This window comes from Halodesulfovibrio sp. MK-HDV, from assembly GCF_009914765.1.
Classification (GTDB): Bacteria; Desulfobacterota; Desulfovibrionia; order Desulfovibrionales; family Desulfovibrionaceae; genus Halodesulfovibrio.
On record NZ_WYDS01000002.1, the window covers coordinates 230,687 to 288,357 of the forward strand.

Sequence of the window (57,671 nt, forward strand, 5' to 3'; positions counted from 1 at the left end):
TAAATCTATTCAAATTTGAATAATACAATGAAAAAAGCCTTACATAAAATATGTAAGGCTTAAATAAGCTGTTATTACATTGTCTGGAGGTCATGAAACTTCGTGGGACAAAGAGTACCTACAAAAAGGCTGCTGATGGACAGCGGTAATGTAAAACAAACTTAGTAAAAACTATTTGCGATAATCGGTACGGCGAACGCAGAATGCTGCGTATTCGATGAGTGCGTTAATATCGTATACAGGAAGGCCGATACGTTTATGTACAGCGTGTGAGAATGCAGGAAGATCTGTGCATTCGAGGATGAGTGCATCAAGATTGTGTTCTTTTACAAGAGTGTCGGCTGCGTCGCAGATTTCATCTTCCATGCGATCCATATCGATATCGTCGTTTCTGCCTTCAATGATCGTATTCCAGAAGTAATCGTATCCTTCCATGCCTTTGATTACAAAGTCATTAATGTCGGAATTAACACCTTTGAAATGTGCTTCGGTGAGCGCTTTGTTGCTTGCGGTAAGAATACCGATGTTGGCATCTTTACCGTGCATTGTGCGAACCATTGGAGCTTGCACGAGGCTTGAAACAAGCACTGGAATGTTTACTTCCGCTGCAATTTCTTGCTGGAAGCGAGCCATAAAGCCGCAGCTTCCGGTGATGGCTTTTACGCCTTCAGCCTCAAGTTCTTTTGCTGCATCAATAAACGGCTGCATGAGATCCGGTGTCGGATTAAAAAGCAGGCGAGGAATATCGATGTTTTTGAGAACCTTGTGCACTGTCGGAAAATTAAATGTGTAGTGGTTGCGCAGGTGACCTTTTGGCTTCGCGAAAGAAGATTCAAGGCAAATGATACCTACTGGTACGTCTTGATATAAGTAGCCGCCTTTCAACATAACATTTCTCCAAACAAAAAAGTTAGACTCAGCCTAGAGTGGCAAAGGCTGAGGAGTGACCGGCACGGACTATTGCTAACGTATCCGTGCCGGAGCTTTGCGGAAGAATCACTCCATGCGTCCTTGGCTAAATAACTGTCAGTTGTCGTTGTGCCGATAGACAGTGAATACATTGCAGCCGGTTGTGGCAATGTGTTGTCTATGAGGAGGCAAGCATCCACTGGGATAGTGGTGGAATACCGGAACAACTTCAAATGACGAAAGAAACGTAAAGATTAATACAAAACTGCACTGAGCTGACTGTTTCAAAAAAATCGTAGCGTATGGATGTTGCGATTTGACTTTTTGTCACGTTTTGCACTGCACAGGCTTGTCTCAATCAATAAAGCAATGCTTTGTAAGTAACCTTACGTTGTTTCTAATTACTTTGCTTCGGGAAAATCACGTAATTCACGAACTGTAATCGGTCTAATTGGTGGACGGATGTTCAAGGCTCCAACATTAGGAACTTCACTGCCCAGTGCTTCTGCTGCAATTTCAGCAAGCGCTGCGCCGCACATTCGTCCCTGACAAGGGCCCATTCCACAACGAGTACGTAATTTGATTTCGTTCACGTCGTGGCAGCCTTCTTTGACAGCCTGACGAATATCGCCTGCCGTTACGCCTTCGCATCGGCAGACAAGTACGTTGTCAGCAACGTCAAAAAGACCTTTTTTAGGTGCAAAGAATGCATCTACAAAGCCACGAGGTGCGAGGGCTTTGAAGAGACGCTTCTTAGCTGGTTTAATTTGAAGCAGTGCGGCACTTTCGCTGAGTCTTTTGATATGACGGGCAACATCGATACCGGCAAGCTCGCCTTTGGCAGCGGCAGCATAAACACCATGGACTTTCTGTCCGTCACCTACAACGTAGATGGAGTCTCTGCTGGAGCGGCCGAATTTGTCCGTTTTTGCATACCAGTAACGCTGTGTTTTATCCCATTCATGTTCGAGCTGAAGCATACGGGAAACGTGCGTACGTGGAAGCATGCCTTCGTGGACAAGCAAGGTTGCTGCTTCGAGTGTTTTGGTTTTACCACCGTGGTTGAAGGTAACTCGTTTAAGTTGTTCATCACCTTCTGCCTTGATGTCACTGGCACCCATGTATTGCTTTACGCCGCTGCGGAACATGTTCACAACCATTTTGAGTCCCTTCAAAAGGAAGGGAACATCAACCAAGGCTTGTGGCATGTGCAGCATGGATGTGGCTTTGTTCTGAATGGGGCTTGTATCCAGAACACCTGCGATTTCAACACCCAATTCCGTAAGGTGGTTTGTAACCAGCGGAATAAGAGGGCCGTTGCCCGCAATGACAACAGGGCCGTGCGGTACCATGCCTGCACTTTTGTATAAAAGGTCGGCAGAACCCGCACTCATTACACCCGGTGTAGTCCAGCCGGGGAATGGTACAGGGCGTTCCATTGCGCCAGTGGCTACAATGATACACTGGGCTTTAATTTCACGTGCCGTGCCTTCGGTGCTGCAAAGTACGCGTCCAGGTTCTGCGTCCCATACTGTTGTCTTTGGCAGATAGAGTGCGCCGCTTTTGTTGAAGCGGCCTACAAGCTCGAGGCCGTCATTACGGTCTTCTTTAGACAGAAAGTTTTTGCTTGAGTTTTTGCCGGATACTGAACGGTAAATCTGACCGCCAGGTAACTCCTGCTCATCCAGAAGAACTACATCCAGACCATTTTCAGCGGCTGCGCTTGCGGCAGAAAGACCCGCAGGGCCTGCGCCGATAACGAGTAAGTCGTACTGCTGCTGCATTAGTATTTCTCCCTGAGGGTATTCTGGCGTTTAACCTTCATTCCTTCACGTACAGTAACGAGACAGGACTGCTGGTTAGGGACGCCGTCGATTTCCATCATGCACTCAAAGCAAACGCCCATGAGACATACAGGAGCACGGTTGTCACCTTTTACAGGGTTTTTGCCGGTGTGTCCGGCATGGCCGGGGCCGAGAACGGCAGCAGCTACAGAAATATCTGCAGGAACGGTAAGTGCTTCATCTTCAAAATAGATGGTTACGGTGTCCTGCGTGTTCGTTTTGTTTGTAGACATGAAAAAAGCTCCAAATAATGACTACGGCGAGCTACTTCTCGTCGAAACGTGAAAGCGTAAAGCTAGCTGCGGTTTTGCAAATATCGTTGCCCATAATGTAATCAGGCAATTCAGCGACATGGATAGCAGCAAGGGTAACAGCACTGTGGGCATTAAGAATAAAGCCGTTTTCGTGTCCCGGGATTTTGTCGTAAATCGGGAAACCGTCTTTCGGCCAAACTCGCAGGCAGCTCCATGTACGGATGATGCGAAGATCTGCAAGTGCAGGCCAGATGTCTGTTGCCCATTTTGCAACGTGGCAGAACTTTTCGGAATGGAGCGAAGTGTCTGTTCCCACGTATTCATGCTCAAACCCGATCATGATTGTGCCACCGCGAGTGCGGGTGATGCCGAGAAGCGGGGATGGCAGAATGTCCGGTACACGTTCTGTAAGGAAAACTTGTCCTTTATTCGGAACGACAGGAACGTTGACGCCGAATTTACCGGCGAGCTGACGGTTGCCAAGACCACCTGCAAGTACCAGACGGGTGCATTCAATCTCACCTTTGTCTGTTGTCACAAGGTAGCCAGAGTCTGTTTTGACAACATCAATCACGTTGGTGTCCGGAATAAGCGTGCCGCCAAGGTTGGTAATGCCATGACGTAATGCGAACATCAGTTTCAACGGCTCCACAAGGCCGTCTTCTGCACACCATGTTCCGCCGGTAACGTTCGGGCCGAATGTGACGTTCGGGAGCTTTGCTTCAAGCTCTTCACGAGTCATCATTGTGCCGGGATACCCTTCTTCGCCTGCTTCTTTACGGAGCGCGTCGAGATAGTCACTGCGTTTTGTAAATTCTTCTTCACCAAGGCAGGGGATGATGCCGCCGGACTCAGTGTATTCGATGTCGATGCCGGAAGTTTCTTTAAGATCTTTGGCAAGGTCGCCAAAAAGCTTGGAAGAGTTGAAGCACCATTCAACATAGTCTCTATTTCCCAGCGCCTTTGACTGACACCAGACGAGTCCCATGTTGCTTCGGGAGGCTCTGTCTACAGGAGGTGTTGCGTCTACTACGCCAACGCTGACCCCTTTTTTAGCAAGCCCGTAGCCCACAGCCGCGCCGGTGACGCCGCCGCCCACAATGAGCACATCAAAATTTTGTCGCATTATGCGATCCTCTTTTTACCTGCAGTAACGTCGTATCTGCTAAAAAATATTTTTAAGCAGCATCCAGATTTCCGGTGCAGTCTCCGTAATCTGGAGATAATGAGTAAATGGAAAAAAAGTAGCTGACAGAGTTACTCCGGCAAGGTTTATGCCGCCGGAAGTACGCCATGTTACGGCTTTCTGTAAGCTATTGCGTCAACTTCGATCTTACAGTCGCACATCATAGTTCCCTGAATGGTTACTCGTGCCGGTGCGTGCTCTATGTCGAAGAATTCAGCGAAAACTTTATTGAATTCAGCAAAGTCGCGTGGGTCATCAATCCATACGCCTACGCGTACAACGTCTTTCATTTCGTAGCCGGAGTTGGTGATGACGGTGACAAGGTTCGTTAACGTAAGACGAGCCTGATCAATCATGCTGCCAGCGTTTAATTCACCTTTTGCATCGCGAGGAACCTGACCGGTAACGTAAAGCCAACCATTTGCTTCCACCGCGTTAGAAACAGGAAGTCTTGGGTGTGTTCCGTGTCGTGTAATTGCAGACATTGTATGAATCCTTTTTGATCTGGGTACTCATGGCTTATTGAACCTGAAAGTACCGATGGATAATGGTAACCTGCGCTCTGGCGCTATGAAGGATTTTCCTAGAACGCAGGCACCACATGTACGCTTACGATTAAATCGAAGCAAAAAATTGCAATCTTTTTTATGTAGAATCAGCAGATTGACCCTGTTGTTTTGTTGAATCTGATTGTTGTGCAATTTGACTGTGTCATTCAACAGGGCACATAATTAAAAATAATGGCCGCCTGCAGCGCAGGCGGCCGCTTGGTCTAATCTTTTTTGTTTAAGCTTTTTACCCAGCCTACAACGTTAATGGCTACCCATGTAGCGCAAATAATGTTGGCGGCAAAGGAGGCATAGATAACGTACTTAACGATAACTTCCATATATCCTCCTACAGGAGTTTTTCAGGTACGAATGCACCTTTGGGCTCAATGTTTTTAGTTGCCATATGTACAACGAACAGAACAAGACAGTTGGCAAGGATGCCGACTAAGTTAGCCGGAATGCCATATGGTTCGTGCAGTACTTTATCACCCCAGATAAGGCAGGCTGTGAGACCGAAAAGGATAGCAGGTGCACCAGCGTATGGGGATATTTTGATGGTACCGAGTTTACCGGAAAGGGCGATAAGCAGTGGAGGAAGAACAGCTGATGGCCAGAGTTTGAATACGTACACCATGAGACCGAATACATCCTGGAAAAGGACAGCAACGGCGATAGAACCACCACCGATGATCAAAGTAGCCCAACGGGACTGCTTAAGCAGGGCGGCTTGTGTTGCCGTTTTATTAATGAATTCGTTGTAGATATCGCGGGTGTAGATAACCGCAGCGGTGTTAATGAATGAATCGCCTGTAGACATAACAGCAGCGAGCAATGCACCGAATACGATACCAGCGAGACCCATAGGTAACGTGTCACGTACGAGGTTGGTCAATGCAAGACCCGGCTCTACGTTTGGCTGTAGAACGAGTGAGGCAAGACCGATACCTGCGGTAGTGGCAAGGAAGAAGCCGTAGTAACCTGCAAAGATGAGAACACCTTTTTTGGAATCCTTGGCGGATTTAGCCGTTGCGTATCGCTGAATAAAGTACGGAGCACAGAATTCACCAAGCAGGAACGCTAGGAAAAATCCTAAGAGTTGTAATGGAGACCAGTCAGCAAAAGGCTGGAGTTTGGCAGCCATTTCAGGTGTTGAGTGAAGTACTTCCATTATGTGGTCGAAGCCACCGGCATTGTTCATAGCAAGGATACCACACAAGGAGATACCAAGTGCGAGAACAACGTACTGAACAGCATCAGTAAGTACTACCGCCAGCATACCGCCGGACCATGTGTAGGCAACTGTAATAACGGAAGAAAGAATTGCGGCTGGAATAATATCCATGCCTGTGGCGGTCTGAAGAATTCGACCCATAGCAAGAATCTGAACCCCGAACAGCGCGAGACAGAACAAAAATGCTACAATACTTGAGAAAAGGCGTCCCATTCGACCATAATACAGGCCAAATATGTCACCAATACTGTAAATGTTTTTACCGGCTTCACGCACTTTGCCTGCGATGAAAAAGCCGGACCAGAACTGGTTGATTACTACCCCGAGAAGACCTGCAAAAACTACAATGCCTGCCTTATGCATAAATGCAATACGACCAATTGTTGCCCCACCACCACACAGTGTTGCAGCAATTGTAGCAAATAGAATCGCAGTTGGCACACTACGACCAGCAACAGCGTAATCGTCGAAATTTTCGACCTTACTCATTGTGTAGATGCCCATCCAAATGACAAGCCCGAAGTAAAGAAATACTACGAGCATGTCTAACCAGTGAAGTCCCATGCATACTCCTCATTGTTTGATCGCTAATCGACATAAAGTCGTCAACAAATGACAGAATAGCGAGATTATTTTCGTACACTATTCAAAGACTGCATTTGCTATGAGCAAGGAGTATACCACTTGATTTTGTTAGTGTAACTGTATGATATTCTTAAAATAGTGCAGAAATTGTAATAGCTGCTCAATGTGTAACATTCTATTACAGTTGAGTGAATGTTCAATAAAAAAACAGGGCTGGAGTGCCCTGTTTTCGGTAAATAACAAAATTGTTTTTGTGTAATGACTCAGTGTGTAACGAATCTTTACATGTAATGAATCGTTACATCAGTTTTGTGAAAGGTCATATTTTTTAAGCTTTCTATACAATGTCGGTCTGCTTACACCGAGAGAACGTGCTACTTTGCTGATGTTGCTATCATTTTCATTCATCAAGCGCGCGATAAGTGCCTGTTCCATCTCTCCCAACATTGCTTCACTATTTGTATCCAAATTAGCGACTTCTGCCGGAACATTTGCGTGGTTTGAATGGTCGCTGTCAGATGCAATATTCTGCGCTGTTCGTGTATCTGTGTAATCAAGTCCAAGATCATCCGGCATGATCACACGTTGCTCACAAATGTTTACTGCACGTTCTACAGAGTTTTCAAGTTGGCGAATATTGCCGGGCCATGTGGCCTGTGAAAACGCCTGCAGGGCAGAGCTGCTGTATTCCAAATCCGGCTTTCCGAGGCGAGGGCGGATGCGGTGAAGAAATGTTTCGGCAAGTGTCAACACGTCATTTCCACGATCACGCAGCGGTGGAATTGTAATGTTCAATGTGCTGATACGGTAGAATAAATCTTCACGGAAGGTTCCGCGTTTAATTGCTGTGTCGAGATCTACGTTGGTTGCAGCAATAATGCGCAGGTCAACTTTTATGGTTTGCATATCTCCGACACGGTTTACTTCACCGGACTGCAAGGCTCGTAAAATTTTTACCTGCATATCAAGAGGCATGTCTCCGATTTCATCTAGGAACAGTGTGCCGCCATCTGCCAATTCAAATTTACCCGGACGTCCGCCTTTGCGTGCTCCGGTAAATGCGCCTTCCACATACCCGAATAATTCACTTTCAAGTAATTCGTTCGGAATAGCTCCGCAGTTGATGACAACAAATGGTTTGTTGTGCCGTGGGCTGGCATTATGAATCGCTTGCGCAAATAATTCTTTACCCGTGCCTGTTTCTCCATGAAGGAGCACGGCTGCATCGCCTCGTGCGGCTGCGTTTGCGACCTTTTTAGCTTCCTTAAGTGATGAACTGGAACCGATGATAGAATTGAACGTAAAACGAGCCTGAGAACCCGCCATTTCGTTTGCCAATTGCAATATCCTGTCGTGTTCTACGACCAAGAGCATACCGCCTGCACTTTCGCCGTCAGGCATTGTGATAGGGTCGAGGGTACAGACAAGCTGAAAGCGCGAATCGCCACGAATGAATGTTACTTCCCTTTCTGTGAACCCTTGCTTGGCGCGCAGAGTCTGCTTCCAGTTCATGCGTGTGCGTGTGAGCGCAGAAATATTAAGGGACTCTTGAGAATCCGGACTGTGAAGAGAAGCGCTGCTAGCATTACTTTGATCAAGTCCAAGAAGCGCTGTAGCTTTTTTATTGATCTGAACAATGTCTCCATCACCGTTGAGAGTAATGATCCCTCGCTGATCGGATTCCATAAGCGCAGTCATATATGTGTTACGGATAGCTATTTCGCGTGCTTTTTCAATTTCACCAATCTGAGATCGAATTGCCTTTGCGGTGAGAATAACCATACCGAGCGTGTGAATATGTACAGCACTGGCTAAACCGCTCAAAGCAATTACGCCGAGGAGCTTGCCGTTGTTGTCATGTACTGGTGTGGCTGAGTTGGTAATATGATGTGCGCGTTTGCAGAACATCTCTTTACCGGAAATTTGAATAGGGATGCCTTCAATGAGAACGAGTCCGATGCCGCAAGTACCTACAGCTTCTTCTGTCCAAAGATAACCGGGCATACAGTTACCCTTCTTGTAATGCGAGAGCAGGTGGGCATCTCCCAGCGTATGGAGAACATATCCGTCTGCATCAGCAACAGCCATACAGAAACCTGAACCCTGTAGAATTCGGTACAAGGTGGACATTTGTGTGGTCACAAGGTCGTAGAACGGCTGGCTGTCTTTTATCCGCTGCCGCAGCATTTCTGGAGATATTTTATATTTTTCAGGAGCAGAAGTCTGGTTAGGGTCGATCCCTGCGGCTCTGGAACGAGCATGGGATTCTTCGATGATTTGCACATGGCTGCGCGCTTTGAATTGCGTACTTACAAATAACTCACTGCCCTGAGCAGTTGTGTGTCGTGAACTAATGTTCTGCATTACTTCTTCCCCCAACAGAATGAGCAAAATAGGTGTAACATTTTGTTACGGTATACCCTGTGTATTGCGTAGAAAAAGTGTAAATGCAAGCGGGAATAAGTTGAGCAATATCAGGTAAATAAAAAGCCCCGACACCTAAGTGCCGGGGCTCATTATATCATCTATTGCGTTGTACTAAACAGATTCGTGTGCAGTACGTGCGATGAGGTCGTTCTGGAGATCTGGGGACAGATCTACGAAGTATGCAGAGTAACCTGCGATACGAACGATAAGGCTACGGTATTTTTCTGGATCTTTCTGAGCAGCAACCAAGGTATCTTTGTTGATAACGTTGAACTGTACGTGCCAGAGTTTAAGGTCGCAGAAAGTACGGATGAAGGATACGAGTTTATCGGTACCTTCTTCGCCTTCAACACACTTCGGAGTGAACTTGATGTTCAACATACGAGCAGCGCGATCGCGGTGGCCGTAGTTTTTAGAAGTGTAGTTAGAAAGAAGAACTGCGGTAGGACCGTTGTGGTCAGCACCGTGAGATGCTGATGAACCGTCAGAGAGAGCAGTCCAAGCAAGACGACCGTTAGGAGATGCACCAACTACTTTACCGAAAGGTACGTGGGAGGTGAACGGTACGTAACGTACGTCGTTGTGCATGCCGAGTTCTTTAGCGTATTTCTGACCGTAGAGAACGTTGAGGCTATCAACTTTGTTCGCTACTTCATCAGCGTACACGTCGTCGTTGCCGTAGCAAGGAGCGGTCATGAGGAGCTGACGAACGTCTTCTTTACCTTCGAAGTTGCAATCACAAGCTTCGATAACTTCTTTCATAGTAAGTTTTTTGTCTTCGAAAACGAGTTTCTTGATAGCGCAGAGTGAGTCTACGAGAGTACCAAGGCCCATGTGCTCGAAGTAACCCATGTTGATTCCTTCAGGAATCTGTGGGGTATGGAGATCAACACAATGCTTCATGCAGAGATCGTGCATTGCGGAACCCATTGGCTGAGCAAAGTGCTTAGCACGAAGGTTGTTGATCACGTACTGCTGGTAGAATGCAGTCTTGAGGAAGTGGTGATGCTGTTTTTCATAAGCATTCCAGAATTCGTCCCAAGAGTTCATTTCGAGTGGGTTGCCGGTTTCGAGGCCGAGAACTTCATCGCCATGTTTGAGCATTTTGCCGTTGTGCAGAACCATTTCGAGAGCTGCTACGAAGTTGATGTATGCACCACCGGATGTGTATGTGTCGCGGTTAGGCATACGTGCTTCGGTACAACCGGAAACAGCGTAGTCGTATGCTTCAGCAAAGGTTGCACCTTTGGAAACATAAAGAGGTACTACTTCTTCATCGTTGATGAGTTTAGGGAAGCCGGAGCCGTCCTTAATAGTCTCAGCAACGTCAGCGAGGTAGCGCTCTGGGGAACGGGAGTGAATACGCGCTGCAAGGTCAGGGTAGTGAAGCGGGAATTCACGTTTTGATTTAAGGAACATGTAAGTCAGTTCGTTGGTTGCGTCGCGACCTTCTGGAGTCTGACCACCAATTGTTACTGCTTCCCAGTGAGCGTAGCCTTCGTTGAAAGCGCCACCGGTAGGGGAAACGTAAAGGTCGATGAACTGTGCCATGCCAACCCAGAGACACTCGAGAAGTTCAAGAGCTTTCTCGTCGTCAATGATACCAGCTTCGATATCAGCCTGGTAGTATGGGTAGAAGTACTGGTCCATACGGCCATTAGATACGATTGTACCAGTTTTCTGCTCGATACGAGAGAACATCTGGGTGAACCACTGGGACTGAACAGCTTCGTGGAAAGTACGAGCTGGGTGCTCAGGAACGTGAGCACAAACTTCAGCCATTTTCTCGAGTTCAGCTTTACGAACTGGATCAGATTCTTTCTTAGCGAGTTCAGCTGCGAGTTCTGCGTGACGGCGAGCCCAAGTGATGATTGCATCACAAACGATTACGATACCTTCGAGGAAAGGTTTTTTCTCAACGTTATCGATAGGGGAAAGCGGATCGAGAGCTTCGATTTTTTCGAGAGCTTCTGCTTTAATGCCACCGAAACCACGTTTGAGGATCTTTTCGTAGTCGTGAACCCACTGAATGGAAGAACGGAAAGAAGAAGTTTCGTTAACGATGAAGCGGGAGTTAAGACCTTCAGGATCATCGTAAGAAAGTTTGTGAACTTCTTCAGGGAAAGATTTGTTGAGAGCTTCGTGGTAGGTTTTGCCCTGCCAGTAAGGAGCGATCTCTTCAACTACTACTTTAGCATCTTCAGGAGTAATAGAGAAAGGAGACTCGGTACGGTTTGGAAGATCTTCAACTGCAACACCAAGGAAGTCACCGTCAAGTTCAGGGTAGAGCAGACCGTAACGACCTTTTACACCACCACGACCACAAATGAGGTTGTCGTCGTCGATGTAAACGGTGATGTTTTCAGCTACGTGCTTCATTGCTTTTGCCCAACGCAGGCAGAGCATTTCACCTTCGGTCTCTTTCATGGAGTCGGTGAAGTATTTAGCACGTTCAATGTCGATCATTGGACGAACGTTGTCGAAGGTTTCGAGGATTTTAAATACACGCGGATGGGATGCGCGGTAGATATCTTCTTTGCCTTCAATTTTATCGAGCAGACGCTGTTCGTGAGGTGATACACAACAAGACATAACTGACTCCTGTGAATTAGGTTCAAAGTAGGCGACACATATATAATATGCGCGGTACCTGTGGGGTTGAAAATGCTGCGGCCGCTGTGTGCTCAGCAGCAGTAAATTTTATTCTCTTTAATGAGGATGCGGTCTTCAGTAGCTATTTTCAGTGATCGTTAGAACAAGCTACTGTGAGATTCGCGCCCTGTGGTTTTCTTAGAGCAAAGGTGATGCCAACATGTGCAGAAAGAGCGTTTTTAGTTACTATTTGACATAAAAAAAGCTGTTTTCATGGGGCGGGAAGAGTATTGATGAATTGCAAAAGAGGTTCAAAAAAATTGAAACACTGCCTCAATCCTATTGAATAAAGCGGAGTTTAGGCTTTTGAGCTTGGTGATGTTTTTAGCGCTTAGCCGGTACCAGAATTAAATTGAATGAAGGCGCGTTTGCTTTGTGAAAAATAGCTCGCAGCGGAGAAGGAAGGACGGAGGGGGTGTCCCTCTTGTTTAAAATGATTGTAAAAACGTTGCCTTGTTGCAACATTCTGCAAATGAATCTTGAATATTATTGTAAAATCAAAGTGTTGCATATGGTTGCATATTTGCCACCTTCGTTTATTTTTTGCATCGTTGCAACATCTCGCCCAAGTCGTTCCTGTAACATATTATAATTATTGATTTTGCATTATTGTCAGAAGTTGTCCCCCGCGACTATATAATGATGTGCTGAGTTTTTTATTGTCTGTTTGATCAGTCAGGAAGGTACGGTATCCGTGCATATTCTACATGTAGAACTAAAATCGGCTCGTGGATGAAATTTGAATATTATGGTTCAAGGGAGGTATGGGATAGTGAGTAGCTGTTTTTGCTTGTGAAGAAATGATACAAGCGTGTTTTGTTGCTTCTCTAGATTGGATGAGTAATCACTGTAACTGGATGTTTTTCAAGAATAAGTCTTAAAAACAGACAGTTGTCTATTGGTGATGTCTGTCAGGAGGTGGAAAGTGTCGAAAAGACAGCTAGTAAGGTGTCTGGTGCATTAATGCAACTAATGTTGCCGTAGTGCATCTTGGGTTTTAACTCGGCTTATCATCTTGGTATAAAAAGAAAAAAAACTTATAAGTTGCATTTATGAAACGTTGAGTTAGCATTTTTGCAACTTGAGAGGGACGTTTTTGCCCCAGATGCGCTTTTTTACACGCTGAGGAGCTCTAGAAAGTCAGTACGATTTATGGCGCCTGTCAGCTTGATTTACAGTCTGCATATTTTTTTTTATTTTTTTTCCTCTAACACGTTATATTTAAATGTTTTCCATGTCGTGTGAATCTCTTTTCACCTTTTTTATTTCAATCAAGGAGGTGAACTATGTATATTGTGCTTGCACGAAAAATCACAAATAATGACAAAAAACGTGCCTATTGGCACTGGTATTGCTGTTATATATCCGGAGCGTCTAACGGCTTTAAGACGTTCCGTGTTTTTTTCAATTTATTGGAGGACATATGCGCTATTTTATTAAATCCTTTATGTTGCTTCTCGTAGCTGCAGTACTAGTTGTCGGTGTTGCCTCTACAGATGCTCAGGCTCGCAAAATTACTCTTCGCCTCGGTCACCCGATGGCACCAGGTAACAACGTTACCCTTGGCTATGAGAAATTTAAAGAGCTCGTAGAAGAACGCTCTAACGGCAAGATCCGCGTTCAGCTCTACGGTAATGCTATTCTTGGTAGTGACCGTGTAACAATGGAATCTGCACAGCGTGGCACTCTTGCTCTCGCTTCTGCTTCTTCCCCGAACATGGCTAACTTCTCAAAAGCATTTATGGTTTTTGACCTTCCTTACGTTACCAGCCCTAAGTATCAGGAAAAACTTTACGCAGCTCTAGATAACGGAGAGCTCGGAAAGTACCTTGCGGCTGAACTTGAGAAGATCAACCTTAAGCCTATCATGTACAGTGAATACGGCTACCGTAACTTTGTTGCGACACAGAATGAAATCAAATCTGTGGCAGATCTTGCAAACATGAAAGTGCGTACCACTGCTTCTCCTGTAGAAGTAGCAGTAGCTTCTAAGCTCGGTATGAACCCAACCCCAATCGCTTGGGGCGAAGTTTACACAGCACTTCAGCAGGGTACCGTTGATGGCGAAGGTAACACCTTCTCCCTTCTCAACGATGCTAAGCACACCGAAGTTCTCAAGTATGCAATGGATTCTGCTCACAACTACTCAATGCACATTCTTCTTATGAACAAGAAGACGTTCGAAGGTCTTACCCCAGAACTGCAGGAAGTAATTGTTTCTTCAGGCCATGATGCACTTGTTTACCAGCGTGGCATTACTGCTGACCTCGAAGTAAAAGCTGTTGAAGCTTTCAAAGCACAGGGCATTAAAATTCACAAACTCAGCGATGCTGAGCGTGCTGAATTTGTAACTCTTACACGCCCTGTCTGGGACGAGTTCTCTAAAGAGATCCCTAAGGATCTTCTTAAACTTGTTCAAGATACACAGAAGTAGTTCCGTTAAGGGGCAGGCTTCTTAGCCTGCCCCTTTCTATATGCGGTTCTGCACAGGAGACAAAATGACAACTCTTTCCCAGAAGACGTCCTGGCTCGCTTGGCTGGACGACAACTTTGAGAAACCGTTCCTTTTTGCGGGGATGCTCAGCATCATTCTCATTATTACTTTTCAGACATTTTATAGATACGTTGGAGCGTACTTTTCTTCCGGTGCCAGTGCGGCAATTTGGACTGAAGAGCTCGCTCGTTTCATTTTTATATGGATTTCATATCTTGCTATCCCATTAGCAATTAAAAACCGTAACAACATCCGTGTAGACATCGTATATGATCGTCTTCCAGCTCGTCTCCAGCGTATTAGCTGGATTGTTGTTGATTCATTCTTCCTTATTCTTGTTGGCGTCGTTTTCTACATGGGCTTGAACCATTTGGAAATGCTCCTTCTGTATCCGCAGGTAGCTCCAGGCACAAACATGAGCTACTTTATCCCATATCTCATCCTGCCTATCGGGTTTGGACTTATGGCGATTCGTCTGCTTCAGGATATGTACAAGCAGGCTAAAGAATGTGGATTCCTTGATACAATTTACGGTCTTGCGTTCACAGCACTCATCGCATCACCGGTTCTTATTAGTGAAGATCTGACCACACTTCCGGTTCTGTTTGGTTACTTCGTTCTTTTCCTCGTAATTGGTGTACCTATTTCAATCGGTCTAGGACTTGCGGCGACTGCAACCATTTACGCAACAGGAACTCTTCCGATTGAGTATGTGGCTCAGATTACATTCACATCAATCGACAGCTTCCCGATCATGGCTATCCCGTTCTTTATTGCAGCGGGTGTGTTCATGGGTGCTGGCGGGCTTTCAAAGCGTCTCTTAAACCTTGCAGATGAAATGCTCGGTTCCTTGCACGGTGGTATGGCTCTGGCAACGATTGCAACTTGCATGTTCTTTGCAGCTATCTCAGGGTCAGGCCCAGCTACTGTAGCAGCTATTGGTTCTTTGACTATTCCGGCGATGGTTGAGCGTGGGTATGACAAGCTTTTTGCTGCGGCTATTGTTGCAGCATCAGGTGCTATCGGCGTAATGATTCCGCCGTCTAACCCGTTTGTAGTATATGGTGTATCTGCTCAGGTATCCATTGGTAAGCTCTTCATGGGTGGTATTGTACCAGGTCTTCTTACCGGTCTTGCCCTTATGACATACGCCTACCTCTACTCTAGAAAACGTGGCTGGAAAGGCGAACAGCGTGAACGTAACGCATCAACCTTTATTCGTGCTTTCTGGGATGCTAAGTGGGCACTCATGGTTCCGGTAATTATCCTTGGTGGTATTTACGGTGGATTCATGACTCCTACCGAAGCAGCAGCGCTTGCAGCGTTTTACGGTCTTATTGTCGGTCTGTTTGTGTACCGCGAACTGAACTTCAGCAACCTGACACCAAGCTTCATGGAAGCGTGTTCCACGTCAGCGATCGTAATCGTGCTCATGGCGATGGCTACCATTTTTGGTAACATCATGACCATCGAGCAGGTGCCATCAACAATTGCGAATGCAATGATGAGCCTCACCAGCAACAAGCTGATGATTTTGTTCCTCATTAACATCCTGCTTCTGGTTGTCGGTACCTTTATGGAAGCTCTTGCAGCTATCGTGATCCTTACTCCAATCCTCCTTCCTATTGTGATGAAGGTTGGCGTAGATCCAGTCCACTTCGGTATTATAATGGTAGTTAACCTCGCAGTTGGCTTTGTAACTCCGCCTGTTGGCGTAAACCTCTTCGTTGCGAGTGGTGTTGCAGGCTGTAAAATTGAAAAGCTCTCTAAAGTGGTCATGCCGCTTGTGGGCATCATGATTGCGGTTCTCTTACTCATTACATACTGTCCGGCAGTTCCTTTACTTTTTGTAGACTAACTCAATGAACGGACGTCCGTTCGCCTATACGGGCGTCCGTTTTTCAGAATCAGGCAAAACTGCTTAAATTACAGGATTACTACAATGACTCAAAAAGAAATTTTAAACACAACTGGTCAAGTCTTCAATATTCAGAAATACTCCGTGCATGATGGACCGGGAATTCGCACTGTTGTTTTTTTGAAGGGCTGTCCACTTTCCTGTAAGTGGTGTAGTAACCCGGAATCTCAGTCATTTAAGCCTCAGCTCGCGTACAACGCTGGCAAGTGTTTGACTCTTTCAAAATGTCTGCGTTGCGCAGAAGTTTGTACTGCTGGTTCTCTTACTCAGGGCGAAGATGATAAAATCGCTGTAAACTGGGATACCTGCACAAACTGTATGGCGTGTGCCGAGGCTTGTCCTGCTGGTGCACTTATTAACTACGGCGATGAGATGACTGTTAAAGATGCCATCGATTCCGTAGAAAAAGATGCTATGTTCTACGCACGTTCCGGCGGCGGTCTCACTCTTGGTGGCGGCGAGCCTTTTGCCCAGCCAAAGTTTGCTATTGCCTTGCTTAAAGAAGCAAAACGCCGTTACATTAAGACTGCAGTAGAAACCTGTGCTCATGTTCAGACTGAAACCCTCATTGAAGCAGGCCAGTACCTGAACTTCGTAATGATGGATATCAAGAGCATGAATCCAGAAAAGCACAAAGAATTTTGTGGTGTAACCAACGAGCTTATTCTGAAAAACCTTAAAGCACTGCGCGCAGCTTATCCAAAACTTAAGATTCGCGTTCGTACTCCGGTAGTTCCGGGCTTTAACGATACCCCAGAAGATATTCAGGCTGTTGTTGATTTCATCAAAGACCTTGACGTAGAATACGAATTGCTTGCATACCACCGCCTTGGTACTCAGAAGTACACCAACCTTGGTCGTGAGTACCCAATGGGCAACGTGTCTCTCGATAACGAAGTATTCCTTCCTCTCGTGGAGATTGCTAAGCAAGTTCCTAACTACGCAAGCTAAGAAAAGTACCTTCGATTTCGGGGGAAACCTGTCTTACAGTAACTATCTATGCAGGCTACATCTGTGGCCTGCATAGATAGTATTTCAGGGAGAAGGGGTTATGGATACCTATCTAGATAAAATTGGCGCTTCCGTCCGGCACGTTTTCGAAATTCTGGACGATGGCATCTATATTACGGATAAAGATGGCAAAACGCTGTTTGTTAACTCCATGTACGAACGTCTTACCGGTCTAACGGAAGGCGAATTACGTGGTAAGGATGTCCGATATCTAAAAGATAGTGGTATCTTTGATGCTGTCCTTAACCCTGAGATTGTAAAAACCGGTAAGCCCGCGACCGTTGTACAGCAGCTTAAAACAGGCAAGCGCCTTGTTTTACGCGGCTTTCCTGTTTTTGACGACGATGACGAACTCGTTCTTGTTGTTACTCTTGCGCGCGATATTACCCTCATCGGGCAAATGCGTAAGCAGATCGCTCAGCAAAAAGAACAAATTTCTCTTTTCTCCAAACAACTTGCACATCTGACTTCTCAGGATTCCACAGATAACAATCCTGATAATATGTTCTATGACACTCAGGTGCAGCAGCTTGTTTCTCTCATTAAGCGCATTGCAGAAACTGACGCTACCATGCTCCTGCTTGGTGAAACAGGTGTTGGTAAAGACTGGTTTGCGCGCCTTGCTCATGACAGCAGCCCGCGCAGGGACGAAATGTTCCTGAAGGTTGACTGTGGTAGCATCTCCGAAAATCTTATTGAATCTGAGCTCTTCGGCTATGCTCCGGGTGCATTTACCGGTGCAACGTCCAAAGGCAAACCGGGTCATTTTGAAATGGCTAACCGTGGCACCGTATTCCTTGATGAAATCGGTGAACTTCCACTTTCCATGCAGGCGAAGTTGTTACGAGTTCTGCAGGATCAGGAAGTTGTGCGAGTTGGTGCATCTGTAGCGAAGAAAGTTGATGTGCGTATTATCGCTGCAACTAACCGTAATTTGGAAGAAGAAGTCCGCAAGGGTAATTTCCGAAGCGACTTATTCTACCGTCTGCGTGTTGCTGTTGTAGATATTCCGCCATTACGCGAACGCACTGAAATGATTCCTGGTCTTGTTGAGCATTTTCTCTCTATTTACGGAGAGAAGTACAAGAAAGACATCACATGTGCTCGCGATGCCATGCAGCTGCTGCTTAAGTACCGCTGGCCGGGTAACATCCGTGAGCTTGAAAACCTTGTACAGAGCCTTGTTGTTACCTTGGAACATTCCGAGATTTCTGCCAACGATTTGCCGCCTTCCATAAATTCTCGTCATCCAATGGACTGTCTGCCTAGTGTCGAGCTTGATGCGAAAGACGACGGTAAATCACTGAAAGAAATTATGGCAGAGCTTGAACGACGCGTTATCCAGCAAGCGCTTGATACGTATGGTTCAGTTAACAAGGCTTCAGAAGTTCTCAAAGTCAACCGCACTACAATTTTCCGAAAAATGAAACAGTAGTTTTAACTCGTCGATTGAATCACAAATGGAACACTTACTTTTTATTGCGATGGGGTGGTTTGTCGGCGGCTTTGTAAATGGTCTTGCCGGCTTTGGTGCCGCTATGGTTGCCTTGCCAATCATCAGCTATATAATGGATGTGTCTATTCTGGTGCCAAGTGCGACGATGATCGTGCTGACATTGAATTGTCATGCCGGATGGATCTACCGTAAGCATATTGAATGGCGGTATACAAAAACATTGCTTCTGGGCGCTATCCCCGGTGTTGTGTTGAGTGCGTATGCCCTTCAGTTTGCACCGGAACAATTGCTTCGGTTCGGCATGGGTGCCTTTGTCGCGTTTTATGCACTCTGGAGTCTTTTCTTTGAAAAAAAGGAAGGGCGGGTAATTAATCCGGCATGGGGCTATGTTGCAGGCGTTCTGTCCAGCTCGCTCGGTATGGCTTTCAGCTTTAATGGCCCGCCGCTTGCAGTATATACTGCGTACTGTGGTTGTCCTAAGAACGCAGTAAAAGCGATTCTCAGCGCCGGATTTATTATTACCGGTGTGCTCATTGTTTCTACGCAGATTGTAATCGGTAATATCGATACCTACGCACTTACGATTTACGCTGTTTCAGTTCCCGCTGTCGTATTCGGCAGTAGATTGGGGATATATCTTTCAGCATTTATTTCTGAAGCATCGTATCGAAAATTTTTCTTTGTTTTGATGACAATTCTTGGGATAAAAATCGCCGGAACTGCATTACAATTTTTATTATAAATTAGGGTCGCTGCAAGGCTATCTTGATGTTTTTTATTTAGTAATTGTGTTTTACTTATACTTTGTGTGGCCAATTTATAATATTTTATGAGTACTGTTTTACAGCCTACTCATAATTCCCGTTTAATGAGCCGGTTCCGTTGCTTTTCTAGTGTGCTAAGCAACAGAACCGGCTCATGTTTTTTTCAGAACAAGATTTTTTCTACAGAAAAAATAGTAATTCTCCTTCCTCCCCTTCACAAAAATAAAAGTTAAGAGTAAACCTATTGGTAAAGATTACTAGTAGGTGAATTGGCTATATTTTTAAGCATGTTGTTTGTTATAGTCGTTCGGCTTATTGCACGAACATCTCAAATTTCAGGAAGGTATTAAGGTATGGAAACCAATCATACTCGTGAAGAGCTTATTCAGGATGTTATTGAGCGCGAACTGGTCATGTTTTTAGATACAAAAAACATGGGTGGCACCGCGTCCTGTCAGGAAAATCCAGACATGTTCAGGCAGTGGCGCTGGATGATCTTTTCTGTGCTATCCGATAGCTATATTGCTTCATACCGTGGTGATCTGGATGAAGCAAAACGTGTTGGGCGCAACTTAATGACTGAAAAATATGCTCGCATGGATAATCTTATTCCGTGCGTTTCACCCAACATGGATAAAGTCCGCAAAATTTCAGCTACCGAACGTCTTTGGATGCAGCAACTCTTTCAGGAATTTCCGTTGTTGTTCCCTCAATCTCTCGCTCGTTTTGATATGTATTTCCTGCGGAAATGGAGACTCTGTCCGAGCGTAGTCTCGATTTGTATCAGGCATGTGTGGATGAAGCTGTGCGTGCAGGTGAAAACCTGGCACGTAAGCGTTACTCCAACTTCTATGCACGAATGGGATTGGGCACACTTGAAGAATTAGAAACCCGCAGGCGCGAAAAAATTCATCAGAGCTAGCGGTACACAAGAGAGGGGAGAGCCATGCAGGGGTTACCATTATCCAGAGAATTTTATACTGAAGTTGCAGCACCTATGCTGCAAAGTGAGTTACCTGCCTACGTGAATCAACTCGCGGTCGGGCTTGTTGGTGAAGGGTCTGAATGTTTCGGATTTGATGACGAGTTTTCACAGGATCATGACTGGGGAGCAGGCATTTGCGTCTGGGCTCCGGAATCAATGGCAGGAACGGTAGAACCTCTGTTGGAGCCTGTTTTTGCGCGATTGCCAGCAACGTTCAAGGGATATCCTGTGCGAATGGCTCCTAAGTTCCGTAAAGGACGAGTAGGGTTGTTCACCATTGAAGGTTTCTACAAACGATTCATTAACAGCGGGCAGCCTCTTTCTACCTGGCAGCAGTGGTACACGGTGCCGGAATATTTCTTAGCTGTTGCTACAAATGGTGAAGTTTTTGCTGATCCGTGTGGCCAGTTCTCTGCATTTCGTAAGTCCTTGTTGGAGTTCTACCCAGACGATGTCATGAAGAAAAAACTAGCGGCTCGATTTGCTGTGATGGCACAAAGCGGTCAGTACAACTTGCTGAGAATGCTCAAACGTAATGATACTGCGGCAGCGCTTCTTGCTGCTTCTCGTTTTGTGGAATCCACAATTGGTGCGTTGTATTTGATGCATGGAAAATATATGCCGTTCTACAAATGGGCATTTCGTGGATTGAAAGATTTGCCTGACGGAGCATTCATTGGTGGAAAGCTTAATGATGTTCTGGCGCTTAATCTTACTCGCGGAGCGGATGTGCATAGCAATGCAGAAGCAGCTGTAGAAGCTGTTTGTGTTGAGATGATGGCATTGTTGCAGAAAAAGGGACTGAGCCGTAGCAATGAGGCTTGGCTTATGACGCAGGCTGAAATGATTCAGAAACAGATTGAGAATCCACAGATTCGAAATTTGCCTGTTGTGCACGGAATTCAGTGCAGTTAGTTGTTTCTTAGCTAAATCGCATTGTTTGAATTATGAAAAAAAGGGCTGATCCAAAATGTGGGTCAGCCCTTTTCTTTGGGACAATTCTCTTTGGTACCAATAATATTCAATTGTTGAAGCCACTGAAGGGTAAAACGTTATTTTTTCCCTGTAGCTACAATGCGTAAGAAGTGTCGCGGGATTTCTTGGAGCAGCGCTTTTGCTCGTTCTTCACCAATATGAAATGGTGTTCGACCTGAAATATAAAGGCTGAGTAAGCCGTGGATCTGTGACCATGACATGAACATAGCATCATCAACAGAACATCCGGCAAAATGACCGGCATCAATGGCTCGTTCAACAGCGTTTCGCACCATACCGAGTACAGCCTCGTAACCTTTTACCGGCACGGTTCCGTCATCAGAGATTTGAATAGGCATGTGGAACATGAGGTCGTAATATTCCCAGTAATCAACGCCAAATCCACCGTACTCAACTGCAAGATCGGTAAGATGCTTTATAGGATCGGGGTCCACATCCAGCCTTGCCATACGGTTCAGAAGAATCTGGTAGCCCTCGGAGCGAAGCTGATCCAGCAGTTCTTCTTTGTTTTTTACGTACCGGTAAATGAGTGCCGGACTGTAATTTACTTTTGCTGCAATGCGTCTCATGGATACATTGCTTACACCTTCTTTAGAGAACAACTCGCGTGCTGCATCAAGAATGAGACGGCGCTTTTCAGTTTGTTCCGGTGTCCAATCTTTCTTCATTAGAACTCCCTTTGCAGGCAACGGTGCTTATCTATGAACGTGCTGTACTGCTTCGACTTCCCCTCGTCATATTGAAGCAGTGAACCTAATAAAATGATATATATTCTAAACCATTCCGTGGTGCACAATTTCATACCGTATCTCGGTACTACATATAGTAAGCAGCTAGTTACGTAAACGTACTTTCCATAGAATATGAGGTATTCTCGATGTTGGTTAAGTAATCATTCAATAATAGCGGGAGATTGAACAAGAAAAATTTTCGATAATGTCGTAACTTCTTGCGCGTAGAGCTCTGCTTGTATTTTTTATACTGATATCAAATGTGACTGTTTTTACAGACAAAGTAGGTGTATCGGTGAAAAATACTGGCAGTGCAGACTGCTTATTGCTCATGAGTTGTTAACATTGTGGAGCAATAAAGACACGTGATCCTTCACTAAGCTCAAGAGCTGCACAGATGTTCTCGCGAATCACCGCTGTTTCGTTCTGGAGTCCACAGTGTGCTATTGCACCAAAAAATTCTCCATTTTCTTGTACTGTTGCCATCAGATGAATATCGCCTTTGATACTTCCTTTTTTAACAGTATGCCATGTTCCATTTTTCAATGGTGATAGTTCATTGCGCGTTGCACTGTAGCAAAGTGCGCCATCAACAGGATCTACTCTGTTTTGAAAAGTGAAACCTAATCTTTTTGCAAGGTGCTGTGATCCGCGTGAGGACATTGCAACGGAGTTTTCACTGATGCGTATTCTTGAACATCCTTCTGAAAGTTCGTATTCTGTCGGGAACATACCCATGAACGATCGATCATTATTCGCGATACGTTCATAGGCTTCAGAAAAATCCATGCCTGTAAACTTTTTCCCAAAACAGTCCCAAAAGTGTGATCCACCTTTGGCGGTCATTTTTCCAAGCACTTCGACAACAAAAGTCTCAGTAAAATTCTCTGGTTTAATTCCAGCGTATAGCAGACGCACGTGGGCTAGTTGAGCAGCAAGCTTGTAGTGCGTTTTGCGGAATAGACTGTCTACAACCAGGCCACCAAGACCACTAAAGCGTTTATCTTCAACATTACGAATGTATTTTTGAATTTTGCCTTCGTTGATAACCTTAATATAGTGCTGTGGTTGGGAGTTAGAAATGTATGAGCCAAATAGGCAGGAGGCTCCAGCCAGTTTTTTTGTGGCTAGGTCAACACATACGAATTGATATTCCGCCTTTTCAGGTGGAATTATTCCAGCAAAGGAATGCAAGCTGGTTTCAATTCGTATGTTCATACGCTCAGGGGACGGTTGCAGGCTTAACAATGGAGCCTGTGCTGCGAGTCGGCACAGTTCAGCGTGATCTTCATGTCGGGCTCCGCGCACAATAAATCGCATAATATTACCTGTTCTTGTCTAAAATTAGTGAGCCACCTCAAGAGATCAGTCGAATATTTTATAGAATCTTAAAGATATCTACAAGCTGGTGGAGAGGCGGTTGGGTGCTCTTATCCGTAATTTTGAACATTACATGCAGATGGTGTGTTTCTGTGGACTGACGTGGATGCCTATCAGTTACAGTCGCCATTGCATAAGTATCACTGGGGTTCTCATTCAGAGCATCCTGTATTCAAGCAAATGCTATACCACAGGGGCTGATATGAGGAAGTGATGGGTTAAATAATAAGATTTAGAATAAAGAAATTCAATAACTCTCTTACATGGATATTTAAGGAAGCCGTTGCTGCTTGGATGAATTATGAAACAGGGTGATTTTTGTTATCGGGTCAAGAGGCAATACCGCGGCTTAGAAAACAAGTATCGTAATAAATAAAGCATCTTATCTATTGTGATAAGCCATTGTATTGATAATATGCGCCTGATATCCCGCCCCAAATCCATTATCAATATTCACAACAGAGACTCCGGGTGCACAACCGTTGAGCATAGTCATGAGAGCTGCTACGCCCCCAAGCCCAGTGCCATAGCCGACGCTTGTAGGAACTGCGATGACAGGAGCGGGACTGAGACCGGCAACAACGGTAGGCAGTGCGCCATCCATTCCGGCTACAGCAACGATAGCTGATGCTTTTGTAAAATCTTTTGCTGCATGTAATGCGCGATGGACACCGGCGACGCCACAGTCAAAATGTCTGAGAACATTACTCCCGAGAAATTCTGCGGTTTGCGCAGCTTCTTCTGCAACGCAGTGATCTGATGTGCCGGCGTTAATAACGAGGACGCATCCGATCTTTTTTTTGTTTGAGTCGTCAAAAATCAACGTACGAGCATCGGTATTAAAACGAACATTGGGTATTGCCTTTTGGACAGCATCAAAATGTTCTTTCGATGCACGTGTGCCAAGACACTCGCCATGAGTGTTTATCATTTCTTGGAATATGCTCGCCACTTGGGCAGGCGTTTTGCCTTCACAGAAAATGACTTCAGGACAGCCTGTACGTTGTGGTCTGCCATGGTCGAGCAGAGTATGGTTACTGACCATGCAGGAATGTTCTCTGGACTGCGCCGAATGCAGAGTGTCATCTTGCATAGGGGAGCGGTTCTTTTTCGTATCTTGCGAAGCCATGATCAATCCTCGTCATTGAAAGAGTAAGCCAAGACTACTTTACGTACGGTGGATTTGGTAGAAGTGCAATAAGATGAGCGCGAGAAAATTTCATGAAAATAACTTTCTGTATTGACAAGGTGAAGTAAATTCCATAAATACACCTCTCACTTGTTGGGCTATCGTTCAATTGGCAGGACGACGGGTTCTGATTCCGTTAATCAAGGTTCAAGTCCTTGTGGCCCAACCATTTTTTTTTAAAACAGCAACTGGCCAAGTTGCTAGGTGGTCTTCAAATGATACTTAGGTTCATATCTAGTTCGATTTGAATTGTCATTTGCGGTTATGCCGTATGTTTTAGAAAAAAATACAAGTTTTCAAGCGTCCCCATCGTCTAGCCTGGCCCAGGACACCTGCCTTTCACGCAGGCGACAGGGGTTCAAATCCCCTTGGGGACGCCAAGCAAATTCAAGCACTTACATGCACATGTAAGTGCTTTTTTTGTTATATTACCCTGCAAGGTGTAAGCCTAAGGTGTAAGTTTTTGAATTTTTATTTTTAGGCTGCACTTGCATCGTTCCTATCCTCGTCATGCTTGCCATTGTTCCCGGCTTTTGATGTGATTGAACTGAGAATGTTCACCGCTTCATTTTGTCTGTATTGCTTACGTAAGTACTTGTCTGTTTGATGAGTAGATTTATGTCGTAGCAGTTCCTTTACATCCATAAGGCAGGCGCCATTTGTATGAGCAAGTGTTCCTGCTAGTGCACGAATACCGTGGACACCAAAAGGCGTAACTTTTGCTTTCACGCAAAGCCTTTTAAGCCACCGCATGTGCAGACCTGCTTCAAGCTGTATCCCGGAAAAAACATAAGAACGTTTGCTGCCTACTTGAAGCTTATATTCTTTTAGTTTGGCGGCCAGTTCAGTTGCCAGTGGGATTAGGTCACAGCTTTCGATGCGGTCTTTCCTTTTTCTTGTTCGCAAACCAATTTGCTCACCCATAAACTTCACATCAGCCCATGTAAGGCGACGCATTTCAACGCGCCTAGCGGCGGTCATGAGTAGGGTAAACAATACTAGATAGTGTTGTGGCTCATCGTTTTTTCCCCCCAGTTTCAAGACCTTGAGCATATCTTCAAGTGGCGGCATGTAATGAGGTTCTTCTCCTGTGGAAGCTGCCTTTGGTAGCCTGCAGAAAGGATTGACCTCTGGCATTTCCAGATAATCGATGCCCCAGTTCCAAGCAGCCTTCAGATTTTTGATCTGCCTATCCACGTTTTTGCCGGAGTACTGTTTCTTAAGGGCATTGAATACGTCGAGAATGTCCTTTTTGCGCACATTGGACACCGGCGTTGTGGGGGAAAGGACGCCTGTTTCAAAGAAACGGCGAAAGGCACGTTGTTTTTCCTTTGCTAACTTGTAGTTCTCGTCTGTGAATGTATTAAATGCATGTTCCATGTACAATTCAGCCCATTCACCAACCAATATGTCTTTAAAGCTTTTTTGCTTTGTATCTGCCTCCTGATCGGCAAGTTCCAACCTTTTGCGCTCTTCGTTTTGCCACTGCAGGGCATCACGCTTGCGGTCAAAGTTTTTGGTTTTTCTATGTACTTTACCGTTACGGTCTGTGTAATAAAGTTGTCCTTTCCATTTACCGTTTTTCATTTGAAACGCCATATAATTACCTTTCTATGAAAAACTGCTTATTCCTACCTAAGATATTAGAACAAATTGAACTTTGAATGCAACTTTTTTCTACAATGAGTATTTTTAACTGCAGCTGCTTCTTCAGAAGCATTTTCTGAAGACTGCTTTTTCTGTAAGTTGATATATGCATCAACCTTATCTTCTGGAAATCGTAGTGCCCTTTTCGCAATGTAAAATGCACCAAGCTTTTTTTTCATATCCTGTCGTCTAACAAGGCTTTCAGAACAATTTAATAATATTGCAACTTCTTTTGTTGTTAAGTTCTTAGGTTCGGCCATAAACAGTTTTCGTACCTTTGTTGCCCTTTTTTTATGCAGGTGGACAACTTTGCCCTGCTTTTTAACAAACTCCTTTGACAACGGTTACGGGGTTCTCGCCTCCTAAACAAAATTGTTTAAATGAACCCCAACCAATAAGTATGGATTACTTTTTCTCGCGAATTGCAAGGGTTATGCACGAGAAAAAAGGTGTTTTTCTATAACATATTGATATGTATGGTATAAAATAAAAAATTGTTCTGACATGAGATGTTGTAAATAATAAATTCGGGTAGGTAAGCTTGAGAATCGGTTGTGATTTTACCCATGAATGGTGCCGAGATACGTTGTGGTAACTTCGCCACGATTGTGCCCTAATTCGTGGGCAAGAATATTGATTGCTTGGTCATGTGTGTTGCGCCAATCTTTACCATGCTGTTGATATGCTGCTTCTCGGTAATCCGAAGGTGACGGGTAAAGGCAGGGAGCGGCTAAGTTCGTTAGTTCCCTGTAGCGGGCTTGGGCGTATGCATGCCGCAGCCCATGTAAGGAAGCTCCACAAGTTTTAATGCATAACCCCATTCGGCTTATGATTTTGTAGACATATTTTTCCCACGATGATTCTGAAACAGAATCAGGCCAGCTATTGCCATGTTTTCCAATAAACGGGGTTAATGCTTTGACTGCCTCGATTTGTTCTTGGGAAGGGGTGTGCAGGATGCGGTCCCGTCCCCCTTTGGTTCCCGCAGATATATAGATACGACCATCAGAAAGCAGTGCGGTCTCAGGATTTATTTTTCGCGCTTCTTCATGGCGTAATCCCAGTTTACGCATTACGGTTAGCTGTCGACCAATTCGTTGAAATCGTTCTGATCCTGACAGAAGTTGGTCAAGGACCGCGCGGTAGACAATTTCGGGTACTGCTTTTGATTGTGTTGTAATATAGCAGCGTTTTCCTACCCCAAACTCACTATTGTTTTTGTGTATCGTTTCATTACCGTATGCACGACACATTTGGCGTACGCTTGAAAGGTATGCTTTGATGGTGGATACAGCGAGACCTTGTTGCTGCCAATCTTCTACCACGACTCCCACGTGCCGATTCGAGATGTTTTTCCAATGCTGTACTCGGTAACCCAGCTGATGAAGTCGCTTCGCGAATCTTATGGATTGTCCACGGTTGTTGTATTGCGTTTTACCCGATCCTGTTAGGTGTGCTATTTTTGCTCCATATAGTAGTTTGTTTTTACTCATTAAAAATCCCTTTTTATTTTCCTATACTGCATTGCAAGAGCGAATGTTAGGCCGTGAATCATTTTTTTTGATATAAAAGTAAAAAGGCCATGCAAATAGATTGCATGGCCTTTTTTATTGTTCTGACATTGAATTTAAAAATTGGTAATAAGCTGCCCGTAGTTATCCTGTTGGATCAAAAGAATTACTTTAAGAAAGTAAGTAGATAATAAAATTTCCCTATATATGTCACCACACCATATTTACTACTATTGCGTGCTGTGTGACAGCAACAACACAGCCATTAATGTTCAATCCGATAGCCACAGCGGTGTATGCACCGTGTATATTCGTGGCCAAAAAACGCAATTTTATATGGACGTCCGTATTCCATTTACGAACGGGCAAGCGGGAAGAAATGAATAACGGCGAAAAGCCGTAAGTCGAGTGGTATATTCACCACCGTAAAATAAAATGTAGTATTCATCAGCGTTCAGCTGGTAGATCACCATCTGTCTGTTTCACTTTGAAACAGACAGATGAAAAATATGTCCATCAATGTGGACGCCCCCCTAAGTTAAAAAAAGATTTTTGCAGATAACAACTGCTATGCTGCATGGAACCTGACATCAGCCGCTAAAAAGCACGTGGAAACAGGCACCGTCATTACTGATCCTATACAACATCGCTAACGCAATTGTAAGATCTGAAGAAAAAATTTCACTTCAGTACATGCGTTAGAAATTTAATCCCAACAGAAATGTTCGCTTTTTATGCGAATATTTCTGTTGGGATTTCTTTTATGAGAATAAGTGAATGATTTTTGTGTTGACTTCAGAATGCTATATCGAGCTATGCTGCATCAAATATCTTATATGGAGGATTTTTGTTAATGATGGATTACAGTAACTACATTGCGAAAGATGATGTTGCAGCGGTTAAAAGATTTCTGAAAAATCGTACCGTATCTCCATACTTCTTTACTGAAGAAGATTCATACATAACACCAATTGCTACTGCGGCACATTATGGAGCTATAGGATGTCTAAATGTTTTGTGTTCGTATGGTGCTGTTTCTTTTTTAGCTACACAAAAAAAGGAAACCTTATCACCTTTAGTGGCTGCAATTGTAAGTGATCAGCCTCGTTATATTAAGTTGCAAGTGATTCAAATTTTGCAGAAAAGTGGGTGCCGATTTTAATTAAAAAAATCAAAGTAGACCGCTGAAGGATAATGACAGGACCTGTTCCTTTAAGGAAAGGATAATGACAGAACCACCAGCTGTTTAAAGAATGCCCTTAGCAATTGTTGGGGGCATTTTTTTATGAGGGGCGTTGGATAGATATGGGGCTATGGAGAACGATGAGGTTATTATTTTGCTTAGTGACATTATTTTGTTTATATTTTATTTTTTTCAATAAATATTGAGTATATATAAAATATTTTGTTGGAGTGCTTGATGTCTGAATTTGATTACCCTTCATTTAATGGTGAACGTTTTGCTTCTGAAACTCTTGTTGCTATTGGATCAATTTATCAAGCTGCAGCTACAAAGCTGAACGAGAAAAAAGATGGTGTAATTGGCAATCCACTTGCCAATGCTAACGACTTTAACAGCGCAGTAAGTTGCAATCAGCTTCGGAAGTCATCTCAGGAAGTTTATGATGGGTATAGGTCTATTGTTGCTGAGCCTGCAATTGCGCGCATCACGCTTGTTAACAAACAGAATAAAATAAAAAGATATTATGTAACTCGACGTTGCTCTGTTGTGGTTCCCAATTCAGACATTCGAGTAGCAAGCTATCGCTCTCGGATAGGTCAGCTTGCTTCTTATGATGTTGGTGATGAATATAGAATTGGTGGTGAATTATATGAGTTGGTAGAAAAAGCTAAGCTTTTTCCACAGCAAAAAAAACAATGGGATTCTATTGATACGTATTACGAAGATGATGCGCAAGAGTTCACCATAAGTTCTTTATTAACTTTGATAGCAGAGGCGCAAGATGGTTCAGCTCCTGATGATGGATTCACAATTATTGTGGATGATATTGATGAGGATATTCCTGACGGTGCCCTTGTGTTTTCTGATGGAAGAAAACGGCAAGTTATTGGACAACCTGCGTTGTCTGACACAGCCGTATTGGATAAGATGCAGGTTGAGGTTTTTCGACTTCCGATTAACAGTAGGCTTTTTCTTTATGGCCCTCCGGGCACAGGAAAGACAACGACGCTAATTAAACGTTTGGCTTTGAAATTAGATGAACGAGAAGGGGTCACTGAGGACGAAAGAGATCTTTTAGCGAATGTTGAAGAGCCGAAGGCTTGGCTCATGTTTACCCCGTCAGAGCTATTGCGACAGTATGTAAAAGAAGCTTTTGTACGGGAAGGTGTTCTTGCTTCAAGTGAACATATTCACACATGGGATAAATATAAAATTAAGCTCGGGAGCGAATGTAAGCTGTTAGCTACCCCAAACCGTAGAGGCTTCCAGCTTGATAAAGAGCAACAGATAAACTTTTCAGCGCAAAAACAGATTAAATATTACGAGCGCTTTAAGAAACAGCTGGGATCTGATTTTGGGCGAAAGATTAGAAAGTCAATAGCTGCATTAAGATCTGCCAAGTTAGATTTGGCAAGTGAAATAAGTACACAGTTCGTAGCAAAAAAACATATTTTTCAATCTAAGAATCCTGTTACGATAGTGATGGAGCTTTCAAAATTTGCCGATAAGTTAAATGAGTTAGAGCAAGTTCTAAAAGAAGAACAAACTCAAATCTTTAAAGATGAAGCAAAAATTCAGCAAAGAAATGATTCGAAGTTCTTGTCTTCGCTATATTTAGAAATAAAAGAAGAAGATGACTCACAACTATCTAGGGGTGATAAAAGTAAATTTGTTTCAACCGCCTATAAGAGAGCTTTAATCGCGTATTGTGAAAATATTGCTGTATCAAAAGCTGTGAACAAAGGAACTCAACAGGAAAAGATAGTTACTTGGTTGGGGGAAAGAGTGCCCGCCAAAAAAAATTGCAACAGCTTTTGGTAAAATTCCTTCTTTCTTAGCGGCTATAAAGGTGTTACGCAAACCTCTTGATCTTTATTTTAAGATGGTTTCGTCTGATTTTGTAGAATATCGGGCAAAGAGTTCTGCAATGAGAAAGCAGGTGGAAGGCGTTTTGGATAATGCGTTAGCTGCGGAAGAATTGGATATTTTACTTTTATCAAAGCTAAGCATTGCACATTCATTATTAAGTAAGCGTGACGTTGTTCTTCGCTTAGACACACCATTTTATTCCTCCCTCAAAGATTATCTTAAACTTATGCGACCACAAATAATGGTTGATGAAGCAACTGATTTTTCACCAATACAGCTTGGATGCATGCGAGCACTTTCGTTCCCCAATATAGATTCGTTTTTTGCTTGTGGTGATTTTAACCAACGAATTACGGCACATGGGGTGAATTGCTTAGACGAGTTTGAATGGGCAGTGCCGAAGTTATCATCTAGGCAAGTCGAAACACCGTACAGGCAAAGTCATTATCTTCAGCGATTTGTGCGTGAATTAGTTGGTGATTTGGATACTCAAAAAGCAGACTTGTCAGCAGAGCAGATTGCTGGAGAGCGCGAGTATCCTCCAGTGTTAGGTCTTGGGCTTAACACCTTTGAAAGTATTGTTGATTGGCTTTCTGAAAAAATTATACAAGTATATTTAGGCGTAGGTGGACTTTCTTCCATAGCAGTACTTGTAAATTCTGAGCAAGAGGTTGACCAATTAGCCAATATGTTAAGTGAAAAATTGCCTGCAACTGTTCCTGTCCTCGCATGTCCAGATGGTAAGGTGCTTGGGGATGATGCGGGGGTACGAGTGTTTAACATTCAGCACATTAAAGGGATGGAGTTTGAAGCGGCATTTTTCGTTGGTGTTGATGAATTAGTTAAAACGTTCCCAGAGTTGTACTCAAAGTTTTTATATGTAGGTGCAACAAGAGCTGCTTCGTTTTTAGGTTTTACATGTGGGAATAAAAAAAATTCCTGCAAAGATAAAAAAACTTAGTAAGTTAACGGTAGCTGATTGGGCTATTTCTTGCCCCGTAGATTCTGCTGTGAATGAATAAAAAACCGGCTCCACTAAAAAATGGAGCCGGTTTTCTTTATTCATTCAGTATCAGTTCAGCCATGCCGTCTAAACGGGTTTTAACTGATTGCCAATGGGGCATTTGTCGCGACAACAAGTTGTAGAAGCGTGGGCTGTGATTATGTTCCTGCAAGTGGCAAAGCTCATGCAACAAAACGTAATCGATACATTCTGTTGGGGCTTTAACCAGATGTGGATTGAGTGACAATGTTCCAGAAGGGGAACAGCTTCCCCATTGGCGTTTCATTGTCAGTAGTTTCCATTCTGGCTCTTGCTTACACCAAATGCATTTGTCGACAACCATGGTAAGCCTTCTTTTGAAGACTTCTGCTGCGCGTGTGCGATACCATTTTTTCAGCAACTTCTTTACAGCATCAGCGGTATCTAATCCGGTGCCTTCGACTACCAACTGACCGCGCTTCAATTTAACAGTTGGCTTATCGTCATTTCTTAACACCTTCAGGACGTATCGTCTTCCTAGATAGAAGACTGTTTCGCCACTGACATATTCTCTGGGAAGGATATGTTTGTTACGTTTAGCAATTGCTTCAAGATGCTCAATTACCCATCGGGCACGTTTACGAACTGCTGTATTTATCTCAGAAAGGTTGGCACCTTCTGGGGCATCAACTTGTACTAGGCCGTTTGGGTGCACGTGCACAAGAATCTTCCTATGCTTATCCACTTGCTTAGAGGCAACAAAACATAGTTGATACGTAAACTCTGTATCACCATAGGCAATACGGTGCTTGTTGTTGGGCAAAGACATAAATTATCCGGTTAATCCTACACGAGTGATGTGGATGATCTGCTCGATAATTTCTTTTGCCTTATCCATACCGAATGGCTTGTACAAGCGTGGTAACAGGCCTTGGGTGATTGCCGCTTCAATTCCTTGTGGATTCAGCGTGTTTTCAGCAACAGCATTCTGGACAATTTCATCAATTTTAAAAGCTTCTTCTACAAAAGTAGATTGTTCAGCTTCTGTGGCTGTCATGTCTGAAAAAGCTTTATCACCCGCTACCAGTTTAAAGGTGCCGTAATATGCTTGCGCATGCTTGTTGTCTTCAAAAGCATCTGGCAGATCATCAAGCTCTCTGTTGTTTACCTTGTCTTCAAATTCTTTGAATAACGTATACTGGTTAAACGGATGATCAAACATTTTTTTGGCTTCTGCAATTGCTTCTTGCAAAAGTTCAGAGAAGACCTTTTGAGCGTATGGATCGTCACCTAGTGCTTGTTCAATTGTACGTTTTACCCTTGTGCGAATAGTATCTGTTTCGTTACGGGTTTTTTCTTCTGTCCATTCTTCAGGTGGCAGTTCAGAAAGACCGTTGATAAGAATAGTGCCTTCAGCTTCTTCGATGCCTGTTCCCACAACATCCTTATCAACAAGTCTTCGAATCTGCTGTTCGTATTCAGAGTAATCAACAGTTTCCTGTGCATCTTGTCGGATAATCTGACGAAGATCCATGAACCATTTAAGGTCATGCTTGTATTTTCGAATATCATCTTCAGTGAACGATTTGTCTTCAAAGAAGCTTCGTGATGAAAGAGCAATTTTTAAGCATTGGCTGAACTGGGTCAGGGCTGCGTAGAAGTCTTCACGTACCTTTTGGCGTTTGTCGTGTTCTTCTCCATCCGCACTTTTTTTCATACTGCGGCATCATTACTTGACGATACTGTTCGATATCCTTGCGGTTTCTTACCTGCTTAAAGAAATCCCACACAGCAGCATGAAGTGTTGGAAGTTGTTTGTACTGCGTATTGATGTTTGCATACAGTCCTTCCAAATCTTCAATAGCAAAGCCGCCTTGGGTTCGTTTTTCAAGGTCTTGATATTCTTTGATGGTGGTGTCTAGCTCGCTAAGAATTCCACGGTAGTCCACAAGTAAGCCGTACTGCTTGTCTTCATGCAGGCGGTTAACGCGTGCAATTGCCTGAATGAGGTTGTGCTGTTTTAGCGGCTTATCAATGTACAATACGCCGTTACGTGGTTCGTCGAAACCTGTAAGGAGCTTGTCTACAACAATGAGGATATCAGGTTCACCGTCTGTGCTAAAGTCATCCAGAGCTTCTTTTTCGTAGTCATCTGGATTGGACACATTTGCATCCCACCACTTCTGCACTTCTGCCATATCTGTTTCTTTCCCGTCGCCTTCTTTTTCATCTGGGTGGGAAATGATGACGCGGCTTGTAACAAGTCCGGTTTCATCCAGATATTTCTTATAGCGAATGGCAGAAAGTTTGCTGTCACATGCAAGCTGGCCTTTTAAATGAGAACCGACTTCTTTGAAATTTTCACGGAAGTGAGTCGCAATATCCCAAGCAATAAGCTCAATGCGCCTCTCTGCTTTGTGGATAGTGCTTTTGTTGGAAAACTTGCGCTTTAAGTCGCTCTTCATTTTTTCGGTAAAGCCCTGTGTGATTTTTTCAAACCATGCATCAATAGAAGTTTCGTTGACATCCAGCTCGGGCTTGCGCTCTTCATATAATAATGGAGTAACAGTTTCATCTTCAACTGCACGCTGCATTGTGTATGCATGAACAATAGGACCAAACTTTTTGGTAGTTTTATCATTCTTAAGCAGCGGTGTTCCTGTGAAGGCAACGTATGCAGCATTAGGCAATGCCTGACGCATACGCTCGTGGTTTTCACCACCGTGGCTACGGTGTCCTTCATCCACAAGAACAATGATGTCTTCAGAAGTATTTTTGCATTCTGGAAGTTTGGTTGCAGATGCAAACTTATTGATAAGCGTGAACAGTACGCGGTCTGTTCCTTTGCTGATGCGCTTTGCCAGCTGCTTGCCTGACTTTGCCTTAGCGCTGCCGTTTCCATGCTTTTTAGAGGCAATGCCAACGCCAAAAACACCACCAGTGTGGAACGTGCCTGCAAGTTGTTTTTCCAAATCCTTACGGTCTGTCACCACGAAAAGGCGGCAGTTTTTTAAGGAAGCAAACAGCAGTAGCGCCTTGCAAAGGAAGACCATAGTAAAGGACTTGCCAGAACCTGTGGTGTGCCAGATGACACCGCCTTCACGTCCACCAGTTGTACGCTTTTGTGTGATGCGATCCAGCAATGCTTTGATGCCAAAGAATTGTTGGTAGCGTGCAGCAATTTTTCCTTTCTTCTTGTCATACAAAATGAAGAAGCGGATAAACTGCAATAGTCGATCTGGGCGCAACAGGCTTATAATAAGTCGGTCTTGTTCCGTTGGGAGCTGTTCTTTTGCCCATAGCTCTTCGCATTCTTCACGAAGCCATGGTGGGCGATTGGCGAAGAGTGCATTAGCAAAGTCAGCATCTACTGGTTTGTTTTTGATAGCAGCAAATTCTTCTTCTGCAATCTTTTCTTCCAGCCAACGTGACCAGAATTTCTTATCTGTTAGGGTAGTGCCGTAGCGACCATCAATATTGCTGATAGCAATGACGAGTTGCGAATATACGAACAGCTGCGGGATTTCACCCGGCTGCTGGTTGCGAAGCATTTGGCGAATGCCTTCTGCTACCGTTGGTGCACCATCTTTTTTAGAGTCCGGTCGTTTTGCTTCAATAACAACAAGCGGCAGCCCGTTGACAAAACACACAACATCTGGGCGGCGTGTGCTTACACCGGTGCTTTTTAGCACATCAAACTCTTCTGTTACGCAAAAGTTGTTTGCTTCTACGTTGTCCCAGTTAATGAGCGGAACGGTAACTTCATGCTTTTTACCGGCATCCATAAATTCTGTAACAGTTATGCCAAGCGTAAGCATGTTGTAGAATCGCTCGTTCGCTGTAAGTAGTCCCTCAGTAAGTCCCAGTGCAGAGACTGTTCGAATTATCTGGCTAATACCATTTTCAGAAAGTGGGTATTCCTTCCCTTTGTAAGGAAATCTATGTCGCTGTAATGCACTGACAAGTTCAGATTGAAGAAGCAGTTCTCTGTTACCGCCACGCAATGTCGTACACTCTGCCTGTGGAATAAAACGCCACCCCAAAGATTTAAGCAAAACAAGCGCAGGAATGTGGCTTGAAAACTGTTCTTTTGTAGTAGGAGAAGTATGCATAGTTTTATCCAGTGGTATTAGCTGGCGACAGCCATGCTCTGAGCGTCATCAACTTTTACTCGACGTTTGCCTGTGAGAAGCTGCTGCATGAGTGCTTTTTTTTCATACTGTTCAATAAGCTGGTCACATTTGTCGAGTGTAGCTGCAATATGTTCTTGTTCTGGTAGAGATGGTAAGGGAATTCGAATTAAAGAAAATTCTTTCCAACGAAGGCATCCTCTACGATCTACCGAGGCATTAGTATTTACTTCAAAAATGTGACGATACCATTCTGTTTTGAGTAAGTGGAACAAGAAGCGGTCATTAATATTGCTTGTTGTTTTGAACACCGTGTACATTGGACTAATTAAGGCTTCATCGTATTGGTTTTGATAGCCAATAGACCCTTCTTCAATGTGGTTAGTGGCATACGCAAAGCAATTTCGGGGTACAATTTTATAAGTGGATGTGTCTTTGCTGAACACTTGTTTTCCGAAATAACTTAATGATTCTACCAAACCATTATGCTTAGTGCATGAAAGTACAGTAAGTTGTTTTCCAGAAATGTTCTTCTGAGAAACAGCAGAGGCTATATCTTTTATTTGAGGGTAATCCCAATCTACTGGCAAATCATAAAAGCGAGTAGCTTGTTTGTTGTTTGATACAGCAAATTTCTTAGAGCGCTTTTTCCCCGTCAGCAGCTTATGCATCAAAGCTTTCTTTTGTTTTTTGCTAGCTTCAATCAACTGCTCTGTTGTGGTTATTCCTTCATCCCATGTCGCAAGAATTTTAGCGATTTTCTTTTGTTCTGGGAGTGGGGGGACGAGTACCGGAAATTCTTTAATTTGCTTAGAGCTAATATGAGGAACCGCTGTTTCTGTTTGGACTGACTTTACATATTCAGAAAACTGATGTCCTGTGATTATATGCGAAATAAAGTCCTGAAAAAGCGATTTGTTAGCTCTAACCCTTGCAACACGTTGCACCAAAAGACATGGGAGATCAGATTCTTTTACAACCGCAATTTTTAAACCAGCTGAAACCCATGTACGATCCATTGCTATAATCAAGTCGCCAGATTTTAAGAAAAGTTTTTCAAGTTTTTCATCAATTGGGTTGTCCCAGTACTTGGCGTTTTTCCATCTTAGTTTGTTTGGAGTAATATTATCCCCTCTTAATAATTTTACCCCCTTGTCTTTGTCTGAATATTCAGAACTTTTAAATGCGTATCCAGAGGTCAGGTCAATATTCTCGCCGAGTTCTTGATGTTTCCACCCTTTAGGCATCATAACCAAGCTCCTGAAGGTATTTAGCCATCTCTACTTCTAATTCCTTAAGCTTGGTTTGCAGTTCTTTGCGCTTTGCATGTACTGTCATGAGATCGATTTCTTCTTCCTCTTCAAAAGTGTCTACGTAGCGTGGAATATTCAGATTAAAATCGTTTTCTTTGATTTCATCGAATGTCGCACGAAAAGCGTATTTGTCGACACTTTCACAAGATTTGTATGTGGCTACAATCTTATCAAGATTTTCAGGATACAATGAGTTCTGGTTTTTACCCGCAGTGAATTCACGGCTTGCATCAATAAAGAGGACATCAGTGTCTTTTTTATCTTTTCGGAATACTAAAATTGCAGCAGGAATGCCTGTACCGTAGAAAAGCTTTTCTGGCAGGCCGATTACTGCTTCAAGCAAGTTTTCTTCGATAAGTCTTTTGCGGATTTTTCCTTCTGAAGAAGCACGGAAAAGAACGCCGTGTGGCACAACAACAGCCATGCGACCAGTTGTTGGCTTCAAGGTTTCAATCATATGCAGCAGGAACGCATAGTCCCCTTTGCTTTTTGGGGGAATACCACGGCGGAAGCGAGAGAATTTATCATTTTTTGCAGTGTCCTCTCCCCATTTATCAAGTGAAAAAGGCGGGTTTGCTACGACTACATCAAAGTGTTGAAGCTGGCCTTCTTGAGTTAATAATTGTGGGTTACGGATAGTGTCGCCCCATGCAATTTTATGGTTGTCAATGCCGTGCAGAAACATGTTCATTTTTGCTAAAGACCAAGTACTGCCAATTGCTTCCTGTCCATATAATGCAAATTTTCTAGATTCATTATAGTTTGTACGAATTTCATTTGCACATTTAAGCAAAAGCGATGCAGAGCCACATGCTGGATCGCAAATTTCATCACCTTCTTTTGGGTCAACAAGGCGTGCTAAAAGCTGTGAAACCTCTGGGGGGGTATAGAATTCACCTGCTTTTTTTCCAGAAGTCGCTGCAAAGTTTTTAATCAGGAATTCATAAGCATTTCCGATTACATCCGCATTACCAATCAGGCTTGGGCGTAAGTCTAACTCTGACGCTATAAAGTCTTCTAAGAGAAGTTGGAGAATTTCGTTCTTTTGATTTTCTTCACCAAGTTTATTGTCATTAAAGCTAGTTCCTTGAAAAACATCTTTAAGTTTTGCAATGTTTGCTTCTTCTATTGCGTGCAGAGCTTTGTCGATGCGTTCACCGTTGCCAGCAGTGAGACGGGCATCATAAAGTGCATAAAAATTTGCTTCTGGTGGAAGAACGAAGCGTTCGGTCTTCATCATTTCATTGATAAGCTCTGGCGCATCACCGAATTGTTTTTTGTAGTTGTCGTAATGATCCTGCCATACGTCAGAAATGTATTTAACGAACAGCATGGTGAGGATGTAGTCCTTGTAAGTGCTAGGGTCTACGGTTCCTCGGAATGTGTCACATGCTTCCCACAATTTTTTATTAATAGCGTTTTGGTTGATTCGTGCGCTCATCTTAGTCTCCAGAAAGAATATCGTTAGCAATGGCGGTCATTGAGAGTTTGGTATTGTTTATAAGCTGCTGATGCGTTCTGATCTGTTCAAAGAAGCAGCTTGCAAGTTTGATAATGGATTGCTGTGTTTCAAGTGAAGGGATTGCTATTTCAATATCCTGCAAAATTACCTTTGATACATTTTTTTGCAGCGTCCCTTCTGTAGTTCGCGTGAGCTGCTTTTGCACAGGCGCTTGGTTGATTTGCCATGCAAAGAACTCAGGCAGAAGGGATTGATCTTTTAGCCGAAGCTGAAAGAATATTGGGGAGCATACTGCATTGCTAAATTTTTTTGTTACCGCAGATGCATGGTTGTTGTTTCCCCTCGCCAGAAACAGAACATCACCTGCTTGAAGGTAGTTGGGTTCTTTCCTTCCTGTTAGTGTGGTCTTGGTCATTGTTTCTGCGTTCCATACGATAGAATAGCAGGCATCAATGTCTCTAGGCTGAACAACCCATGAATCCCCATCAGGGGCTGACTTAACAGCCCCCCTAAAAGGATATCCTAAGTAAATATCGGCAATATCTTTTATGCGCCGTATTGGTGCGTTATCCATTTTTTCCCCATACATCAGCTGATGCTGTGTCATAGAAGTGGACGTTTAAATCCTGATAACGGCGTGCATTTTCCATTTGCAATGCACGATTAATTGTAGCTTGGTTGGTTTCCGAATTCGGGTCACCGAAAATACCAATGTAAAGATGGTGCATCTTGCCGCGTTCGAGGACGCGCAGAATATGCTTGTCATTTTCAGATAATGATAGACCATGTATAAATACGCAGCCGGAAATGCTTGAAAGTGATCTGTATGCTCTGTGTAGATAAGCGCTATGCTGGATTTTTGCCATTTTTTTGTTCAGAAGTACCTTCTGCAACAAATAATGGGAACGCGCCTTTGTTAATCGCGGTTCGCGCTTGTTCTAACAATGGAATATCTGTTCGCTTCCATGTGAATTTTTGCAATTCATGACGTGAGTCAAACAAGTGAAGTGCGCCATGAAGGTAGTAAATATTTTGCTTGTGTGAATTTCCACCATCCCATGTGACATAATCAGCGTCCCAATCGTCCTGCGGACTCCTGAATCCGTCATCAAAGGTGAAAATGTTTTCGTTCTGTCCATGCATTAATACCCAATAGAGCAAAATGTCATAGTTGAGCGTATAAATTTTACCTTTTGATCCAATGAAATGGTTTAGGAAATTCGAACAAGCAGTATAGTTGAAGCTAAACAAGCTATCTGGATTTTCCGGGTGGTTGCTCGCAATTGTATTGATAAGAACTTTTTTAACTGCATCGGCATGGTTAACTAGTTTGGTTGTATCGAATGTGCCATCGTAACAAGGTGTAACTTTGGCAGCTTGCTCGAGAGAGTAGGCCACTTCTTCAAAGTCTTGGGTGTTAAGGGCGTCGAATACAGCTGGCACTTCAGGGTGGCTAGCAAAGTTTGCTTTTGAAAAAAGCGAATTATAGGTGAAGATGGTAGGTTCATACGCAATGCTGAAGCCGTTCCCCAGTAAAAGGTGACGAATGACATTGCCATTGCGGTTTTTACAGTTTTTTTCTGAGTCTGCCAGCGCTTCTTTGAAAGTGAAAATTTTATGATTCATATTTTCTATCTCCTATAGATGATAGGTAATATGGATCGTCTTGAATCTGATGGCATTATTAGGTATAAGATAGGTGAAACGACCTTAGACCATCATCAACTTGCAACGATCCATGTTGCGACAAGTTGGTCTGAGAAGAGGCTAGATGTTGGCGCATCTGGCCTTTTTTATGACCTTCAACATGTTCATCTTGTCCTTAACCTTTAGGTGGGTACGGATCTTTTCCGTGGCTATCTGATTGTCTTATCCTCCCGTTTCTTCCATGAATCTGAAATTCGGTTCCGTGGTTTCGGCTAATCTCTCTGCCGATTCCGATAGCCTCTGCCTGTGTTTCTGTTCTGTGTGACGCACGATCGGCACCATCTCTCTTTACCTGCCATCCGCCATCAGGGTGACGCATAGCTCTGTGGGTATCTCGGGGCATATTGCCTCCTTTGATTAGAAGTTTTCAACAACGTAAGAGCATAATTAGCAATTGTGCAGATAAAGTGTCAAGATATTTTTTTATTGCATAATTGACGATTGTGCAGTTGTTTTTGAAGAGTGTGTTTTTTCTATGTTTAGTTATTTGGATTGTTTTTTAGATAACAAATTGTTTTTTTGATTTAAAAATATAAAGATTTGGACTTTTTTTTAATTTTGCAAAGATGTTGAGTCGAAAAAAAGAAAGGTGAATTAATTGTTTTGATTTTAAGCCATTTTTTTGGGGAATATGATGTTTAGTATGGGGTAATTTTTAAGGGTGATAGCAGTGTTTTTTTATTGATTTGGATTTTTTAAATTTTTATATAACCAAAATCTATAATAAAAATATTTTTAGTTTGGATAAAAATAACTTGAAGTGTGTTAAGAAAAGTGACTAAAAGCGGAGGGAAGAAACACAAAAAAAGGAATAATATCATGATAAAGGAAACATTTTACATGTCTGTTGGTGAGTTGAAACCTAACCCTGAGAAAGTAGCTCGATTGATAACTGCCTTAGAAGGTCGTGGTTTCAAATTAAAAGACATTGCTGAAAAGTGCGGTGCCAGTTCTTCCGATGTAAGCAACTGGAAAGGTGCGGTTGAGAAAAAGAAGAATTCATACCTACCACGCAAAGAACAGTATGAAATTATGGTTTCGATGTATGAGCATAAAATTCCGGGGGAAAAATTTCATCACTGTGAAGTTTTTAAATCACTTAAGTTTCAATTTCCTGAAGGTTGGGAAAAAGAAATGATTGCTCGGTACGTGAATGAGCATGCAGAGAGGGAATTTGGTTATCGCACAAAAAGTTTTGATCAGATTGAAGAAACACATTTTCAAATGCTGTTGAAGTCAGAATCTGAGGAGCGTGGAGCATCTTACGACGCTCTGACTGATTTTAGGGAAAAACTAGAAGCAGTATTATTGGATTATGACCAGCAACTAGAAGAAGCTGAAATAATTCAGCAGGAAGAAGAATCTGAATATCAAAAAAAGCTTAAGCAGGCGCAAAGATTTATTACAGACAAAACTAGTGATGAAGATCTGAAAGAGCTTTATGAACGATTTGATGTAGTTAAAGGAGGGACTGGAGAGTTTTTAAAAGAAGAAGCGAATAGGCGAATATTGCAGTTTATTGAAAAAGGGCCGGGATTGGTTCCCGATTTCAAAAAGCATGTGACGACTGATGAACAGGGTGGATTGATAATAAAAGATTTAAAAAGGGTAGCCAGTGAACTGTTGGCAGAAATTACTGGTCAAGCCAAAGCTCGGAAAGCAGCTGATGAAGCTCGTTATGAACAGTATAAAATTATCGGGCATGTTGATGCCCCAAAGCTAGCTACACTTGAAAAAGAGTATCTCATTTTAGATGTTGACTTTGCGGAACTTATGAAAACAACAAAGTTGTTTAGTAAAGAACATCTACATGTTTTTACAGGCATTAATGAGTTTGTAGAAATTCCTTTAGAAGAAGCATTGCAAGAGTGGTTTGTCGAGTTGTCTTCACGGAAGTATCTTGAGTTAGCTACAGAGGAAGTAAATATTTCAGGAGAATTGCTCTGCCAGTCTCGGGCTAACAAAATTCCCACTTACTATGATGACGACAACTTATCTTCACAGTTTGAAATATACGCTCTTTATTCGAATCGCTTGATGTTGATAGAGAAAACAAAGTGGCAAGGGCGACAGTTAACGGTTATTCATGGAACTGTAACTCTCGAAGATATTTTGGCAAGACTTGGGGATTACGCCTATCAGCAATGGACATGCTTTGAGTATGACGATGAAGATTGTTCATCCAAAAAAAGGTATTATGATAAGTTAAAAGATTTACTTATTGCAAACGGCTACATTTATCCGGGTGTGCGCACTATTGTTTAATTCAAATGTTTTTCGGAAGGTGTGAAGTGCTCGATCTAGCTTTAGTTTCGCTACCAATGTGTTCTTCAAAAAAGCAATCAGATAATATCTTGCCTTTTGCCGAGCGAATGAATTTTGGGCTTCTTTCTATTGCAACGTATGTTGAACAGCATGGGTTTTCTTCAAATATTTATGACCCACAATGTACAACAGATGATCAGGCGTTAGCTGGTTGTATGCATTGGTTAGAGTCGGTGCGGCCCAAAGTGGTTGCGTTGTCATGCATTAGTGGGTTTAGCTATGAAAACTTGCCAAGGTATTCTCAAAAAATCCGTGAACAATTCCCTGACGTCTTGATTGTTGCAGGCGGGCAAGATCATGTAGGGAAGATACCTGAAACAGTACTGTTTGAATGTCCTGCTGTTGATGTTGTGACAGGTGGAGAGGGTGAATATGTTACGCTGGCATTACTTGAATGTGTTAACAGGGGGAATTCTGTTGAATCCTTGTGTTCAGCATTTGAATTAACTGTTCGGAGTGGGCATGAACTTGTAAAAAATACAAAACATTTTTCGCAATATTTTGATAAGCTGCAACCGTTAGATTTTAGGTTGTATACTGATTATGAGCGGTTTCCACCATCAATCGAAATTGCACGAGGCTGTCCGTTTAAGTGTAATTTTTGTTCAAATGGTAATAGATCTTACTTGAAGAAATCTCCTCTTGAAGTCATTGATGAAGTTGAAACAGTTTGTGGGTTGTATGGCACTTCGGATATTTCGTTTTATTTTCAAACACCACTAATGAAGATGACAGACCCAGAGCTCCGGCTTTTAGCAAGTGAACGTGAAAAACGCGCATTAGCGTTTTCTTGGAGATCGCAAACTCGTATAGATACCTTGCATGTCGAGCAGCTAGAATTGTTGAAAAGGGCTGGCTGCGGTGCACTGGACCTTGGGTTTGAAAGTGCTTCTCCTGAAATGCTGCTTGCTATGGGGAAGACCAAGAACCCCGAGCAATATATAGCCAAGGCAGAAGTATTGCTTAAAGAAGCAAAGCGGGTGGGCATTATCTTAAAGTTAAATATATTGTTTTATGCTGGAGAGCGAACTGAAACTTTACGGGAAACATTTGAGTTCTTAGAGCGAAACTCAAATGTGATTCATTCGATATCAGCGTATCCGTTATTGGTCTTTCCTGGAACTTATCTAGAAATGAAAATAGAAGAAACATTGGACAGTCATGGGGGGGCAGTGTGTCGTGATGGTCAATGGGTGAAGCGGCATATCTATCCAGTAGATTCAAGTAGAGAATGGTCATATCAAAGATTGTCTGATTTCGGGGTCAAACTTGGCAAAGCGTTTCAAACGTCCAATGAGTATTATGCGCAGCGTGCCTGTGGGTATTACGCGCCAAGATCAACCTATGACGACTTTATGAAGTATGTTGATCGGGCTGAAGATGTGTTCCCATTTTCAATGTGTGATATGGAGATGTATGTCCATCGTAAAGAACTTGGTGAGATGTTAGCTGTAGGGCAAAGTGGTTTTTCAAGATCTTCATGCATGCAGTTAATTGTAACTTAATAAAAAAGCGCCTGTGTTACACAGGCGCTTTTTTTATTGGGGGGAAAGTTTACTGGTAGTCATTCAGCGATATGATCATATCAGGTTCAAGGTTTTCTTTGATAGTTTTTCCATTGCCTTCAATTTGATCGAGGTCAGTATTATGTAAGTAGTGTCGAAGAACTTCTGGCAAGTTTTGCTCAAATGCACATTTGATGATTCCACTCGTTAGGGCGTCGATAGGTGTTATTTTAAGTTCTTGATAACGTTCTAGTATCTTGGGGATTGCCCAACTGTGCCCTACGGTGACTGCGTATTCCAAAAGGGGAAGCGTCCTGTAACTGCCAGCGTAATAAACTGATAGATCACACGGTTGCGCCTTGCTTAATGCTTTATAGAAAAGGTTTTTTCTTTTTGTGTTAAGCAAAAAAGAGAGAGCAGTATCTTGTGCCATTTGGGAATCATATTTAACTAAATAGGAACTTCCAATACTTGCATTGTTATCTATTAGTAAATTGCTAATATCTTCGTGCCGTTCAATAATTGAAAGTAGTAGGGGAGAGCAGTGTATAAATTCTGTGTCGCCCCATTGAAGAGAGGTGGCAACCTCATTTATATTTGCCCCCTTATTAAGTAAGAATTTTACGACTTCTATATGACCACCTAATGTAGCTGCGCATAGCGGCGAATATAGCCCATCCTCATATCTGATGTTGTTAGATCGCTTGTATAGATATCGAATGATTTTCATATTGCCGTATATGCAAGCTAACGAAAGCGGTGTGCATTGTTGAAAGTCATTAATACATCTTTCAGGGACACTTTTTTTGTGAAGCACTTTAACGACTTCTGCGTAGTTGTCTTCGACAATACTGTCTTGAAGATTCAGTAATTCTTTAATATTTAATTGTAATTCTCCCATTTTGATATCCTTGTATGCAGCTGGGGCTGCAGAATTAAATTATTGGCCTCCTTGTGATAAAATTATCATTAAAATCAAAGAGTCAAGGAGGTTTGTAAGAAAAAGTTAAGACTGCATGGGGGGCGGTGAATTTTACTGTCGTTTTAGTGTGGGAAGTACTTACGATGCCCTGACTGACATTTTAATTATTCAAAGAGCAGATGAGCGATAACGACATAGGGATGTGAACAGAGGAACTGAGCGAATTGGAAAGCGAATATTTTAGAAGGTTGCTAGCAAGGTACAACAGTTTGAAATAAAAAAATATATAAGAAGCCTCTTGCATGTACTTCAAGTGTGTCATGCATGAATAACTTCGGGTAATAACCGGGTAATACAAGCCGATTTTAATGATTATAACTGACCATAAATTGTCAGTTTTGTGTTCCATTTTTTTAGGTTACAAATATTTTTTGATGGGAGGGCTCGACAATTTAGGCTTTGTTCTTTGCATCTTAAAAGGTGTAAGTCAGGTGTAAGTTTCCCTGACTTTCATGTTGCAAATGTTAAGTGTGGTTCTTTAGAAGCCCTGCTAATAAAGGAATAAGCAGTTCCTGTTAGATATGACACCTGCCTTTCACGCAGGCGACAGGGGTTCAAATCCCCTTGGGGACGCCAAGTAATTTAAGCTCTTACACGAAAGTGTAAGAGCTTTTTTTGTGTCCAAATTTGAAGTGGGACGTTCGATTTGTAAGTGCTTTAAATTTTATTTCAGACTGCATCAGCTTCCCCTTCTTTTCCGCCTGCTGTTTCATTGCTTTTATTTTAACTTTTGGGCAACCGTGTTGGGAATAAACAAACCCTGATTGCTTCTGCGCTGTTTTCTAAGATACTTATCTGTTTGGTGTGTTGATTGCGGTATGTGTTTTCGAGCTACAACAGCTAGCATATCTGTAAATGATAGGGCTTGTTCTATGGATGCGGAGAGAAATATTGCCTGATACATGTTTGTATCAGGTTTGAATAATTAAGGGTGATGTAAAAATTGAACGTGGTTTATTGCAATACGATTTAATTTTACTAATTTTTCTTCTTGAAGAGGGTTTCTCCAAATTGCGATGCGAATAAGTCAGTTCATCCTTATTCTACACTGAGTCTTCCGGTGTATTCATGGGAGGGAGGTGTTACACGTTTGTATAGCTATCTGGAACAAGGCGATAGCCTAGGTGTACTGCGTATCGCCATACTTTCACAAATCTTCCTTGATCAGCTCGGGATAAAATTGCTTCAAAAATTTACTATGCACAGAGAATGACCAGTGCTCATCGCGAACAATTGTACCTGCCGCAATAGGATTTCGCTTTTTGAATGAGTCAATAAGGCGCTCATGTTCATGCAGGTGAATAAGCTCCCATTCTTTGATGTAAGAACGCACGGGAAAATCGTACAAGCGCTGCTTAATAGGCGCCAATACAAAATCGTGTAAATCTCCTGCAGAGTACGCCAGAAATATCTGGTGAAACTCAAGATTCAATTGGCAATATGTATTATAGTCTTCTTCTTCCAATGCCAGAATCTGTGCCTGATTTAACTCTTCCAGCCTAACAATATCCTCTTCCGTAATAAGGGTTGCCGCCTTGTAGGCGCAGGTCCCTTCTACTGAACCGATAATATCGTATGCATTTCTAATGTATTCCTCTGTGATAGGCTCAACAACCACGCCACGTCTTGGGATAATAGAGACAAAGCCTTGTGCTTCAAGCTTAATTAACGCATCCCGCAACGGCGCCTTACTCACATTAAGCTCTTCGCAAATTTGATCCTGATCAAGCATTTGTCCGTGACGAAGTCTGCCCAACGCCATGGAATTGCAAATGCTCCGATACACTTTCTCTCGTAATGAAATTTTCTTTTCTTTTTTTGCCATGGAAACTTCGTACCACAGACTCGTTGGCAAGAAAAGTCTACTTACCCTTGATTTAGCCCTCAAGATATATCTGAAGCTTTCTCATTGACAAATTCTTTTATAGTTTGAAGCCCTGATGGTCAGAGCTTTTTTTGCTGTTTTTGCTCGATTTTAAACAACAATTTTTAAAAACAATGTTGACCGAGTATTCTGGCGGTGATATATCACCAAGCAGTTCAAACGATTCCTACAGCACACGCCAATCTAGTGCTCTGTGTCCAAGCCATTTGTAGTGTTGCAACCGTAATTCATTATAAAATAAAGTGTGTTGCGAGTGTTCTACATAACTTTTTTCTACTTTTTGCGCTCAGCCTTCGCAACTTAAAGAGCGCGCAACCACGCAAGGAGTTCGTAATGGATATGAAACTTCCAACTCATGCTCAGGTCGTCATTATCGGCGGTGGTATTGTCGGGTGTAGTACCGCATACCATCTCGCAAAAGCTGGCTGGAAAGATGTTATTTTACTAGAACGCAAATCTATTGCGTCCGGTACAACATGGGCAGCAGCAGGTCTGCTGGCACAACTCCGTCAGAACCGTCAGATGTCCAATCTTGTAAAGTACGCAACAGAACTTTACTCCACGCTAGAAGAAGAAACCGGAATGCCTACCGGCTATGCAATGACCGGTGCTATATCAGTCTGCCAGACAGAAGATCGCGTTAAAGAATACTTACGTGGCGCAGCACGTGCTCGTGCGTTCGGCATCGATATGCACATGATCAGCAAAAGCGAAGCATTGGACATGGTTCCTGGTATGAACCTCGACAGCTGTCTCGACGAGGTATTTTATCTGCCGAATGATGCTCAGATTAACCCGGAAGATAGTGCACAGGCACTTGCTAAAGGTGCTCGCATGAATGGCGTGCGTATCTTTGAAGATACACCTGTTACAGACATCATTACCAAGAACGGCGAAATTGCTGGTGTAAGCACAGAAGAAGGCGACATTGTTTGTCAGTACGTTGTTAACTGTGCCGGTATGTGGGGTCGTCAGATTGGTAAGATGGCGAAAGTCAGCCTGCCATTGCACGCAGCAGAACACATGCACGCAGTAACAAAGCCAATTGAAGGCTACAAAGATATTTTCCCATGTGTTCGTGACTTTGATGGGTATACCTATTTTAAAGCAGAGCACGGCGGCCTTCTCTTCGGTGGTTTTGAGCCTGTTGCGAAGGCATGGGGTCAAAAAGGCATTCCTAAAGATTTCAAATTTACAGCACTTCAAGAAGACTGGGATCAGTTTAACCCGTTCCTCGAATGCGCTCTTGACCGTTTCCCTGCAATGGAAACTGCCGAGATTCGCCATCTTGAAGTTGTACCAGAAAGTTTCACACCGGATAACGCATTCATGCTCGGTGAAGCACCACACGTTAAAAACCTCTTCATCGGTTGTGGTATGAACTCCGTTGGTATCGCATCCTCCGCTGGTGTAGGTCGCGCTATCACCCAATGGATGACAGACGGCAAACCTGCTGAAGAACTCTGGCCTGTTGATGTACGCCGCTTCTACTCATGGCAGCAGAACAGCAGTTACCTTGAAGAACGCGTAACTGAATCTGTAGGCATTCTCTACGAACAGCATCTTCCATACAAACAGCGCACCACCGCTCGTAACATTATTCACTCTCCTCTGCATGACAGATTGGTAGAAGCGGGCGCAGCATTCAGCATGGTAGCTGGCTGGGAACGCGCAGACTGGTTCGCACCAGAAGGCGTAAAGCCGGAACACGAATACGACTGGGATGCGCCAAACTGGATTCCTTATCAGAAGGAAGAGCATCTTGCTGTCCGCGATAATGTAGGCGTGTACGACATGTGTGCCATGTCTAAATTCATCGTACAGGGCAAAGATGCAGAAGAAGCTTTACAGCACGTTTGTACCAACGACATCAGCGGCCCTGTTGGTAAGGTTACCTATACCCCTGTTGTGAACGAGCTTGGCGGCTTTGAGATGGACATTACTGTCACTCGCATTGCGGATAATGAGTACTTCATTGTTTCTACTGCCAACACCACAACACGCGACATTGACTACTTCCGCCGCAATTTCCCTGCATACGCAAATGCAACGGTGACAGACGTAACGCATGGCTGGGGTATGCTCGCAGTTATGGGACCTAACGCCCGTAAGGTTCTTGAAAAAATTACTTCCGAAGACCTTTCTAATGAAGCCTTCCCGTTTGCAACCGCGAAGTTCATGGATGTCGGTTACGCCCGTCCACTTGCTATCCGTATGTCTTATGTTGGTGAACTTGGTTGGGAACTCTACGTGCCGACCAACTTTATGCTTAATATGTACGACCGCATTATGGACGCTGGTAAAGAATTCGGCATCCGCAATGTTGGCATGCAGGCAGTTAACTCCCTGCGTAGCGAAACTGGCTACCGTCACTGGGAAAACGATCTCACACCGGACGACACGCCGTACGAAGCGGGTATGGGCTTCGGCGTAAAATTAGCCAAAGGTGACTTCATCGGCCGCAGCGCGTTGATGATTCAAAAAGCACGTCCGCTCGGTAAACGTATGATTCAGGTAGTGCTTGGCGACCCCAAAGCTAAAATTTACGGTAACGAACCTGTATACCGTAACGGCGAAATTATAGGCGAAATTACTTCCGGTTCTTATGCCTTTAAACTTGGTGCGGCTACCGGCTTTGCATATGCCAACCGTGAAGACGGCGAGCAGCTAGACCTTGCCTGGATTAATGACGGCACATGGGAAGTGGAAGTTCAGGGTAAAATGATTCCTGCCTCCACAAGCCTGGCAGCCCCGTACGATCCTAAAAACCAGCGCGTGCGCATGTAACTAACAAGACCAATAAATTGAAAAAGCTGCCATAACACAGCTTTTCAAGTATCCCAGAGCTTCCGCCGAGCGCGGCGGAAGCTCATCCCTAGCCTGCACGCATATTTAGGAGAATCATATGCAGATTTATGTATGTGTTAAGCATGTGCCAGATTCCGGCGCTCTTATAGAACTTGATGGAGCCACCTCCTTTGTAGAGGGCAACGTAAAATTTATCCCGAACCCATTTGATGAATACGGAATTGAAGAAGCTCTTACCCTTAGCAAAGAACACGGCGGAGAAGTTGTTATTGTCTGTGCCGGTAACAATGGCGCTACCTCATCCATTCGTGCCGCCCTTGCGATGGGTGCAACCCGTGCAATTCATGTTGTCACAGACGGACAGTTCACCAATTCTACAACCATAGCAAAGGCATTTGCTCAGGCTATTACTCAAGATGGCACAGCTGATCTCATTTTCACAGGGAAGCAGAGTATCGATAGTGAAGGCGGACAATTCCCGTATCGCCTCGCTAAAGAGCTTTCAATGCCTGTTATTAATGATGTTACCGGACTTGCACTGTCTGACAGCACAGCATCTCTTACTCGTGAAATTGGTGGTGGCATCCGGCAGCACATCACGGCCGCACTTCCTTGCGTTATCGGCGCAACACGCGGGCTTAACGAACCTCGTTACCCTAAATTACCTGACATTATGAAAGCCAAAAAGAAGCCAATTCAACAGCTTCCTGTGGATACACTTTCTTTAGGTGAATCACCGTCTGCTGTTCTCAGCAATCTGGAGATGGTTCCGGAACGCGCTGGTGCCAAAATGCTTGAAGGTGATGTTTCTGCACAAATTGCAGAGCTGCTTCGCACACTACGTGAAGAAGAACGGGTACTTTAAGGGAGGTTGTTATGACTAAATCTGCTGTAATTCTTGAAACAGATGCAAGCGGCGTTAAAGAAGCCGTATTTGCCGCTATCACCGTAGCTGCTGCTTCCGGCGATGTAATTGCTCTTACTACCGCCAGTGCAGATTCCGTTCAGGCTTCCTGCGCAGAATACGGCGTCACTCAACTCATCAGCATTAATGCCGGATGTGACCTTGATGCTCATCCCGATGCCCGCGCTACAGCGTTTGCAGAATGCATCAAGGCACACGGTATTACCGACGTTATCGCCATTAATTCCATGGAAGGTAAAGATCTGTTGGCACGTATGGCTGTAATTCTTGATGCTGCACTTACTACTGACTGCCTCTCTATTGATGTAGCAGAGCGTTCTGTAAAGAAAAGCTACTTTGCCGGTAAGGCGCTGGCTACATTGACCCTTCCGGGTGACATAGCCCTCTACGGATTGCGCCCAAACGCAGTAGTCGCAGTAGCGGCACCGTCTACACCTGCCTCCGAAGATTTCACCGCTTCTGTCACAGCAGAAGGCATAGTGATTACGGACATACAGGGCGGGGAAGGGGCGTCTACAGACCTTTCCGAAGCATCAGTCATCGTGGCAGGTGGTCGCGCTGTGGGTGATTCTTCCGGTTTCGATATTTTAAACGAACTGGCGTCAACTCTTGAAGCCGGTGTAGGTGCATCTCGCGCGGCAGTTGATGCAGGCTATGCAGCTCACTCCATGCAAGTCGGGCAAACAGGGAAAACAGTCAGTCCCAACCTGTACATTGCATGTGGCATCTCTGGCGCCGTGCAGCACTATGCAGGCATGAAGACATCTAAAGTTATTGTCGCCATCAATAACGATAAGGATGCACCAATATTTAGCAAATGTGACTACGGCATTGTTGGGGACATCTTCGATGTTGTGCCGCAGTTAACCAACGCTCTTAAATAGTTTTTGCAGTGCGGTACGGTGGAATTGTGATGTGGCTTCCTTCTTCGGGCTCCACCGTACGCAGCACTCTTTCTAACTATGTTGAGAGCAACTATAAATGGCAACAAGATGGCGGATTATCCGTCTGTTTGCGGTCAGTGCACTGGAAAAAGGGATAATTAGGCTGTTGGTAAAGTCATTACTATTCGTATGAACGGATATAATGATGTCTTCCAGTAACTCGGTTGTTGATTGTTGTTGTGGTAGCAAAATCTCCTTTTATCGGCTGTCACTGACCGCAAGCTCTCATACTGTTTTTACGCAAATTCATTGCCTTATGACGCACGTACAGAGTTTTTTCTCTGTCATACGCAGGACAGAAGAACCATGACGGAACTATATATCAGTATTAAACAACTTCTTGTAGCGGCACTGCTCATTGCCTCATTTTCGTTTTTTGCGATAAAAGTACGACGTCTTATTGCGCTGATGCAAAGCGTTAAAGGCGAAGCACCACAATTTTTACCGGCTACATCTGAAGCTAACACTGAAATCGCACCGCCAATGGAGCGACTCAAGATTTTGTTTTCAGACGTACTCGGTCAGACAAATGTCCGACGAAAACTGGGCATAGGCCTCGCCCATACTGCTATTTTCTTCGGCTTCCTGCTTATTCAGCCTCACTCGCTGGAGATGATGATCCGCGGTATTTTTCCCGCATTTTCTCTCCATTCCCTGTTGCCGACGGGTTACACCATTTTTCTGGCACTTGCAGACTGGCTTGCTTTTGCCAGCCTCATAGGCTTCGGCTACGTGGCGTTTCGCCGTGTGGTTCTCAAGCCGGCATACCTGCCTAAGAGTCAGGATGCATGGGTGATTATAGCCTTTACCACTATCATTATAGTTACATTTTTCATCCTGAACGCATTGGCAACCATATCAACATACGCTGCTAATGGTCATGTCCTCAGCGGCGTTCCTATCTCCAGTGCTGTTGCAAGTTTGATGGGGATGAAAAGCTGGTCGCCGGCTACCTTACAGGTAACTTTTGAGCTGACATACTGGGTACATTTACTCACCATTATGGCGTTTTTACTCTTCATCCCGAGTTCCAAGCACCTGCACCTGCTTGCAGCCGTACCAAACGTGGTACTCAAGCCAGCCAAACTGGAAAAATCCATCGCAAAAACAGATATCGAAGATGAAGATGCTGAAACATTCGGGCTTGGCTTTATTAACGAGCTGAACTGGAAGCAAGTGATGGATCTCTACGCCTGTACAGAATGCGGACGCTGCGAAGAGCAATGCCCGGCTGCTAAAACAGGCAAGGCATTATCTCCACGTGAGTTTATCCACTCAGTTAAATCTGAACTGTTCGATAACGCTGATGCGCTGCTGGAAGGCAAACAGGAATTTGAGCCGTTGGTTCGCGAAGGCGGGCATGTGCTTGCAGAACAGATATGGGACTGTACTACCTGCAGAGCGTGTGAAGAAGCATGTCCTGTAAACATTCAGCATCTGGATATCATGTTCGAAGCACGCAAGTATCAAGTGCTTATGGAAGCAGCATTTCCGGCAGAGTTGAACGATACGTTCACAAATATCGAGAATCAGTCCAACCCATGGGGCTTCCCGACCGCCAGTCGTGGCGACTGGGCGAAAGAATTGAACATCCCGCATATATCGGACGCACCGGATGCTGAAATTATCTACTTCGCAGGCTCTGCCCTGAGTCTTGATGACCGCGGTAAAAAAGTCTCTCAGGCGCTTATGAAAGTGCTGAAGGCTGCCGGAGTCAAAGTAGCCATCCTCGGTGTAGACGAGCAGGATTCAGGTGATGATGCACGCCGCTGCGGTAACGAATATCTCGCACAAATGACCATGCAATCGAATGTGGAAGTGCTGAATGAATATGGTGTGAAAAACATCCTCACGGCTTGTCCGCATACCTATAACATCCTCAAGAACGAATATCCGGAATTCGGTGGTCTCTACAATGTAGTGCACCATTCCGAATACTTGCTGAAACTTCTCAATGCAGGACGCCTTACTGTTCCTGCCGGTGATCTCGGCTCTATAACATACCATGACTCCTGTTACCTTGGACGCTGGAACGGCATCTTTGAGGCACCGCGAAATCTGCTTAAGCAGATTAACAACAACACACCTATAGTTGAGATGGCTGCATCCCACGAAAAAGGCATGTGCTGTGGTGGCGGTGGCGGCAGAATGTTTATGGAAGAAGATACAGGCGAACGCATCAATGTTGTTCGCACAAAACAGGCAGTTGAAACAGGCGCACAGACCGTTGCTGTTGGTTGTCCATACTGTCTCACCATGTTCTCCGATGGTCTCGGCGAACTGGAAACAACTGCCACAGCCAAGGACATTGCGGAAATTCTGGCAGAAAAACTTGAGGCATAGAACGTACGAAAATACGCAGCCTGTGCCGCTAAGTTGTGCAACGCAGAAACCGCTGCCCAAAATCAATACCGCAGGCCGCCCCTGAAGCACACAGCTATCGGGCTGCGGTATCAATCACTACCCAAACTGAAACGGGAATCAACATACCACTATTGATTCCGTTGTGGCTGACGTAGCCGAAATAACACGAGGGAAGCCTTCTTCCCACCCCCTGACATCCAGAAGATACACGCTATGCTAGTCACTTCCCTGCAACCGTAACGATACCAGAGGAGGAAAACGAACACACAGGCTTTCGGTACTTCCAGAAAATGGAGCTCATATGAACTTTTTTCCTATGAGACGAAACGATGCAGATTATAATAAGGAGATGTTTTATGACTTGCAGAAAAGTGACTGTGTTATTGTGTACTTTCGTTTTAGCGTTATTTTTGACAACTGGCGCAGAAGCCAGACAACAGGTTAAATATTTGCAGTCCTGTCCTGCAACTTCCTTTGAAACCACATGTGAAGGGAAATCAGTCAGTACGTATCTGGGCGGTTTGGACTACCTAATGAAGGAGCACTCCAAGCTTAGAGGCAAATATGAACTCAAATTTGTGGGCAACGTTTTTACCAGCCCATCGGACTGTCTTACTGCGGTAGCATCCGGCGGTGGCCAGATGACTTACACTGCACCGCAGTTTCTTGAGCAGTATGATCCAGCATGGAAGCTGATTACAGCACCTGGTCTTTTTAAAAACTTTGATCATTTCCTGCGCACAATGGATACCCCAGCATGGAAGGCTCGCATAGAAAAGCTGAGCAAAAAGAATGGTGTTACCATCATTAAGTGGATGGCAAGCATCGGCGACTTCTACCTTTTCACCAACAAAGGTCCTATTAAAAGCATGGAAGACGTTGTAGGGCAGAAAATCCGTTACAACGGTGCACAGGGGTATGCTGCTGCTCTTAGAAAATTCAACACAACCGGTATTGCTCTCCCATATACTGAAGTTGTGTCCAGTCTCCAAACTAACATGGTAGACGGTCTGCTTAGTGAAATTTTTGCTAGCGACTACTACGATCTGCCGCGTTACACCAAATATCTTGTTCCAATTTCATGGGGCATCGCACCAATGGCTATGGTTGTTAATACCGGCTGGTGGGAATCCCTTCCTGCTGAAGAGCGTGCTATTTTCGTGCAGGCTCTCGAGATGCCAAGTATCTACAAGCATTTCGAAAAACTTCAGGTCGAAGAAGTTAAAAATTGGGACAAAAACCCAGAGACCGAACTCGTTGTTCTTAGCGCAGAAGAACAAGAAAAATGGCGCCAGAGCCTTGTAAAATCTACTGTTGAATTTTCCAAGGATCTTCCACCTGAACTCATGCAGGCTGTTCTTAACACTCAAGAATAGCAATCTGTACATCAAATAATGAAGCGGGGCACGTGCCCCGCTATACCGCAACAGAGTCGCATCTTGTTCACATTATGACTTGTAAGGATATCGCATGAGTACTGATTGGAAAAAACGCTGTAAGGCTTTCAAAGATGGTTGGATTGTATTTTTCAGTTATGTCCTCTTCCTGGCAATCACCATCAACTTTTTAGAAATTGTCATGCGTGTTCTATTCAACTCATCAGTCGATCTGATGTTTGATTTACCCACATGGCTCACCACATGGTCTATGGTGCTTATTTCTGGAATGATCCTGTTAGATAATGAGCATCTGTGTATCGAAGCAATTCGCAGTAAACTTTCCGGAAAGCCTGCAAAGGTTCTGGATTTTATTAACAATCTGCTTACCACTCTCTTTGCTGCCATCGTCACATATTCCGGCATTATGTTTGTGAAACAGCTCTACGTATTTGATACAGCTTTTACCCGTATTATAACCATTCCTAAATGGATGGTGGAAATCTGTATTCCTATCGGAATGGGCGTGTTTACTATCTGTGCGATCATCAAAACGGTTCAAGATCTCAGAAAAAAATACACTGATGAGTAAGTTGATTACTATCATTATCTTTCACGTAGCCTACCCTTTGGGAGGATTAGTTACATGAGTCCGTTAGAATATTTCGCCCTAGCTTCCATCGCGCTGTTGTTTCTTATGGGCACGCCTCTTACGGTTGCTTTCAGTCTCGGCTCCATAATTATTCTTATTGAAAGCATGGGGCTGCCAATTAACAACCTTGCGCAGTTATTCTTCTCTGCGATGAACTCATACACGTTGCTTGCTATGCCGTTCTTTATTCTCGCAGGTAACGTTATTCTGCGATGCGAAGGCGTAAAACATTTACGTGACTTCCTTAACAGAATGGTTGGTCACCTTCCCGGTGGCATGGCAGCAGCTATCATTATTTTTGCCGCATTTTTAGGTTCCGTTTCCGGCTCCGCTACTGCCTGCCTTGCCATTATCGGAACAATTTTTGTGCCTATGATGGTTGAATCCGGTTATTCGCGTCCGTTCGCATCCGGTCTTACTGTTACATCCGCAGGACTTGGAGCGGTTATCCCGCCAAGCATTTTCTTTATTGTTTTTGGTTCCGCAAACCGTATCCCTATTGCAGATCTTTTCATGGGCGGCATTGGCCCCGGGCTTCTTGCTGCCACACTCATGATTATCACTGCGATTGTCATTTCGAAAAAACGCGGATTCAAAAGTACCACCGTAGCCACAAACGCAGAGCGCTGGGATTCCTTTAAAAAAGCATTCCCTCTTGCCCTCATGCCTATCATTGTGCTTGGCGGTATCTACTCCGGTCAATTCAGTCCTACACAGGCCGCTGCCGTATCCGTATTCTATTCATTATTCATGGCTAAAATTCTCTACAAAAAGTTCTCTAAAAAGGACTTTGTAGATTCCATCGTCAGCACCGCAAGACTCAGTAGTATGATCTACTTCCTCGTGGTCGGTGGCGAGCTGTTCGGTAAGGTGCTCGGCTACATTGGTTTGCCGCAGCTTATCGCCCAGTGGGTTATCGACATGAACTTGGGGCCGGTTGCCTTCCTGCTTATGGCGCAGGGCATTCTGCTTTTTATGGGCTTCTTTTTCTCATCCTTCCCAATGGTAATCATCGTGCTGCCACTCTTCCTGCCAAGTGTTTACTCTCTCGGCATTGATCCGGTTTTATACGGCGCACTGGCTATTTTCTGTTCCATCATCGGTGAAGTAACGCCGCCAATGGGGCCTCAGCTATGGATTGCCGCTCCGATATGTAAGGAAAAGATAGGAAACATAATGCGCGAGTCGTGGGTCTTCCTTGGGGTGCAGGTTTTTGCTCTCATACTCACCACGCTCTTCCCGGCAATCAGCCTGTTCCTTGTAAATTTCATTCGCTAGCTTATCCGCGATTCGAATGATCACATATTTTGTACCATAACTCATCGATCTATTTTTATGTAACGGAGAAGAAAAATGGCAGAAACTGCTACTGAATTCAAAAATGAACATACTACGTTAGATCCGAAAAATCATGCAGATTGGGAAGTTGCTCAGGATGCAGAAACACGGATGAAAACAATCTATGCTATTGCAGCCGAGATGGGACTTACAGAAAAAGAGCTGCTCCCATACGGTCATTATATGGGAAAAATTGATTA

At 43.9% G+C, this 57,671-nt stretch carries 45 protein-coding genes, 2 tRNA genes and 1 pseudogene (1 of these 48 cut by a window edge); 23 read left to right on the plus strand and 25 right to left on the minus strand.

The window, feature by feature from the left end:
- Positions 1 to 171: 171 nt before the first annotated feature.
- The 8 genes from MKHDV_RS02470 to MKHDV_RS02505 form a co-directional block, all read right to left on the minus strand.
- A complete protein-coding gene (locus tag MKHDV_RS02470; RefSeq protein WP_254060395.1) occupies positions 172 to 888 on the minus strand; it encodes an aspartate/glutamate racemase family protein in 717 nt (238 codons plus the stop codon).
- Between the two features lie 422 nt (positions 889 to 1,310).
- Positions 1,311 to 2,693, minus strand: a complete 1,383-nt coding sequence (locus MKHDV_RS02475; RefSeq protein WP_160711929.1) for an NAD(P)/FAD-dependent oxidoreductase — start codon at positions 2,691 to 2,693, stop codon at positions 1,311 to 1,313.
- Positions 2,693 to 2,986, minus strand: a complete 294-nt coding sequence (locus MKHDV_RS02480; protein WP_160711931.1) for a (2Fe-2S)-binding protein — start codon at positions 2,984 to 2,986, stop codon at positions 2,693 to 2,695. The genes MKHDV_RS02475 and MKHDV_RS02480 overlap by 1 nt, the downstream gene beginning before the upstream one ends.
- A gap of 31 nt (positions 2,987 to 3,017) precedes the next feature.
- Positions 3,018 to 4,133: an FAD-binding oxidoreductase gene (locus MKHDV_RS02485; RefSeq protein ID WP_160711933.1), complete on the minus strand. Its 1,116-nt coding sequence runs from the start codon at positions 4,131 to 4,133 to the stop codon at positions 3,018 to 3,020.
- Between the two features lie 170 nt (positions 4,134 to 4,303).
- The gene (locus MKHDV_RS02490; RefSeq protein WP_160711935.1) at positions 4,304 to 4,678 is read right to left on the minus strand and encodes a RidA family protein; all 375 of its coding nucleotides are present in this window, start codon (positions 4,676 to 4,678) and stop codon (positions 4,304 to 4,306) included.
- Positions 4,679 to 5,090: 412 nt separating this feature from the next.
- The gene (locus MKHDV_RS02495) at positions 5,091 to 6,539 is read right to left on the minus strand and encodes a sodium:solute symporter (protein WP_160711937.1); all 1,449 of its coding nucleotides are present in this window, start codon (positions 6,537 to 6,539) and stop codon (positions 5,091 to 5,093) included.
- Positions 6,540 to 6,863: 324 nt separating this feature from the next.
- Complete coding sequence (locus MKHDV_RS02500) at positions 6,864 to 8,924, minus strand: sigma-54-dependent Fis family transcriptional regulator (protein WP_160711939.1); 2,061 nt, start codon at positions 8,922 to 8,924, stop codon at positions 6,864 to 6,866.
- A 174-nt stretch (positions 8,925 to 9,098) separates the two neighbouring features.
- Positions 9,099 to 11,579, minus strand: coding sequence for a glycyl radical protein (locus tag MKHDV_RS02505; protein ID WP_160711941.1), 2,481 nt, complete (start codon positions 11,577 to 11,579; stop codon positions 9,099 to 9,101).
- A gap of 1,483 nt (positions 11,580 to 13,062) precedes the next feature.
- Between MKHDV_RS02505 and MKHDV_RS02510 the strand changes: the two genes are divergently transcribed.
- The 8 genes and pseudogenes from MKHDV_RS02510 (at position 13,063) to MKHDV_RS02540 (ending at position 21,182) form a co-directional block, all read left to right on the plus strand.
- On the plus strand, positions 13,063 to 14,073 hold the full coding sequence (locus MKHDV_RS02510) for a TRAP transporter substrate-binding protein (protein ID WP_160711943.1): 1,011 nt from the start codon (positions 13,063 to 13,065) through the stop codon (positions 14,071 to 14,073).
- 64 nt (positions 14,074 to 14,137) lie between these two features.
- Complete coding sequence (locus tag MKHDV_RS02515) at positions 14,138 to 15,991, plus strand: TRAP transporter large permease subunit (RefSeq protein ID WP_160711945.1); 1,854 nt, start codon at positions 14,138 to 14,140, stop codon at positions 15,989 to 15,991.
- Positions 15,992 to 16,075: 84 nt separating this feature from the next.
- Positions 16,076 to 17,002 (plus strand): glycyl-radical enzyme activating protein, encoded by a 927-nt coding sequence (locus MKHDV_RS02520; protein ID WP_160711947.1) that lies wholly within the window; start codon positions 16,076 to 16,078, stop codon positions 17,000 to 17,002.
- 100 nt (positions 17,003 to 17,102) lie between these two features.
- Positions 17,103 to 18,497: a sigma-54-dependent Fis family transcriptional regulator gene (locus MKHDV_RS02525; protein WP_160711949.1), complete on the plus strand. Its 1,395-nt coding sequence runs from the start codon at positions 17,103 to 17,105 to the stop codon at positions 18,495 to 18,497.
- 25 nt (positions 18,498 to 18,522) lie between these two features.
- Positions 18,523 to 19,260 (plus strand): sulfite exporter TauE/SafE family protein, encoded by a 738-nt coding sequence (locus MKHDV_RS02530; RefSeq protein WP_160711951.1) that lies wholly within the window; start codon positions 18,523 to 18,525, stop codon positions 19,258 to 19,260.
- A gap of 375 nt (positions 19,261 to 19,635) precedes the next feature.
- Positions 19,636 to 19,977, plus strand: a pseudogene (locus MKHDV_RS19150) (DUF4125 family protein); the annotation flags it as partial.
- A 53-nt stretch (positions 19,978 to 20,030) separates the two neighbouring features.
- Complete coding sequence (locus MKHDV_RS19155) at positions 20,031 to 20,204, plus strand: DUF4125 family protein (RefSeq protein WP_371416002.1); 174 nt, start codon at positions 20,031 to 20,033, stop codon at positions 20,202 to 20,204.
- Between the two features lie 24 nt (positions 20,205 to 20,228).
- Positions 20,229 to 21,182 (plus strand): DUF4037 domain-containing protein, encoded by a 954-nt coding sequence (locus MKHDV_RS02540; RefSeq protein WP_160711955.1) that lies wholly within the window; start codon positions 20,229 to 20,231, stop codon positions 21,180 to 21,182.
- Positions 21,183 to 21,319: 137 nt separating this feature from the next.
- On the opposite strand, the gene MKHDV_RS02545 is transcribed toward MKHDV_RS02540, so the two are convergent.
- The 3 genes from MKHDV_RS02545 to larB all read right to left on the minus strand — a co-directional run bounded on the left by MKHDV_RS02545 (position 21,320) and on the right by larB (position 24,503).
- The gene (locus MKHDV_RS02545) at positions 21,320 to 21,931 is read right to left on the minus strand and encodes a TetR/AcrR family transcriptional regulator (RefSeq protein ID WP_160711957.1); all 612 of its coding nucleotides are present in this window, start codon (positions 21,929 to 21,931) and stop codon (positions 21,320 to 21,322) included.
- Positions 21,932 to 22,333: 402 nt separating this feature from the next.
- Positions 22,334 to 23,314, minus strand: coding sequence for an arginine N-succinyltransferase (locus tag MKHDV_RS02550; protein WP_160711959.1), 981 nt, complete (start codon positions 23,312 to 23,314; stop codon positions 22,334 to 22,336).
- A 442-nt stretch (positions 23,315 to 23,756) separates the two neighbouring features.
- On the minus strand, positions 23,757 to 24,503 hold the full coding sequence (larB, locus tag MKHDV_RS02555) for a nickel pincer cofactor biosynthesis protein LarB (RefSeq protein WP_174239225.1): 747 nt from the start codon (positions 24,501 to 24,503) through the stop codon (positions 23,757 to 23,759).
- 154 nt (positions 24,504 to 24,657) lie between these two features.
- On the opposite strand from larB, the gene MKHDV_RS02560 reads away from it, so the two are divergent.
- Together MKHDV_RS02560 and MKHDV_RS02565 are read left to right on the plus strand one after the other, a co-directional pair.
- Positions 24,658 to 24,732: transfer RNA gene (locus tag MKHDV_RS02560), tRNA-Gln, on the plus strand.
- Between the two features lie 133 nt (positions 24,733 to 24,865).
- Positions 24,866 to 24,943: transfer RNA gene (locus MKHDV_RS02565), tRNA-Glu, on the plus strand.
- 97 nt (positions 24,944 to 25,040) lie between these two features.
- Here MKHDV_RS02565 and MKHDV_RS02570 read toward each other — a convergent pair.
- The 3 genes from MKHDV_RS02570 to MKHDV_RS02580 form a co-directional block, all read right to left on the minus strand.
- Positions 25,041 to 26,162: a site-specific integrase gene (locus MKHDV_RS02570; protein ID WP_160711961.1), complete on the minus strand. Its 1,122-nt coding sequence runs from the start codon at positions 26,160 to 26,162 to the stop codon at positions 25,041 to 25,043.
- Positions 26,163 to 26,206: 44 nt separating this feature from the next.
- Entirely contained in the window at positions 26,207 to 26,470 is a 264-nt protein-coding gene (locus MKHDV_RS02575) for an AlpA family transcriptional regulator (RefSeq protein ID WP_160711963.1), read from the minus strand.
- Between the two features lie 300 nt (positions 26,471 to 26,770).
- Positions 26,771 to 27,703 carry a phage integrase N-terminal domain-containing protein gene (locus tag MKHDV_RS02580; RefSeq protein ID WP_160711965.1) on the minus strand — a complete coding sequence of 311 codons (933 nt, stop codon included), beginning with the start codon at positions 27,701 to 27,703 and terminating at the stop codon, positions 26,771 to 26,773.
- A gap of 871 nt (positions 27,704 to 28,574) precedes the next feature.
- Between MKHDV_RS02580 and MKHDV_RS02585 the strand changes: the two genes are divergently transcribed.
- The 3 genes from MKHDV_RS02585 (at position 28,575) to MKHDV_RS02595 (ending at position 31,734) form a co-directional block, all read left to right on the plus strand.
- Positions 28,575 to 28,883, plus strand: a complete 309-nt coding sequence (locus MKHDV_RS02585; RefSeq protein WP_160711967.1) for a hypothetical protein — start codon at positions 28,575 to 28,577, stop codon at positions 28,881 to 28,883.
- A gap of 258 nt (positions 28,884 to 29,141) precedes the next feature.
- Positions 29,142 to 30,725, plus strand: a complete 1,584-nt coding sequence (locus tag MKHDV_RS02590; RefSeq protein WP_160711969.1) for a hypothetical protein — start codon at positions 29,142 to 29,144, stop codon at positions 30,723 to 30,725.
- Positions 30,726 to 30,831: 106 nt separating this feature from the next.
- Entirely contained in the window at positions 30,832 to 31,734 is a 903-nt protein-coding gene (locus MKHDV_RS02595) for an ATP-binding domain-containing protein (RefSeq protein ID WP_160711971.1), read from the plus strand.
- A 97-nt stretch (positions 31,735 to 31,831) separates the two neighbouring features.
- Here the strand turns inward: MKHDV_RS02595 and MKHDV_RS02600 are convergent, their stop codons facing one another.
- From MKHDV_RS02600 to MKHDV_RS02630, 9 genes are all read right to left on the minus strand, one after another.
- Positions 31,832 to 32,584: a M48 family metallopeptidase gene (locus MKHDV_RS02600; RefSeq protein WP_160711973.1), complete on the minus strand. Its 753-nt coding sequence runs from the start codon at positions 32,582 to 32,584 to the stop codon at positions 31,832 to 31,834.
- A gap of 3 nt (positions 32,585 to 32,587) precedes the next feature.
- A complete protein-coding gene (locus MKHDV_RS18830) occupies positions 32,588 to 33,472 on the minus strand; it encodes a hypothetical protein (protein ID WP_254060396.1) in 885 nt (294 codons plus the stop codon).
- Positions 33,420 to 35,867 carry a type I restriction endonuclease subunit R gene (locus MKHDV_RS02605; RefSeq protein ID WP_254060397.1) on the minus strand — a complete coding sequence of 816 codons (2,448 nt, stop codon included), beginning with the start codon at positions 35,865 to 35,867 and terminating at the stop codon, positions 33,420 to 33,422. The genes MKHDV_RS18830 and MKHDV_RS02605 overlap by 53 nt, the downstream gene beginning before the upstream one ends.
- 17 nt (positions 35,868 to 35,884) lie before the next feature.
- Positions 35,885 to 37,135 carry a restriction endonuclease subunit S gene (locus tag MKHDV_RS02610; protein WP_160711975.1) on the minus strand — a complete coding sequence of 417 codons (1,251 nt, stop codon included), beginning with the start codon at positions 37,133 to 37,135 and terminating at the stop codon, positions 35,885 to 35,887.
- Entirely contained in the window at positions 37,125 to 38,639 is a 1,515-nt protein-coding gene (locus MKHDV_RS02615) for a type I restriction-modification system subunit M (RefSeq protein WP_160711977.1), read from the minus strand. The genes MKHDV_RS02610 and MKHDV_RS02615 overlap by 11 nt, the downstream gene beginning before the upstream one ends.
- A gap of 1 nt (position 38,640) precedes the next feature.
- On the minus strand, positions 38,641 to 39,234 hold the full coding sequence (locus MKHDV_RS02620) for a restriction endonuclease subunit S (protein WP_160711979.1): 594 nt from the start codon (positions 39,232 to 39,234) through the stop codon (positions 38,641 to 38,643).
- Positions 39,227 to 39,526 carry a DUF4917 family protein gene (locus MKHDV_RS18660; protein ID WP_216846837.1) on the minus strand — a complete coding sequence of 100 codons (300 nt, stop codon included), beginning with the start codon at positions 39,524 to 39,526 and terminating at the stop codon, positions 39,227 to 39,229. Before MKHDV_RS18660 ends, MKHDV_RS02620 begins: the two co-directional genes overlap by 8 nt.
- On the minus strand, positions 39,507 to 40,286 hold the full coding sequence (locus MKHDV_RS02625) for a DUF4917 family protein (RefSeq protein WP_216846838.1): 780 nt from the start codon (positions 40,284 to 40,286) through the stop codon (positions 39,507 to 39,509). Before MKHDV_RS02625 ends, MKHDV_RS18660 begins: the two co-directional genes overlap by 20 nt.
- Positions 40,287 to 40,482: 196 nt before the next feature.
- Complete coding sequence (locus MKHDV_RS02630) at positions 40,483 to 40,710, minus strand: DUF2188 domain-containing protein (protein ID WP_160711981.1); 228 nt, start codon at positions 40,708 to 40,710, stop codon at positions 40,483 to 40,485.
- Positions 40,711 to 41,186: 476 nt separating this feature from the next.
- Here MKHDV_RS02630 and MKHDV_RS02635 point away from each other — a divergent pair, with 476 nt between their 5' ends.
- A complete protein-coding gene (locus MKHDV_RS02635) occupies positions 41,187 to 42,632 on the plus strand; it encodes a hypothetical protein (RefSeq protein WP_160711983.1) in 1,446 nt (481 codons plus the stop codon).
- 26 nt (positions 42,633 to 42,658) lie between these two features.
- Positions 42,659 to 44,197: a B12-binding domain-containing radical SAM protein gene (locus MKHDV_RS02640; RefSeq protein WP_160711985.1), complete on the plus strand. Its 1,539-nt coding sequence runs from the start codon at positions 42,659 to 42,661 to the stop codon at positions 44,195 to 44,197.
- 49 nt (positions 44,198 to 44,246) lie between these two features.
- On the opposite strand, the gene MKHDV_RS02645 is transcribed toward MKHDV_RS02640, so the two are convergent.
- Entirely contained in the window at positions 44,247 to 45,098 is an 852-nt protein-coding gene (locus tag MKHDV_RS02645) for an ankyrin repeat domain-containing protein (protein WP_160711987.1), read from the minus strand.
- Positions 45,099 to 46,326: 1,228 nt separating this feature from the next.
- A complete protein-coding gene (locus MKHDV_RS02650; protein ID WP_160711989.1) occupies positions 46,327 to 47,004 on the minus strand; it encodes a GntR family transcriptional regulator in 678 nt (225 codons plus the stop codon).
- A gap of 393 nt (positions 47,005 to 47,397) precedes the next feature.
- Between MKHDV_RS02650 and MKHDV_RS02655 the strand changes: the two genes are divergently transcribed.
- The 8 genes from MKHDV_RS02655 to MKHDV_RS02690 all read left to right on the plus strand — a co-directional run.
- On the plus strand, positions 47,398 to 49,851 hold the full coding sequence (locus MKHDV_RS02655; RefSeq protein ID WP_160711991.1) for an FAD-dependent oxidoreductase: 2,454 nt from the start codon (positions 47,398 to 47,400) through the stop codon (positions 49,849 to 49,851).
- A 118-nt stretch (positions 49,852 to 49,969) separates the two neighbouring features.
- A complete protein-coding gene (locus MKHDV_RS02660; RefSeq protein ID WP_160711993.1) occupies positions 49,970 to 50,737 on the plus strand; it encodes an electron transfer flavoprotein subunit beta/FixA family protein in 768 nt (255 codons plus the stop codon).
- A gap of 11 nt (positions 50,738 to 50,748) precedes the next feature.
- Entirely contained in the window at positions 50,749 to 51,681 is a 933-nt protein-coding gene (locus MKHDV_RS19105) for an electron transfer flavoprotein subunit alpha/FixB family protein (RefSeq protein ID WP_305794735.1), read from the plus strand.
- A gap of 366 nt (positions 51,682 to 52,047) precedes the next feature.
- Complete coding sequence (locus MKHDV_RS02670) at positions 52,048 to 54,084, plus strand: (Fe-S)-binding protein (protein ID WP_160711995.1); 2,037 nt, start codon at positions 52,048 to 52,050, stop codon at positions 54,082 to 54,084.
- 377 nt (positions 54,085 to 54,461) lie between these two features.
- Positions 54,462 to 55,481, plus strand: coding sequence for a TRAP transporter substrate-binding protein (locus tag MKHDV_RS02675; RefSeq protein WP_160711997.1), 1,020 nt, complete (start codon positions 54,462 to 54,464; stop codon positions 55,479 to 55,481).
- A 94-nt stretch (positions 55,482 to 55,575) separates the two neighbouring features.
- On the plus strand, positions 55,576 to 56,073 hold the full coding sequence (locus MKHDV_RS02680) for a TRAP transporter small permease (RefSeq protein WP_160711998.1): 498 nt from the start codon (positions 55,576 to 55,578) through the stop codon (positions 56,071 to 56,073).
- Between the two features lie 54 nt (positions 56,074 to 56,127).
- A complete protein-coding gene (locus MKHDV_RS02685) occupies positions 56,128 to 57,411 on the plus strand; it encodes a TRAP transporter large permease (RefSeq protein WP_160711999.1) in 1,284 nt (427 codons plus the stop codon).
- 75 nt (positions 57,412 to 57,486) lie between these two features.
- Positions 57,487 to 57,671, plus strand: the 5' portion of a protein-coding gene (locus MKHDV_RS02690) for a formate--tetrahydrofolate ligase (RefSeq protein WP_160712001.1). The gene runs 1,627 nt beyond the window's last position; only the first 185 of its 1,812 coding nucleotides appear in the window; it begins with the start codon at positions 57,487 to 57,489; its stop codon lies beyond the right edge, outside the window.

Excerpts from the sequence above, each read along its gene's own strand:
- MKHDV_RS02470 (WP_254060395.1), bottom strand. The coding sequence starts at position 888 with ATGTTGAAAGGCGGCTACTTATATCAAGACGTACCAGTAGGTATCATT.
- MKHDV_RS02475 (WP_160711929.1), bottom strand. The coding sequence starts at position 2,693 with ATGCAGCAGCAGTACGACTTACTCGTTATCGGCGCAGGCCCTGCGGGT.
- MKHDV_RS02480 (WP_160711931.1), bottom strand. The coding sequence starts at position 2,986 with ATGTCTACAAACAAAACGAACACGCAGGACACCGTAACCATCTATTTT.
- MKHDV_RS02485 (WP_160711933.1), bottom strand. The coding sequence starts at position 4,133 with ATGCGACAAAATTTTGATGTGCTCATTGTGGGCGGCGGCGTCACCGGC.
- MKHDV_RS02490 (WP_160711935.1), bottom strand. The coding sequence starts at position 4,678 with ATGTCTGCAATTACACGACACGGAACACACCCAAGACTTCCTGTTTCT.
- MKHDV_RS02495 (WP_160711937.1), bottom strand. The coding sequence starts at position 6,539 with ATGGGACTTCACTGGTTAGACATGCTCGTAGTATTTCTTTACTTCGGG.
- MKHDV_RS02500 (WP_160711939.1), bottom strand. The coding sequence starts at position 8,924 with ATGCAGAACATTAGTTCACGACACACAACTGCTCAGGGCAGTGAGTTA.
- MKHDV_RS02505 (WP_160711941.1), bottom strand. The coding sequence starts at position 11,579 with ATGTCTTGTTGTGTATCACCTCACGAACAGCGTCTGCTCGATAAAATT.
- MKHDV_RS02510 (WP_160711943.1), top strand. The coding sequence starts at position 13,063 with ATGCGCTATTTTATTAAATCCTTTATGTTGCTTCTCGTAGCTGCAGTA.
- MKHDV_RS02515 (WP_160711945.1), top strand. The coding sequence starts at position 14,138 with ATGACAACTCTTTCCCAGAAGACGTCCTGGCTCGCTTGGCTGGACGAC.
- MKHDV_RS02520 (WP_160711947.1), top strand. The coding sequence starts at position 16,076 with ATGACTCAAAAAGAAATTTTAAACACAACTGGTCAAGTCTTCAATATT.
- MKHDV_RS02525 (WP_160711949.1), top strand. The coding sequence starts at position 17,103 with ATGGATACCTATCTAGATAAAATTGGCGCTTCCGTCCGGCACGTTTTC.
- MKHDV_RS02530 (WP_160711951.1), top strand. The coding sequence starts at position 18,523 with ATGGAACACTTACTTTTTATTGCGATGGGGTGGTTTGTCGGCGGCTTT.
- MKHDV_RS19155 (WP_371416002.1), top strand. The coding sequence starts at position 20,031 with ATGGAGACTCTGTCCGAGCGTAGTCTCGATTTGTATCAGGCATGTGTG.
- MKHDV_RS02540 (WP_160711955.1), top strand. The coding sequence starts at position 20,229 with ATGCAGGGGTTACCATTATCCAGAGAATTTTATACTGAAGTTGCAGCA.
- MKHDV_RS02545 (WP_160711957.1), bottom strand. The coding sequence starts at position 21,931 with ATGAAGAAAGATTGGACACCGGAACAAACTGAAAAGCGCCGTCTCATT.
- MKHDV_RS02550 (WP_160711959.1), bottom strand. The coding sequence starts at position 23,314 with ATGCGATTTATTGTGCGCGGAGCCCGACATGAAGATCACGCTGAACTG.
- larB (WP_174239225.1), bottom strand. The coding sequence starts at position 24,503 with ATGGCTTCGCAAGATACGAAAAAGAACCGCTCCCCTATGCAAGATGAC.
- MKHDV_RS02570 (WP_160711961.1), bottom strand. The coding sequence starts at position 26,162 with ATGGCGTTTCAAATGAAAAACGGTAAATGGAAAGGACAACTTTATTAC.
- MKHDV_RS02575 (WP_160711963.1), bottom strand. The coding sequence starts at position 26,470 with ATGGCCGAACCTAAGAACTTAACAACAAAAGAAGTTGCAATATTATTA.
- MKHDV_RS02580 (WP_160711965.1), bottom strand. The coding sequence starts at position 27,703 with ATGAGTAAAAACAAACTACTATATGGAGCAAAAATAGCACACCTAACA.
- MKHDV_RS02585 (WP_160711967.1), top strand. The coding sequence starts at position 28,575 with ATGATGGATTACAGTAACTACATTGCGAAAGATGATGTTGCAGCGGTT.
- MKHDV_RS02590 (WP_160711969.1), top strand. The coding sequence starts at position 29,142 with ATGTCTGAATTTGATTACCCTTCATTTAATGGTGAACGTTTTGCTTCT.
- MKHDV_RS02595 (WP_160711971.1), top strand. The coding sequence starts at position 30,832 with ATGAGAAAGCAGGTGGAAGGCGTTTTGGATAATGCGTTAGCTGCGGAA.
- MKHDV_RS02600 (WP_160711973.1), bottom strand. The coding sequence starts at position 32,584 with ATGTCTTTGCCCAACAACAAGCACCGTATTGCCTATGGTGATACAGAG.
- MKHDV_RS18830 (WP_254060396.1), bottom strand. The coding sequence starts at position 33,472 with ATGAAAAAAAGTGCGGATGGAGAAGAACACGACAAACGCCAAAAGGTA.
- MKHDV_RS02605 (WP_254060397.1), bottom strand. The coding sequence starts at position 35,867 with ATGCATACTTCTCCTACTACAAAAGAACAGTTTTCAAGCCACATTCCT.
- MKHDV_RS02610 (WP_160711975.1), bottom strand. The coding sequence starts at position 37,135 with ATGATGCCTAAAGGGTGGAAACATCAAGAACTCGGCGAGAATATTGAC.
- MKHDV_RS02615 (WP_160711977.1), bottom strand. The coding sequence starts at position 38,639 with ATGAGCGCACGAATCAACCAAAACGCTATTAATAAAAAATTGTGGGAA.
- MKHDV_RS02620 (WP_160711979.1), bottom strand. The coding sequence starts at position 39,234 with ATGGATAACGCACCAATACGGCGCATAAAAGATATTGCCGATATTTAC.
- MKHDV_RS18660 (WP_216846837.1), bottom strand. The coding sequence starts at position 39,526 with ATGGCAAAAATCCAGCATAGCGCTTATCTACACAGAGCATACAGATCA.
- MKHDV_RS02625 (WP_216846838.1), bottom strand. The coding sequence starts at position 40,286 with ATGAATCATAAAATTTTCACTTTCAAAGAAGCGCTGGCAGACTCAGAA.
- MKHDV_RS02630 (WP_160711981.1), bottom strand. The coding sequence starts at position 40,710 with ATGCCCCGAGATACCCACAGAGCTATGCGTCACCCTGATGGCGGATGG.
- MKHDV_RS02635 (WP_160711983.1), top strand. The coding sequence starts at position 41,187 with ATGATAAAGGAAACATTTTACATGTCTGTTGGTGAGTTGAAACCTAAC.
- MKHDV_RS02645 (WP_160711987.1), bottom strand. The coding sequence starts at position 45,098 with ATGGGAGAATTACAATTAAATATTAAAGAATTACTGAATCTTCAAGAC.
- MKHDV_RS02650 (WP_160711989.1), bottom strand. The coding sequence starts at position 47,004 with ATGGCAAAAAAAGAAAAGAAAATTTCATTACGAGAGAAAGTGTATCGG.
- MKHDV_RS02655 (WP_160711991.1), top strand. The coding sequence starts at position 47,398 with ATGGATATGAAACTTCCAACTCATGCTCAGGTCGTCATTATCGGCGGT.
- MKHDV_RS02660 (WP_160711993.1), top strand. The coding sequence starts at position 49,970 with ATGCAGATTTATGTATGTGTTAAGCATGTGCCAGATTCCGGCGCTCTT.
- MKHDV_RS19105 (WP_305794735.1), top strand. The coding sequence starts at position 50,749 with ATGACTAAATCTGCTGTAATTCTTGAAACAGATGCAAGCGGCGTTAAA.
- MKHDV_RS02670 (WP_160711995.1), top strand. The coding sequence starts at position 52,048 with ATGACGGAACTATATATCAGTATTAAACAACTTCTTGTAGCGGCACTG.
- MKHDV_RS02675 (WP_160711997.1), top strand. The coding sequence starts at position 54,462 with ATGACTTGCAGAAAAGTGACTGTGTTATTGTGTACTTTCGTTTTAGCG.
- MKHDV_RS02680 (WP_160711998.1), top strand. The coding sequence starts at position 55,576 with ATGAGTACTGATTGGAAAAAACGCTGTAAGGCTTTCAAAGATGGTTGG.
- MKHDV_RS02685 (WP_160711999.1), top strand. The coding sequence starts at position 56,128 with ATGAGTCCGTTAGAATATTTCGCCCTAGCTTCCATCGCGCTGTTGTTT.